At 72.7% G+C, this 54,855-nt stretch carries 55 protein-coding genes (2 of these 55 cut by a window edge); 24 read left to right on the top strand and 31 right to left on the bottom strand.

The genetic code is table 11. The features are described from left to right. The 5 genes from ACZ6MA_RS09580 to ACZ6MA_RS09600 form a co-directional block, all read right to left on the bottom strand. A protein-coding gene (locus ACZ6MA_RS09580) for a TRAFAC clade GTPase domain-containing protein (protein ID WP_469432433.1) crosses the window boundary here: on the bottom strand, positions 1 to 56 show its beginning. 1,525 nt of this gene lie to the left of the window's left edge; only the first 56 of its 1,581 coding nucleotides appear in the window; it begins with the start codon at positions 54 to 56; its stop codon lies off the left edge, out of view. After that, complete coding sequence (locus ACZ6MA_RS09585) at positions 53 to 2,434, bottom strand: GTPase-associated protein 1-related protein (RefSeq protein ID WP_469432435.1); 2,382 nt, start codon at positions 2,432 to 2,434, stop codon at positions 53 to 55. Before ACZ6MA_RS09585 ends, ACZ6MA_RS09580 begins: the two co-directional genes overlap by 4 nt. Further along, complete coding sequence (locus tag ACZ6MA_RS09590; protein WP_469432437.1) at positions 2,431 to 3,657, bottom strand: TRAFAC clade GTPase domain-containing protein; 1,227 nt, start codon at positions 3,655 to 3,657, stop codon at positions 2,431 to 2,433. Before ACZ6MA_RS09590 ends, ACZ6MA_RS09585 begins: the two co-directional genes overlap by 4 nt. A 1-nt stretch (position 3,658) precedes the next feature. Next, complete coding sequence (locus ACZ6MA_RS09595) at positions 3,659 to 5,989, bottom strand: hypothetical protein (RefSeq protein ID WP_469432438.1); 2,331 nt, start codon at positions 5,987 to 5,989, stop codon at positions 3,659 to 3,661. 556 nt (positions 5,990 to 6,545) lie between these two features. Further along, complete coding sequence (locus ACZ6MA_RS09600) at positions 6,546 to 6,983, bottom strand: MarR family winged helix-turn-helix transcriptional regulator (protein WP_469432440.1); 438 nt, start codon at positions 6,981 to 6,983, stop codon at positions 6,546 to 6,548. Between the two features lie 112 nt (positions 6,984 to 7,095). Here ACZ6MA_RS09600 and ACZ6MA_RS09605 point away from each other — a divergent pair, with 112 nt between their 5' ends. From ACZ6MA_RS09605 to ACZ6MA_RS09620, 4 genes are all read left to right on the top strand, one after another. Continuing rightward, on the top strand, positions 7,096 to 8,058 hold the full coding sequence (locus tag ACZ6MA_RS09605) for a quinone oxidoreductase family protein (protein ID WP_469432441.1): 963 nt from the start codon (positions 7,096 to 7,098) through the stop codon (positions 8,056 to 8,058). Positions 8,059 to 8,245: 187 nt separating this feature from the next. Next, positions 8,246 to 10,069 carry an AMP-dependent synthetase/ligase gene (locus tag ACZ6MA_RS09610; protein ID WP_469432443.1) on the top strand — a complete coding sequence of 608 codons (1,824 nt, stop codon included), beginning with the start codon at positions 8,246 to 8,248 and terminating at the stop codon, positions 10,067 to 10,069. Positions 10,070 to 10,187: 118 nt separating this feature from the next. Then, positions 10,188 to 11,030, top strand: a complete 843-nt coding sequence (locus ACZ6MA_RS09615) for an aldo/keto reductase (protein ID WP_469432445.1) — start codon at positions 10,188 to 10,190, stop codon at positions 11,028 to 11,030. A 66-nt stretch (positions 11,031 to 11,096) separates the two neighbouring features. Beyond that, positions 11,097 to 12,464 carry a cryptochrome/photolyase family protein gene (locus tag ACZ6MA_RS09620; protein WP_469432447.1) on the top strand — a complete coding sequence of 456 codons (1,368 nt, stop codon included), beginning with the start codon at positions 11,097 to 11,099 and terminating at the stop codon, positions 12,462 to 12,464. 217 nt (positions 12,465 to 12,681) lie between these two features. Here ACZ6MA_RS09620 and ACZ6MA_RS09625 read toward each other — a convergent pair whose 3' ends face one another. Continuing rightward, the gene (locus tag ACZ6MA_RS09625) at positions 12,682 to 12,987 is read right to left on the bottom strand and encodes a 4a-hydroxytetrahydrobiopterin dehydratase (RefSeq protein ID WP_469432449.1); all 306 of its coding nucleotides are present in this window, start codon (positions 12,985 to 12,987) and stop codon (positions 12,682 to 12,684) included. A gap of 177 nt (positions 12,988 to 13,164) precedes the next feature. On the opposite strand from ACZ6MA_RS09625, the gene ACZ6MA_RS09630 reads away from it, so the two are divergent. Beyond that, positions 13,165 to 14,949 carry a hydroxysqualene dehydroxylase gene (locus ACZ6MA_RS09630; protein ID WP_469432450.1) on the top strand — a complete coding sequence of 595 codons (1,785 nt, stop codon included), beginning with the start codon at positions 13,165 to 13,167 and terminating at the stop codon, positions 14,947 to 14,949. Between the two features lie 37 nt (positions 14,950 to 14,986). Next, positions 14,987 to 15,799: a helix-turn-helix domain-containing protein gene (locus ACZ6MA_RS09635; protein ID WP_469432452.1), complete on the top strand. Its 813-nt coding sequence runs from the start codon at positions 14,987 to 14,989 to the stop codon at positions 15,797 to 15,799. A 59-nt stretch (positions 15,800 to 15,858) separates the two neighbouring features. Here ACZ6MA_RS09635 and ACZ6MA_RS09640 read toward each other — a convergent pair whose 3' ends face one another. The 10 genes from ACZ6MA_RS09640 to ACZ6MA_RS09685 all read right to left on the bottom strand — a co-directional run bounded on the left by ACZ6MA_RS09640 (position 15,859) and on the right by ACZ6MA_RS09685 (position 23,874). Beyond that, entirely contained in the window at positions 15,859 to 16,857 is a 999-nt protein-coding gene (locus ACZ6MA_RS09640; RefSeq protein ID WP_469432454.1) for an aldo/keto reductase, read from the bottom strand. Positions 16,858 to 16,932: 75 nt separating this feature from the next. After that, a complete protein-coding gene (locus tag ACZ6MA_RS09645; RefSeq protein WP_469432455.1) occupies positions 16,933 to 18,204 on the bottom strand; it encodes an MFS transporter in 1,272 nt (423 codons plus the stop codon). Next, on the bottom strand, positions 18,201 to 18,491 hold the full coding sequence (locus ACZ6MA_RS09650; protein WP_469432457.1) for a hypothetical protein: 291 nt from the start codon (positions 18,489 to 18,491) through the stop codon (positions 18,201 to 18,203). Before ACZ6MA_RS09650 ends, ACZ6MA_RS09645 begins: the two co-directional genes overlap by 4 nt. Then, entirely contained in the window at positions 18,491 to 19,567 is a 1,077-nt protein-coding gene (locus ACZ6MA_RS09655; protein ID WP_469432459.1) for a 3-oxoacyl-ACP synthase III family protein, read from the bottom strand. Before ACZ6MA_RS09655 ends, ACZ6MA_RS09650 begins: the two co-directional genes overlap by 1 nt. Beyond that, positions 19,564 to 20,259: an HAD family hydrolase gene (locus ACZ6MA_RS09660; protein WP_469432461.1), complete on the bottom strand. Its 696-nt coding sequence runs from the start codon at positions 20,257 to 20,259 to the stop codon at positions 19,564 to 19,566. Before ACZ6MA_RS09660 ends, ACZ6MA_RS09655 begins: the two co-directional genes overlap by 4 nt. A gap of 65 nt (positions 20,260 to 20,324) precedes the next feature. After that, positions 20,325 to 21,137, bottom strand: coding sequence for a carboxymuconolactone decarboxylase family protein (locus tag ACZ6MA_RS09665; protein ID WP_469432462.1), 813 nt, complete (start codon positions 21,135 to 21,137; stop codon positions 20,325 to 20,327). A 109-nt stretch (positions 21,138 to 21,246) separates the two neighbouring features. Next, positions 21,247 to 21,462: a tautomerase family protein gene (locus tag ACZ6MA_RS09670; RefSeq protein WP_469432464.1), complete on the bottom strand. Its 216-nt coding sequence runs from the start codon at positions 21,460 to 21,462 to the stop codon at positions 21,247 to 21,249. A 31-nt stretch (positions 21,463 to 21,493) separates the two neighbouring features. Further along, on the bottom strand, positions 21,494 to 22,360 hold the full coding sequence (locus ACZ6MA_RS09675) for a hypothetical protein (protein ID WP_469432465.1): 867 nt from the start codon (positions 22,358 to 22,360) through the stop codon (positions 21,494 to 21,496). A 27-nt stretch (positions 22,361 to 22,387) separates the two neighbouring features. After that, positions 22,388 to 23,005, bottom strand: coding sequence for a hypothetical protein (locus ACZ6MA_RS09680; RefSeq protein ID WP_469432467.1), 618 nt, complete (start codon positions 23,003 to 23,005; stop codon positions 22,388 to 22,390). A 98-nt stretch (positions 23,006 to 23,103) separates the two neighbouring features. After that, positions 23,104 to 23,874 (bottom strand): AfsA-related hotdog domain-containing protein, encoded by a 771-nt coding sequence (locus tag ACZ6MA_RS09685; RefSeq protein ID WP_469432468.1) that lies wholly within the window; start codon positions 23,872 to 23,874, stop codon positions 23,104 to 23,106. 316 nt (positions 23,875 to 24,190) lie between these two features. Here ACZ6MA_RS09685 and ACZ6MA_RS09690 point away from each other — a divergent pair, with 316 nt between their 5' ends. The 3 genes from ACZ6MA_RS09690 to ACZ6MA_RS09700 all read left to right on the top strand — a co-directional run bounded on the left by ACZ6MA_RS09690 (position 24,191) and on the right by ACZ6MA_RS09700 (position 26,384). Then, positions 24,191 to 24,805 (top strand): TetR/AcrR family transcriptional regulator, encoded by a 615-nt coding sequence (locus ACZ6MA_RS09690; protein WP_469432470.1) that lies wholly within the window; start codon positions 24,191 to 24,193, stop codon positions 24,803 to 24,805. 133 nt (positions 24,806 to 24,938) lie between these two features. Then, a complete protein-coding gene (locus ACZ6MA_RS09695; RefSeq protein ID WP_469432472.1) occupies positions 24,939 to 25,520 on the top strand; it encodes a TetR/AcrR family transcriptional regulator in 582 nt (193 codons plus the stop codon). Positions 25,521 to 25,622: 102 nt separating this feature from the next. Further along, a complete protein-coding gene (locus ACZ6MA_RS09700; protein ID WP_469432473.1) occupies positions 25,623 to 26,384 on the top strand; it encodes an SDR family NAD(P)-dependent oxidoreductase in 762 nt (253 codons plus the stop codon). A gap of 298 nt (positions 26,385 to 26,682) precedes the next feature. Here ACZ6MA_RS09700 and ACZ6MA_RS09705 read toward each other — a convergent pair whose 3' ends face one another. Together ACZ6MA_RS09705 and ACZ6MA_RS09710 are read right to left on the bottom strand one after the other, a co-directional pair. Then, positions 26,683 to 28,038, bottom strand: a complete 1,356-nt coding sequence (locus tag ACZ6MA_RS09705) for an amino acid permease (RefSeq protein ID WP_469432474.1) — start codon at positions 28,036 to 28,038, stop codon at positions 26,683 to 26,685. 84 nt (positions 28,039 to 28,122) lie between these two features. Continuing rightward, on the bottom strand, positions 28,123 to 30,186 hold the full coding sequence (locus tag ACZ6MA_RS09710) for a phage holin family protein (RefSeq protein ID WP_469432475.1): 2,064 nt from the start codon (positions 30,184 to 30,186) through the stop codon (positions 28,123 to 28,125). Positions 30,187 to 30,402: 216 nt separating this feature from the next. On the opposite strand from ACZ6MA_RS09710, the gene ACZ6MA_RS09715 reads away from it, so the two are divergent. The 3 genes from ACZ6MA_RS09715 (at position 30,403) to ACZ6MA_RS09725 (ending at position 32,460) form a co-directional block, all read left to right on the top strand. Continuing rightward, complete coding sequence (locus ACZ6MA_RS09715; RefSeq protein ID WP_469432477.1) at positions 30,403 to 30,927, top strand: GNAT family N-acetyltransferase; 525 nt, start codon at positions 30,403 to 30,405, stop codon at positions 30,925 to 30,927. A 130-nt stretch (positions 30,928 to 31,057) separates the two neighbouring features. Continuing rightward, positions 31,058 to 31,840 carry an MBL fold metallo-hydrolase gene (locus ACZ6MA_RS09720; RefSeq protein ID WP_469432479.1) on the top strand — a complete coding sequence of 261 codons (783 nt, stop codon included), beginning with the start codon at positions 31,058 to 31,060 and terminating at the stop codon, positions 31,838 to 31,840. Then, entirely contained in the window at positions 31,837 to 32,460 is a 624-nt protein-coding gene (locus ACZ6MA_RS09725; RefSeq protein WP_469432480.1) for a DedA family protein, read from the top strand. The genes ACZ6MA_RS09720 and ACZ6MA_RS09725 overlap by 4 nt, the downstream gene beginning before the upstream one ends. Positions 32,461 to 32,698: 238 nt before the next feature. Here the strand turns inward: ACZ6MA_RS09725 and ACZ6MA_RS09730 are convergent, their stop codons facing one another. Further along, positions 32,699 to 33,907 carry an aminotransferase class I/II-fold pyridoxal phosphate-dependent enzyme gene (locus ACZ6MA_RS09730; RefSeq protein WP_469433123.1) on the bottom strand — a complete coding sequence of 403 codons (1,209 nt, stop codon included), beginning with the start codon at positions 33,905 to 33,907 and terminating at the stop codon, positions 32,699 to 32,701. Between the two features lie 539 nt (positions 33,908 to 34,446). Here ACZ6MA_RS09730 and ACZ6MA_RS09735 point away from each other — a divergent pair. The 6 genes from ACZ6MA_RS09735 (at position 34,447) to ACZ6MA_RS09760 (ending at position 39,904) form a co-directional block, all read left to right on the top strand. After that, complete coding sequence (locus ACZ6MA_RS09735) at positions 34,447 to 35,940, top strand: phosphatase PAP2 family protein (RefSeq protein WP_469432482.1); 1,494 nt, start codon at positions 34,447 to 34,449, stop codon at positions 35,938 to 35,940. A gap of 91 nt (positions 35,941 to 36,031) precedes the next feature. After that, entirely contained in the window at positions 36,032 to 36,841 is an 810-nt protein-coding gene (locus ACZ6MA_RS09740; protein ID WP_469432484.1) for a class I SAM-dependent methyltransferase, read from the top strand. 73 nt (positions 36,842 to 36,914) lie between these two features. Further along, entirely contained in the window at positions 36,915 to 37,265 is a 351-nt protein-coding gene (locus ACZ6MA_RS09745; RefSeq protein WP_469432486.1) for a VOC family protein, read from the top strand. Between the two features lie 422 nt (positions 37,266 to 37,687). Next, positions 37,688 to 38,839: a hypothetical protein gene (locus tag ACZ6MA_RS09750; RefSeq protein WP_469432487.1), complete on the top strand. Its 1,152-nt coding sequence runs from the start codon at positions 37,688 to 37,690 to the stop codon at positions 38,837 to 38,839. Positions 38,840 to 38,972: 133 nt separating this feature from the next. Next, positions 38,973 to 39,626 (top strand): HNH endonuclease family protein, encoded by a 654-nt coding sequence (locus ACZ6MA_RS09755; RefSeq protein ID WP_469432489.1) that lies wholly within the window; start codon positions 38,973 to 38,975, stop codon positions 39,624 to 39,626. Then, a complete protein-coding gene (locus tag ACZ6MA_RS09760; RefSeq protein WP_469433124.1) occupies positions 39,626 to 39,904 on the top strand; it encodes a hypothetical protein in 279 nt (92 codons plus the stop codon). The genes ACZ6MA_RS09755 and ACZ6MA_RS09760 overlap by 1 nt, the downstream gene beginning before the upstream one ends. A 20-nt stretch (positions 39,905 to 39,924) precedes the next feature. On the opposite strand, the gene ACZ6MA_RS09765 is transcribed toward ACZ6MA_RS09760, so the two are convergent. Beyond that, a complete protein-coding gene (locus ACZ6MA_RS09765) occupies positions 39,925 to 41,943 on the bottom strand; it encodes a DUF5107 domain-containing protein (RefSeq protein ID WP_469432490.1) in 2,019 nt (672 codons plus the stop codon). Positions 41,944 to 42,267: 324 nt separating this feature from the next. Further along, positions 42,268 to 43,686, bottom strand: coding sequence for a CoA transferase (locus ACZ6MA_RS09770; protein ID WP_469432491.1), 1,419 nt, complete (start codon positions 43,684 to 43,686; stop codon positions 42,268 to 42,270). A 308-nt stretch (positions 43,687 to 43,994) separates the two neighbouring features. On the opposite strand from ACZ6MA_RS09770, the gene ACZ6MA_RS09775 reads away from it, so the two are divergent. Further along, entirely contained in the window at positions 43,995 to 44,774 is a 780-nt protein-coding gene (locus tag ACZ6MA_RS09775; protein ID WP_469432493.1) for an alpha/beta fold hydrolase, read from the top strand. A 42-nt stretch (positions 44,775 to 44,816) separates the two neighbouring features. On the opposite strand, the gene ACZ6MA_RS09780 is transcribed toward ACZ6MA_RS09775, so the two are convergent. Then, the gene (locus ACZ6MA_RS09780) at positions 44,817 to 46,196 is read right to left on the bottom strand and encodes an FAD-binding oxidoreductase (RefSeq protein ID WP_469432494.1); all 1,380 of its coding nucleotides are present in this window, start codon (positions 46,194 to 46,196) and stop codon (positions 44,817 to 44,819) included. 167 nt (positions 46,197 to 46,363) lie between these two features. Between ACZ6MA_RS09780 and ACZ6MA_RS09785 the strand changes: the two genes are divergently transcribed. Continuing rightward, entirely contained in the window at positions 46,364 to 46,930 is a 567-nt protein-coding gene (locus tag ACZ6MA_RS09785) for a nucleoside deaminase (RefSeq protein WP_469433125.1), read from the top strand. A gap of 18 nt (positions 46,931 to 46,948) precedes the next feature. On the opposite strand, the gene ACZ6MA_RS09790 is transcribed toward ACZ6MA_RS09785, so the two are convergent. After that, positions 46,949 to 47,149, bottom strand: a complete 201-nt coding sequence (locus tag ACZ6MA_RS09790; RefSeq protein ID WP_469432496.1) for a DUF397 domain-containing protein — start codon at positions 47,147 to 47,149, stop codon at positions 46,949 to 46,951. After that, positions 47,146 to 47,967, bottom strand: a complete 822-nt coding sequence (locus ACZ6MA_RS09795) for a helix-turn-helix domain-containing protein (protein ID WP_469432497.1) — start codon at positions 47,965 to 47,967, stop codon at positions 47,146 to 47,148. Before ACZ6MA_RS09795 ends, ACZ6MA_RS09790 begins: the two co-directional genes overlap by 4 nt. A 145-nt stretch (positions 47,968 to 48,112) precedes the next feature. Here ACZ6MA_RS09795 and ACZ6MA_RS09800 point away from each other — a divergent pair, with 145 nt between their 5' ends. The 4 genes from ACZ6MA_RS09800 (at position 48,113) to ACZ6MA_RS09815 (ending at position 50,500) form a co-directional block, all read left to right on the top strand. Continuing rightward, complete coding sequence (locus ACZ6MA_RS09800; protein WP_469432498.1) at positions 48,113 to 48,451, top strand: hypothetical protein; 339 nt, start codon at positions 48,113 to 48,115, stop codon at positions 48,449 to 48,451. After that, on the top strand, positions 48,448 to 48,693 hold the full coding sequence (locus ACZ6MA_RS09805; protein ID WP_469432499.1) for a DUF6255 family natural product biosynthesis protein: 246 nt from the start codon (positions 48,448 to 48,450) through the stop codon (positions 48,691 to 48,693). The genes ACZ6MA_RS09800 and ACZ6MA_RS09805 overlap by 4 nt, the downstream gene beginning before the upstream one ends. Before the next feature lie 137 nt (positions 48,694 to 48,830). Beyond that, a complete protein-coding gene (locus ACZ6MA_RS09810; RefSeq protein ID WP_469432501.1) occupies positions 48,831 to 49,568 on the top strand; it encodes a nucleotidyltransferase family protein in 738 nt (245 codons plus the stop codon). A gap of 62 nt (positions 49,569 to 49,630) precedes the next feature. Further along, positions 49,631 to 50,500: an alpha/beta fold hydrolase gene (locus ACZ6MA_RS09815; RefSeq protein ID WP_469432502.1), complete on the top strand. Its 870-nt coding sequence runs from the start codon at positions 49,631 to 49,633 to the stop codon at positions 50,498 to 50,500. A 16-nt stretch (positions 50,501 to 50,516) separates the two neighbouring features. On the opposite strand, the gene ACZ6MA_RS09820 is transcribed toward ACZ6MA_RS09815, so the two are convergent. From ACZ6MA_RS09820 to ACZ6MA_RS09850, 7 genes are all read right to left on the bottom strand, one after another. Further along, the gene (locus ACZ6MA_RS09820; protein WP_469432504.1) at positions 50,517 to 50,852 is read right to left on the bottom strand and encodes a hypothetical protein; all 336 of its coding nucleotides are present in this window, start codon (positions 50,850 to 50,852) and stop codon (positions 50,517 to 50,519) included. A gap of 7 nt (positions 50,853 to 50,859) precedes the next feature. Further along, positions 50,860 to 51,906 (bottom strand): hypothetical protein, encoded by a 1,047-nt coding sequence (locus tag ACZ6MA_RS09825; RefSeq protein WP_469432505.1) that lies wholly within the window; start codon positions 51,904 to 51,906, stop codon positions 50,860 to 50,862. 417 nt (positions 51,907 to 52,323) lie between these two features. After that, entirely contained in the window at positions 52,324 to 52,689 is a 366-nt protein-coding gene (locus ACZ6MA_RS09830) for a hypothetical protein (RefSeq protein ID WP_469432506.1), read from the bottom strand. Between the two features lie 253 nt (positions 52,690 to 52,942). Further along, positions 52,943 to 53,302, bottom strand: coding sequence for a DegT/DnrJ/EryC1/StrS family aminotransferase (locus tag ACZ6MA_RS09835; RefSeq protein ID WP_469432507.1), 360 nt, complete (start codon positions 53,300 to 53,302; stop codon positions 52,943 to 52,945). 36 nt (positions 53,303 to 53,338) lie between these two features. After that, positions 53,339 to 53,740: an Imm7 family immunity protein gene (locus ACZ6MA_RS09840; RefSeq protein ID WP_469432508.1), complete on the bottom strand. Its 402-nt coding sequence runs from the start codon at positions 53,738 to 53,740 to the stop codon at positions 53,339 to 53,341. 280 nt (positions 53,741 to 54,020) lie between these two features. After that, complete coding sequence (locus ACZ6MA_RS09845) at positions 54,021 to 54,473, bottom strand: NUDIX hydrolase (protein ID WP_469432509.1); 453 nt, start codon at positions 54,471 to 54,473, stop codon at positions 54,021 to 54,023. Further along, positions 54,470 to 54,855 carry the end of a DegT/DnrJ/EryC1/StrS family aminotransferase gene (locus tag ACZ6MA_RS09850; RefSeq protein ID WP_469432511.1) on the bottom strand. It continues 868 nt past the right edge of the window, so only the last 386 of its 1,254 coding nucleotides appear in the window; its start codon lies beyond the right edge, outside the window — the gene reads right to left on this strand; the stop codon is at positions 54,470 to 54,472. The genes ACZ6MA_RS09845 and ACZ6MA_RS09850 overlap by 4 nt, the downstream gene beginning before the upstream one ends.

Here is a 54,855-nt window from a genome sequence, read left to right on the forward strand (position 1 = left end):
CGGAGGAAGACGACGAGGACGCACAGTTGGAGCGGCCCGGTCAGTAAGAAGTTCATCGGCCGTGCTCCTCCTCCGGAGGTTCGATGTCTCCCGGCCCGTAGGCGGGGCCGGGCGCCCGGCCGCCGCGGCCGCGCCAGCGGCCGCCGAGCCGGCCGAGCACACCGGGCCGGTGCCAGTCCTCGAACGCCTCGGCCCAGCCGCCGCCTCGCCGCCGCAGGCTGTACAGGAGGGCGTCGACGTCTTCGGCGGGCATCCGGCGTACCACGGGTTTCAGTACGGAGGCCAGCAGTTCGGTGCGGGTGCGCTCCCACAGCGGGCCGGTCCCGGAGCCGGTGTGCCAGGCGACGAAGCAGGCGGCCGCGTACTGCGGGGAGCGGCGCAGCTTGCCGCCGACGGCGTCGCCGCGGGCCCGCTCGGCGTAGGCGCGCAGCAGGGTCTCGTCGCCGGAGTGGATGAGGGCCCGTAGTTCGCCGGGGGGTGGCCGCTCGGCGAGCAGCCGTTCGGCGAGGGCCGTGCCGAGGCGTTGGTCGATGCCCTTTTCGAGGGGGGCGGCCTGGGGGCGGACGGACAGGGCCCGTTCGGTGAACCCCGGAGGTGCCTCGCCGGTGGTCAGCTCGCCGGCCAGTTCGAGGAGGAGCAGCGCGGCCCGCTGCCGGGGGGTGAGGCGGGTCGCGCAGTGGACGAGCAGGGCCTTGGCGAGGTCGGGTGCCTCCCGGTCGTCGGGGGCGCTGTCCAGGGCGGCCCGGACGAAGGCGTCGTCGAGGCCCGCCGCGCGGTGCCAGGCGGCGGGGAGCTTGGCGAGCAGGATTCCCGCTTCCACGGGGCGCAGGGGGCGGTCGCCCTGGACGAGGTGGAAGGCGGCGCGCAGGACGGACGGTTCGCCCTGGTGCTCGGGGCCGGCGGCCTTCATGAGCGCGTCGAGCAGGGCCGGCCGGTCGGGGCTCGTCCGGCCGTCGGCGGTGAGCACGCCGAATTCGCGGGTCAGCCGCAGGTGGGGGTGGCCGGTGAGGTCCGCGTCGGGCAGTTCGGTGAGGGCGTGGGCGACGCGGCCCGGGTCGCCGGTGGCGGCGTGTTCGTCGAGGGCGTCGAGGACGGTGGTGGTGAGGGCGGTGTGCGGAGTGAGGGCGGTGTGCACGGTCCGGCGGTCCTCGGTGGTGCCGTCCAGCAGGGTGGTGGTGAGGCGTTCGGTGAGCGCGGGCAGGGTGGTGGCGTGGTCCACGCGGAGCGCGTCGGCGAGGCCGAGCAGGGCGAGGAGCGGGCCGAGGGGGCCTTCGGTGTCGGCCGCCGCGCGGTCGAGCGCGGTGTGCAGGTCGCTTTTGAGGGGGGCGGTGGCCGGGTCGTCGGCCAGCCGGGAGAATTCCTCGGTGAGCCCGGCGAGTGCCGTCCATTCCTCGGGGGTGCGGTCCGTTCCCCCGGCGGCGAGGGTGGTCAGCAGTACCGGCCGGCAGGGGTCCTCGGGTGCGGGGTGCGCGCGGGCCGCACGGGCCGCGGCGGTCCGCCCCGCGGCGTCGAGGGCGATGCCCGCGCGGGCCGCGAGGACGGCCAGCCGCCCGGCGTCCGAGCCGGTGTCGCCGCCGGGACGGGCCGCCTCGGCGAAGAGCCCCGGCCGGTCGGCCAGCCAGACTCGGGCGGCGACGGCCGCCCAGGGGTCCGGCTCCCGGCGGGCGGGGCTGGAGTTGCCGCCGGCGCAGTCGTGGACGCGGTAGCGGTGGTCGGCGGCGGCCCCGGCGAGATCGAAGTCGGCGTCGGGCAGGGTGCCGACGATCTGCTGGCGGGCGAGCTGGGGCCGGCGGGTGTAGGTGGTGAAGGTGAGCCGGTCGGCCCGGTCGCGGGGCAGGACGGCGCTGGCCAGGGCGATCCAGTGGGCGGTGTCGGCGCTGTCGCGTTCGACGACGAGGAGTTGGGGGGCGTCGGGGGTGTGCTGGAGGGTTCGTACGTCCGCGAGGAAGGGGGCGAGCCGGTCGGCGCGGGCGCGGCAGAAGCGGATGAGGCCGGCGCGGTCGATCCGCCGGGCGGGGGTCAGGGTGGTGAGCGGGCCGGGGGTGCGTTGTCCGGGGGTGCGGTCGGTCCACGACGGTGACTCCCAGGCCTCGATGGGCAGCAGGCCGCCGGGCAGGGCGCCGTCCTCGGGCAGGCGCACGGCGTGGGCGTGGAAGTTTCCGTAGCGGCCGCTGTAGTCGGTGCCGGTGTAGACGGCCCGGCACAGCAGCCGGCTGCCGTCGGAGAGCGTGTTGTGGCTGAACGCGACGGGGAAGGCGGCGAGTTCGTCGTGGGTCGGGCGGCCGGGGGCGTCGCGCGGGGGTTCGTAGCCCACCAGTTGCTCGATCTCCCCCAGCAGCGCGGCGGGGAGATCGGCGCTGACGGCGGTGAAGCGGAAGCCGGAGCCGTCCGGGCCGGGGGCGGCGGAGGTGTAGTGCAGCTGCGGCAGGTTCACGCGGCTCCCTTCTTCGCCTTGCGTACGGGCAGCAGACCGCGGCGGGCCAGCAGCCACAGCAGGGGGTCTTCCACGCGGGTCGGCTGGGGGCCCGATCTGGGGGCGTCGGCGGGGGCGTCGGCCGGGGGCGGGGCGCCGAGCGCGGAGAGGCCGAACAGGGCGACGTCGGAGAAGTCGCTGTCGAGTTGCCGGCACAGCGCCCCGCCGTCCCAGCCCTCCAGCAGCGACCGCACCTCTTCGTGGACGACGGGGCGCTCGGCCTCGTCCAGGGCGCCGCCGTGGTGCGGGGCGTTGTGGTGCAGCGGGGAGTGGGGGGAGAGCAGCGGGCGCAGCGTGTCCGTTTTGGTGAGCGCCACGGCGATGGGGGTGGAGAGGCGGCCGCGGGAGCCGGCGCGGCCGTGGCCGCGCAGCTGGGCGGCCACGTCGGCGGCGATCTGCTGGGGCGCGGTCTCGACCGACGGCAGGGGCGGCCCGCCGGTGCCGCCCAGCTCTTCCCTGACCGGTGCCATCTGCAGGGGGTCGACCAGCAGGATGATGCCGTCGGCGGCGGCGAGGTAGGCGGTGTAGCGGTCCATGGCCTCGGCGTTGCGCAGGTCCTCTCCGGCGGCGTCGAAGAAGACGAGGGCGGTGTGCCGGCTGCCTTCGCCGAACCGGCCCCGGTGGGGCAGGCTCAGCCGGTACAGCAGCGGGTCGTTGAAGCCCAGGGCGGCGGGCCGGGTGGCTTCGGGGAGCTGGAGGCGTTCGTAGAGTTCGGCGGCCATGTCCCGGTCGCGGCGCTGGGTGTCGCTTCCCATCGCGGCCAGCGAGGCCCGGTAGGCGCCGCCGACGCGGTGTCTGAGTTCGTTGACGAGCACGGCGACATACGTGCTCTTCCCGGTGGCCTTGGCGCCCACCAGGGCGATGATGCGGCTGTCCTGGTCGCAGTAGTCGCTGGGCAGGTCGCTGTGGCACTGCCGGCAGACCCGTACGGGGGTGGCGACGCCGCAGCCCGGGCAGGCGGCGCGCTTGCCGCCGACACGGAAGGCACGCGGCGGGTCGAAGACGGGGCCGCGCATGCGGGCCTGCGGGGGGACGGAGGAGCCTTTGAACTGGGCCCAGACGTCGTCCCGTTCGGGGTCGCACTTGGTGCCGCCGCGGATGCCGGAGGGGGACATCAGGCAGCGGTAGCGGAGGCGGCCGGACTGGCCGCGGGCGAAGCAATAAGGACAGATGACGGTCGTCATGTCAGCGCACCACCAGGTCGTTGTGCGGGGGTTCTTCGAGTCGGACGGTGTCGGCGTGCGGCCCGGTCAGGAAGGCTCGCAGAGTATAGGGGCGGCGGACCCCCGCGTCGGCCACGGCGGCGTCGATGTCGCGCCGCACGGTCCCGGCCCGCAACTCCGCACCGGTCAGGCGCAGTACGGGTATGCCGTCGCCTACCGTGCGGGGCGGGGCGGGTGCCCGCCGGGGGGTGTCCGCCGGGCGGGCGACGAGGACGAACCCGGGGAGTTCCGGGGGTTCTTCGCGGGTGTCGCCGGACGGTTCGGCGGTGGCGGCCCGTACGGTGACGCGACGGCGCCGGCCGGCGAGGAGGCCGAGGCGGTCGAGCGCGTAGCTGACGGCCACGTCGGCGGGGAGGGCGGTCTCGGCGGCGGCGGGCGGCAGGACGACGTCCGCGTCGGCGGTGGCGAGGGGTTCGACGCGGAAGCGGGCGGGCGCGCGGGTGATGTCGAGGTGCAGGCCCTCGCGGAGGTAGGTGCTCCGGGTCAGCCGCCGCTCGTGCGCCCGGCCGGTCTGCCACCACTGGACGCGGACGCGGTCGGTGGCGCGCGGCCAGTCGAAGGTCAGCCGGACGCGGGTGGGTTCGACGCGGCGGGCGGTGAGGCCGGGTATGCCCTCGGGTACCTCGACGCGCACACCGGGGCCCGCGACGGCCCGGTCTCCGAGGACCGTGACGGCGGTGACGCGGGTGGCAAGGCCGGTGGGCGGGCGGTAGTCGGCGCCGCCGGCCCGGGGTGCCCCGCAGGGGAGCCAGTCCAGCTCGGGCGGCAGGTCGGCGGCGGGGGTGGCCAGGTCCGTACCGGGGGTGGGCGGCGGTCCGGGCCAGTCGAGGAGCCGCACCCGGCCACGGGTGCCGCCGGTCCAGTCGACGCTGACGACGCCGGGGGCCGTGCCCGGTTTCACGGTCAGGGCGGTCACGGGGTCGGGCCAGGGGTGGACGGTGCGGTGGGCGGCGACGCCTTCGGAACGGGCCTCGCGGCCCGCGGCCGTGCGGTAGACGCATTGGATCAGGTAGTGGTGTTCGCCGGGCGGCAGTCCCTCGTCGGTGAACCCGTGTGGGCCGATGGGCACGTCCGTGGCCGCGGGGCCCGGGCCGGTCCGTACGGCGGTGACCCGGTGGGCGCCCGGCGGGGTCCGCCACCGGGCGTCGACGCGGCCGCGGCCGTCGGTCAGCGTGACGTCCCACACCTCGTGGGCGACGAGGACCTCGGCGCCCACGAGCGGTCTTCCCGCGACCCGGCCGCCGTCGAGCGGGAGGGCGGCGTAACGGACGCGCTCGCCGAGCGGCGCGGCCGGATCGACGGTGTCACCGTCATCGGCTCCGCCGGTGACGGGCACGGGGGCGGGGCCCACCTCCGTCCACTCGTCGCTCCCCGCCACGCCGCGCAGGAGCCGCCAGGTGCGGCCGGCCGGGCCCGCGGGCCATCGCAGCCGTACGCCGTCCCGGCGGACCTCGGTGCGCAGACCGGTGGGCGGGCAGGTGCGCAGGAGGCCGTGGAGGGCGTCGGTGTCGTCCTCGGCGGTGCGCAGGGCGTACAGGTAGTGGTCGGCCGCCGACTCCGTGGCCGAACGGCGTTCCAGGGCGCGGGCCTCCCCGAGCAGGGCGTCGGTGCGGCGGGCCCGGGACGCGATGCGGGTGACGAGGTGGGCGAGGCGTTGGTCGCCCGCCGGGGCGGGTGCCGCGGCGGGCAACCGCCGGGTGAGGGCGTGGGCCCGCCGGGTGTGCCCGGCACCCCAGACGTCGATCAGGGTCTCGGCCGCCGCGCGGGCGGCGGCCCCGGGCCGCGCCGCGCGGCGGGCGGCGTGGGCGAGGGCCGCGGCTTCCGCGGGGTGCACGCCCAGGGCCGTCGCCGCCTCGGGGCTCGGTCCGCGCGGGGCGTCGCGCAACAGCTGGAGGAGCTGGTACAGGACGACACGGCGCAGTCCCATGGGGTGTTCGGCGAGGGCGGCGTCGTAGCGGGCGAAGAGGGACCGCAGCTCCTGCGGGGCGCCCGCGCGCAGCCGCGCGTCGCGGATCTCGGCCAGGAGGGCGCGGTCGACGTGCCGGTGCCGGCCGCCGCGGCCGGGGACGCGCAGCCCGTCCAGGATCAGGAAGTGCGCATCGGGGGGCAGGAGCGCGTCGGCGGCGTGGCGGAGGCCCGCCGCCCGTTCGACGGCGCGGAGTTCGCTCCAGCGGGGCACGAGCGGGGAGAGCGGCATGTCCGGCAGGGCTTGTGGCAGCCCGAGGAGATCCCCGAAGTCCCGACCCATGTCTCTCTCGCCCCCGTGCGCGGCCCGTTCCGTGCGCAGTGACATCCCACCAGATGCGAGGGGTTCTCGTCCGCGCTTTCGAGGAATGGGCCGAGCGCTTGGCTCCGCCTGCCGCTGCGCCGGACGGACTGCTGTGCTCTGTCCTCAATCGCCGGACGGGCTGGGGTGGGCCGCTGCGGGCCCTTCGCTCCGCACCACCGCTGTGTGGTCGTTGTCCTCAATCGCCGGACGGGCTCGGGTGGGCCGCTGCGGGCCCTTGGCCTCGCACCACCGCTGCGCGGCGGTGTCCTCAATCGCCGGACGGGCTGGATTTGGCTGGCCCCGTCCCCATCAGCCGGTCCGAATTGGATTGGCTGAGGCCATCTCCATCAGCCGGTCCGGGCTGTTTGGCTGGGCCCGTTCCGATCAGCCCGTTCGGGCTGGTTTGCTGAGGGGCCATTTCCATCAGCCCACTCGGGCTGGTTCGGCTGGGCCCAGCCATATCCAGCCCGTCCGGCGATTGAGGACGCGCCCGCAGGGCGCTCGCCGCCGCAGGCGGCACCACCGGCCCGCAGCCGAAGAACCGCCGGCCAGGCGAAAGGCGGCCAAAACCGGCCCGTGTTCACCCCTCGGCCACCCGCCTCAGCAGGGCCAAGAACCGCTCCCGCTCCGCAGGATCCAGCGCCGCGAGCAACGTCTCGTTCGCCTCGTCGACCAGCTTCGCGAGCAGCGCAAGGCGGCGGCGGCCCTCGGGGGTGATGGTGATGGCGTTCTTGCGGCGGTCGCCGGGATCCGGGGTGCGGGTGACGAGCGCTTCGGCCTGGAGGTCGTTGAGGATGCCGACCATGTCCTTGGGGTCGAACCCGGTGGTGCGGCCGAGTTCGGCCTGGGCGACCGGGCCGAGTTCCGCGACGGCGGACAGTACCGCGTGATGCGGCATCCGCATGCCCTCATGGGCCAGCGCCTCGCTCACGAGGCGGCGGCCGCGCGCGGAGGCGCGGCCCAGCAGCCAGCTGGGCAGGGAGCGGATCCGGGTGAGGGCGGGCTCGTTCTCCGTCATGGCGGCAGCCTATCCAGAAAACGTTGGCCTCCCCCACGAATAATCGTTGGACTCTCCCATGAATTGGGCTACCGTTGGGACCACCAACGACATCGGTGAAGTGGGGGAACGCATGCGTCGCGTCCGGTATCACGAGAACGGCGGCCCGGAGGTACTGCGCGTCGAGGAGACCGACGTACCGCGCCCGGGCCCCGGCGAACTGCTGCTGCGCACCGAGGCGATCGGCGTCACCCTGCCGGTGGTCCGCAAGGTGCGCGACGGCGGCCTGCCGCTGCCCGCGAGCCTGGGCGGCGAGGTCGCCGGGGAGATCGTCGCCGTCGGCCCGGAGGTGACGGGGTTCGCGGTCGGCGAGCGCGTCACGGGCCTGTGTTTCGGTGACGGCTACGCCGACTACTCCCTCCTGCACACGGCCATGGCCTCCCCCGTCCCCCCGGGCGCGAGCGCCACCGACGCGGTCGCGCTCGTCCGCTGCGGGCTCGTCGCCCTCGGCGCCTACGAGGCCGCCCGGCCCGTCGAGGGCGAATCGGTGCTGGTGACGGCGGCCGCGAGCGGTGCCGGTCAGCTCGCCGTACAGCTCGCCCGGACACGTGGCGCCGGCCGCGTCGTGGCCGCCGTCGGTTCGGCCGCCAAGGCGGACTTCGTACGGTCGCTGGGGGCGGACGAGGTCGTGACCTACGACGAACTCCCCGCACGCGGCGCGGCCGGGGCGGCCACCGCCCCCTTCGCGCCCGTGGACATCGTGCTGGACGCGGTCGGCGGCGAGCTGCTCTCCCCCGCCGTCGCCTCGCTCGCCCCCGGCGGCCGGCTGGTGGCGTACGGCTCCGGCGGCGGGACCGTCGAGGCGTACGACCTGCTGGTGGGCGCCAAGTCCGCCATCGGCTTCCAGATGGCGCTCATCGCCCGCCACCGTCCCGCGCTGATGGAGCGGTGGCGGCAGGAGCTGTGGGAGCTGTTCACCGCCGGACGGCTGCGACCGCGCGTCCACATCGAACTGCCGCTGGAGGAGGCGGCCACGGCACACACGATCATCGAGTCCCGTGCCAACCAGGGCAAGGTGGTCCTGCGGCCCTTCTAGAACGCGTCCGGGCTCACGACGGTGGGGAGAGCCCCTGTACCGCGCGCGGAGCGCCGGTGCGCCCGGCGCGGAGATTCCGTGCGGATCCGGGCGGGCTCCGGGCATCACGCGGTAGGAAAGGGGTTCGGGCCGGTACCCGACCGGGTACGGTCACGGCGCTGTGCGGAGCGTCACAAGGAGCGAGCAGTTGCGCGAGTTCACCGTCCCACCGCTGGCGACGGCGCCCCACGTCGGAGGACTGGCGGACGTCGTGTTCGCCCACGCCGAGGAGGACCCCGAGCGGGTCGCCCTCGGCCGCAGCACGGACGGACGGTGGCACGACGTGACCGCGGCCGTCTTCCGCGACGAGGTCATGGCGCTGGCGAAGGGGCTGCTGGCGCGGGGCGTCCGGTTCGGCGACCGGGTCGCCATCATGTCCCGTACCCGCTACGAGTGGACGCTCTTCGACTTCGCGCTGTGGACGATCGGCGCCCAGCCCGTCCCGTTGTACGCCACCTCCTCCGCCGAGCAGGTCTTCTGGATGCTGCACGACGCGGGCGTCACCGCCTGCGTCGTCGAGCACGAGGACCACGCGATGACCGTCGGCTCGGTCGTCGACCGGCTTCCGCACCTCACCCGGCTGTGGCAGGTGGACGCGGGGGCCGTGGAGGAGCTGGGCGCGGCCGGGGAGCGGATCGACGACGAGATGGTCCACCGTCACCGCATGGCCCTCACCCCCGCGACGCCGGCGACGGTCATCTACACCTCGGGCACCACCGGGCGGCCGAAGGGCTGTGTCCTGACCCACGCCAATTTCATGGCCGAGGCCGACAACATCGTCCGGCGCTACGAGGGGGTCTTCCACTCCCGGCCGGGCGACGAGGCGGCCACCCTGCTGTTCCTGCCGCTCGCCCATGTCTTCGGGCGGATGGTGCAGGTCGCGGCGGTCCGCGGCCGGGTCAAGCTGGGCCACCAGCCGCAGGCGACGGCCGCCGCGCTGCTGCCCGATCTGCGGGCCTTCCGCCCCACGTTCGTCCTCGCCGTCCCCTCCGTCTTCGAGAACGTCTTCGCCGCCGCCCGGCGGGCCGCGGAGAAGGACGGCAAGGCCGGGCCGTTCGACAAGGCCGTCGATGTGGCGGTGCGGTACGCGCAGGCGCTGGAGCACAAGGCGTTCGGCACCGGGCCGGGCCCGTCCGCCGGGCTGCGCGTGCAGCATCAGCTCTACGACCGGCTCGTCTACGCCAAGGTGCGCGACACGCTGGGCGGCCGGGTGCGGCACGCCATGTCGGGCGGCTCCGCGATGGAGCGCCGTTTGGGGCTGTTCTTCGCTGGCGCGGGCATCACGGTCTTCGAGGGGTACGGGCTGACCGAGACGACCGGGGCCGCGACCGCCAACCCGCCCGAGCGGACCCGGTTCGGGACGGTGGGCGTGCCCGTGCCGGGGACGACCGTGCACATCGCGGAGGACGGGGAGATCTGGCTGCGCGGCGGGCAGGTCTTCACCGGCTACCTCGGTGACCGCAGGGCCACCGACGCCGTACTGCGCGGCGGCTGGCTCGCCACCGGCGACGTGGGCGAGCTGGACGCGGACGGCTATCTGACGATCACCGGGCGGAAGAAGGAGATCCTGGTGACGTCCAGTGGGCGCAGCGTGTCGCCGCTCCCGCTGGAGGAGCGGGTGCGATCGCATCCGCTGGTCGACCGGTGCGTGGTCGTCGGCAACGACCGGCCCTATCTGGCCGCTCTCGTCACCCTCGATCCGGACGCGGTGGCGCACTGGCTGGCCATCCGCGGGAAGCCGGTGTCGCCGCCGGGCGACCTGGTGCGCGACCCGGAACTGGAGGCCGAGGTCCGGCGGGCGGTGGTGGCCGCCAACACCCTGGTCTCGCAGTCCGAGTCGATCCGGGCGTTCCGGATACTGGGCGCCCGGTTCACCGAGGAACGCGGGCTGCTGACCCCCTCGCTGAAGCTCAAGCGGAGGGCCATCGAGAAGGCCTACGCCCGGGAGGTGGAGGCGCTGTACCGCGCCTGAGAGAGCGCCTGAGGGGATGCTCAGGGACGGGCAAATGAGATGGGTGTAATGGGAATGCGATCGGGCAGGTGCCGGTTGACCATGAGGTAAGCACCCCCGACGTAAGGATCGATTGCTCGTGAGCAAGGTCCCTTCCATCACCCTCAACAACGGCGTCGAGATGCCCCAGCTGGGCTTCGGCGTGTGGCAGGTACCGGACGACGAGGCCACGGCCGCCGTCTCCGAGGCCCTGGCCGCCGGCTACCGCAGCATCGACACCGCCGCGATCTACGAGAACGAGGTGGGTACGGGAAAGGCACTCGCCGCCTCGGGCATCGCCCGTGACGAGCTGTTCGTCACCACCAAGCTGTGGAACAGCGCGTCCGAGACGTGGACGCGCGAGAGCGTGCTGCGCGAGTTCGACGCCTCTCTGGAGAAGCTCGGACTGGACTATGTGGACCTTTACCTCATCCACTGGCCCCGGGCCGTGCGCGACGACTACCTGACCATCGTGCGCACCTTCGCGGAGATCGCCGAGAGCGGGCGCGCAAAGGCCGTCGGCGTGTCGAACTTCCAGCCCGCGCACCTGGAGCGGGTGATCGCCGAGACGTCCCTCGTCCCCGCGGTCAACCAGATCGAGCTGCACCCCAACTTCCAGCAGGCACAGCTGCGGGCCCTGCACGCGCGGCACGGCATCGCCACCGAGGCCTGGTCGCCGCTGGGCCAGGGCAAGGACCTCCTCGACGACCCGACCATCGGCCGGATCGCCGCCAAGCACGGCAAGACCGCCGCGCAGGTCGTGCTGCGCTGGCACCTCCAGCTCGGCAACGTGGTCATTCCCAAGTCGGTGACCCCGTCGCGGATCGCGGAGAACTTCGACGTCTTCGGCTTCGAGCTGGACGACGAGGACCTCACCGCGATCGCCGGGCTCGACAACGGCACGCGCCTCGGCCCGGACCCGGACGAGTTCGACTTCAGCTGAGCGAGAGTGGTGACGGCGCCGCGCGCCCTGCCGGACGGCGGGGCGCGCGGCGCCCACAATCGGGGGATGGACGCATCCATCGCCCTGTTCACCTCGGACCTGCGGCTGCGGGACAACCCCGTGCTCGCCGGCGCGCTGCGCGCGGCCCGCGAGGTGGTGCCGTTGTTCGTCGTCGACACCGGGGTGGCGGCCGCGGGTTTCGCCGTGCCCAACCGGGCCGCCTTCCTGGCGGACTGCCTCGCCGACCTCGACGGGGCACTGCGCGAGCGCGGCGGCCGGCTGGTGGTCCGCCGGGGTGACGTGGTCGAGGAGACCTGCCGGGTGGCCGCGGAGACGGGCGCCGGGGAAGTGCATCTCGCGGGTGGCGTCAGTGGCTTCGCCCTGCACCGCGAGGAGCGGCTGCGGGCCGCGCTGACGGCGGACGGGCGCCGGCTGCGGGTGCACGACGCGGTGGTCACGGCGGTGCCGCCGGGCGCGGTGCTGCCGACGGACCGGGATCACTACGCGGTCTTCACCCCCTACTTCCGGCGCTGGTCGGCCGAGGCGCTGCGGCCCGTGGTCGCCGCGCCGCGCCGGGTCCCGGTGCCCGAGGTGCGCTCGGAGCCCCTGCCGCGGGCCGCTTCCCTCGCCCCGGGCGAGCCGTCCCCGGCACTGCCGGAGGGCGGTGAGCGGGCGGGACGCCGCCGCTTCGACGCGTGGCGGCGTGCCGGTCTGGCGGCCTACGCCGACCGGCACGACGACCTGCCCGGGGACGCGACCTCCCGGCTCTCCCCCTATCTGCACTTCGGCTGTCTGTCACCGGTCGAGCTGGTCACCCGGATCCGGCAGACGGACGGCGAGGGCGCCGACGCGTTCGTGCGCCAGCTGGCGTGGCGGGACTTCCACCACCAGTTGCTCGCGGCCCGCCCGGGCGCCGCCCGGCACGACTACCGCACCCGGCACGACCACTGGCGCACGGACCCCGAGGAGCTGGCCGCGTGGCGGGAGGGCCGTACGGGGTACCCGGTGGTCGACGCGGCGATGCGGCAGCTCGCGCACGAGGGCTGGATGCACAACCGGGCCCGGATGCTGGCGGCGAGTTTCCTCACCAAGACGCTGTACCACGACTGGCGGGCGGGGGCCCGGCACTTCCTGGACCTGCTGGTGGACGGCGACATCGCGAACAACCAGCTGAACTGGCAGTGGGTGGCGGGCACCGGCAGCGACACCCGCCCCAACCGGGTCCTCAGCCCCCTGGCCCAGGCGAAACGGTTCGACCCGGCGGGTGAGTACGTACGGCGCTGGGTGCCGGAACTGGCGGAGCTGCGGGGCCCCGCCGTCCACCACCCCTGGCGCCTGCCGGCCGCGGAACGGGCCCGCTTCGCCTACCCCGACCCCATCGTCGACCTCACAGACGCCCTGACCCGCTTCCGCCGGGCCCGTGGCCTGGATTGACCCACCGCTGCGCGGCGGCCGTCCTCAATCGCCGGACGGGCTGCTGTGCTGTGTCCTCAATCGCCGGACGGGCTGGTTGTGGCTGGGCGTGGCAGCCAAGCCCAGCCACAACCAGCCCGTCCGGCGATTGAGGACGCGCCCGCAGGGCGCTCAGCCGCCGCAGGCGGCCAAGACGGCCGCAGGCAAAAGACCGCCGCCGCAGACGGCAAGACCCGCGTCAGCGGCACCCGTGTGGCCCGGCCACCGCTTCAACCCGGCGGGCCAGTTCCACGTCGAGGCCGGTGACCTTGCCTCCCGCGCTGTGCGTGTTCACCGTCAAAGAGACCGTGTTGTAACCGAGCGTCAGCTCGGAGTGGTGGCCCAGCTCCTCCTGGATCGCGGCGATGTGGACGACCATCGCCGCCGCCGCGAAGTGCCCCTCGAAGGAGTACGTACGGCTGATCCGATCGCCGTCCGTGGTCCAGCCGGGGAGTTCCTGGAGGCGGTCCTCCACGTCCTTCTGCGAGAGCGGTTCGACTGCCATGGGCGCATCCCCTTCATCGCGGGTACCGGTGGACCAAGCGTCCCACGCGACGGGGGCGCTTTCACGTCAATGTGCCGGGGGGCGCGCGACGAGTCGTATGCACCCTTCCGGGATACAGGTGGCGCTTCTATGCTCCTGCGCCGGACGAGGCATGTTACCGGCGGTAGGGGCGGATTCATGGGCGGTCAGGGCAGCACACGCAGAGGCTTCATCGGCGGGGCCGCGGCCGTCGCCGCGACGGCCGGGCCGGCCGTGCTCGGCAGCCGGGCGGCCGCCGCCACCCGGCGCGGGCCCGGGCGCGCGGCCGGTGGCCGGAGCGTCGCCGTGCTGGGCGGCGGCGTGGCCGGTCTGACGGCCGCTCACGAACTCGCCGAGCGCGGCTTCGAGGTGACGGTGTACGAGAAGAAGGCACCGGGCGGCAAGGCACGCAGCATGGACGTACCCGGCAGCGCGAAGGGCGGCCGCAAGCCGCTGCCCGGCGAGCACGGATTCCGGTTCTTCCCCGGCTTCTACCGGAACCTACCCGACACCCTGCGCCGCATTCCCTTCCCCGGCAACGCGAACGGCTGTCACGGCAACCTCGTGGCCTCCAGCGAGGTGATGCTGGCCCGCATCGGCCACGAGGACGTCCGTATCCCGTTCGGCAGCGTCGGCACCCCTCCCCCGCTGCTCACCCCGGACGCCCTGCGCCGCGCGCTGACCGGCTTCTTCGACGCCTTCGGGAACATCCCGCCGCAGGAGGTCCTGTACTTCGTCGGCCGACTGCTCGTCTGGTTCACCAGTTGCGAGCGGCGGCGGGTCGGCGCCTGGGAGAAGGTGCCGTGGTGGGAGTTCATCCGGGCCGCCCGGATGTCGCCCAACTACCAGCGGCTGCTGGCCATCGGCATCACCCGCAACATCGTGGCGACGAAGGCGGAGGTGGCCAGCACCAAGACGGTCTCGACCTGTATCGAGGCGTTCCTCTACAACGCGCTGGGCCGCGGCGCGGACGGCCAGCCGGACCGGGTCCTCGACGCGCCCACCAACGAGGCGTGGATCGACCCGTGGGTGCGGCATCTGCGGTCGCTGGGGGTGACGTTCCACGTCGGCTGGGCGGTCCGGGACCTGCGCATCGACGGCGGCCGGATCACCGAGGCCGTCGTCCAGGACCCGTCCGGCGCCCGTCGGTCGGTGACCGCCGACCACTTCGTCTCGGCGATGCCGGTCGAGCACGCCCGCACGACCTGGAACGCGGCGGTGCGGGCCGCCGACCCGCGGCTGGCACGCTGCGACGAACTCCGGACGGACTGGATGACGGGCATCCAGTTCTATCTGACCGAGCCGACACCCGTCATCCACGGTCACGTCAACCACATCGACTCTCCCTGGTCGATCACCTCGGTGGGACAGGCGCAGTACTGGTCCGGGCGCGACTTCGGGGCCGATTACGGTGACGGCGCGGCCGTGGACTGTCTGTCGGCGGACGTCTCCGAGTGGGACAAGCCCGGCATCCTCTACGGCAAGACGGCCAAGCAGTGCACCCGCGAGGAGGTCGCCCGCGAGGTGTGGGCGCAGATGAAGGCGGGGCTCAACGACACCGGGCGTACGGTCCTTCGCGACGCCACGCTCCACTCGTGGTTCCTCGATCCGGCCGTGGAGATCGGCGGAGCCCGGCCGACCAACGACGAGCAGCTCCTCATCCACCCCACCGGCACCTGGTACAACCGCCCGGATGCCCGGACGGCGATCCCCAACCTCTTCCTCTGCGGTGACTACGTGGCCACCGACATCGATCTGGCAACCATGGAGGGCGCCAACGCCGCGGCCCGTGCCGCCGTCAACGCCCTGCTGGAGGAGTCGGGTTCGCGGGCCGAGCGGTGTGTGATCACACCGCTGTACCGGGCGCCGGAGCTGGAACTTCTCAAGGCGCAGGACGACGTGCGCTACCGGCTGGGGCTGCGCAACGCCCTCGACCTGGGGTAGCCGCGGGCGGGCGGCGGCGACCGGTTACGGTCGGGCCATGACGACTGTCGCAGAGACCACGGGGGTGGGCGCGCTGCTGCGCGAGTGGCGGGACCGGCGGCGGATCAGCCAGCTGGATCTGGCCCTGCGCGCGGGCTCCTCGGCACGCCACATCAGCTTCATCGAGACGGGCCGTGCCCGGCCGAGCCAGGAGATGGTGCTGCGCCTCGCGGACCATCTGGAGGTGCCCGTCCGGGAACGGAACGCCCTGCTGGTCGCCGCCGGTTACGCCCCGCACTACCCCGAACGGTCCTTGGCCGATCCGGCGCTCGCGGACCTCCGGGAAGGCATGGAGCGGCTGTTGTGTGCGTACGAGCCGTTCCCGGCGCTGGTGGTGGACGGCACGTATCAGGTGCTGGCCGCCAACCGCGGGATCGCGATGCTGCTGGAGGGCGTCGCGGAGGCACTGCTGACACCACCGCTGAACGCCATGCGGATCACCATGCATCCGGACGGTCTGGCGTCCCGCATCCGCAACTTCCGTGAGTGGCGCGGCCATCTGCTGCACCAGATGGAACGGCAGCTGGCCCTGATGCGGTCGGCGCCGCTGCGTGCCCTCTACGACGAGGTCAGCGGGTATCCCCTGCCGGAGGGCGGCACCGAGCGGGCGGCCTGTGGTGCGGGCGGGGTGCCGTTCGCGCTGCCGATGGTGATCGAGCACGACGGCCGGGTGCTGTCGTTCGTCTCGACGATCGCGACGTTCAACACCCCCATGGACGTGACCGTCTCCGAACTGGCGATGGAGACGTTCCTGCCCGCCGACCGCCCGACGGCCGCGTACCTGCGGGAGGCGCACCGCCGCCGGCCGTAGACGCCGCCGGCCGCCCCCGTGCGGACGGGGGCGGCCGGTGGCGTCGCGCTCATGGCGGGTCAGGTGTTCAGCAGCCGCAGTCCGGCCTCGGGGTAGCGGCCACCGGACACCTCGGTGGCGGGCAGCGCCTCCTCCAAGGCAAGCAACTGGTCCTCGGTGAGGACGAGTTCGGCGGCCTTGGCGTTCTCCTCCAGGTAGGTGACGCGCCGGGTGCCGGGGATCGGGGCGATGTGCTCGCCGCGGGAGAGCAGCCAGGCCAGGGCCAGCTGGACGGGGGTGCAGCCGATCTCGGTGGCGAGGGTACGGACCCGCTCGACCAGGGCCAGGTTGCGGGTGAGGTTCTCGCCCTGGAAGCGGGGGTCGGTGGTGCGGCGGTAGTCGTCCTCGTCGAGCTGGTCGAGCGAGGTGAGCGCGCCGGTGAGGAAGCCCCGGCCGACCGGCGAGTACGGGACGAGACCGATGCCCAGCTCGGCGGCCGTGGGCGCGATGTCGTCCTCCAGGTCCCGTTCCCACAGCGAGTACTCGCTCTGGAGGGCCGTGATGGGGTGGACGGCGTGGGCGCGGCGCAGGGTGTCGGCGCTCACCTCGGAGAGTCCGAGGTGGCGCACCTTGCCCGCGGCGACGAGTTCGGCCATGGCGCCGACGGTCTCCTCGATGGGGACCTCGGGGTTGCGGCGGTGCAGGTAGTACAGGTCGATGTGGTCGACGCCGAGGCGGGCGAGCGAGGCGTCGCAGGCCTGGTGGGCGTATTCGGGGCGGGAGTCGATGGTCGCCCCGCCGGAGGTGCCCTGGGGCCCGACGCCCCGGATGCCGAACTTGGTGGCCAGGACGGCGTCGTCGCGGCGGCCCTTCAGAGCCCGGCCGACCAGCTCCTCGTTGTGGCCGTTGCCGTAGGCGTCGGCGGTGTCGAGGAAGGTCACACCGAGGTCGAGAGCGCGGTGGAGGGTGGCGAGGGAGGCCGCCTCGTCACTCGTGCCGTAGTAGGCCGACATTCCCATACAGCCGAGGCCGATCGCGGAGACCTGGAGGCCGGAGGCGCCGAGGGTGCGCTGGTACATGAATTCCCTGTCCTTGTCAGTGCTGTTGCTTGCTTGCCGGTGCTGGCCGGGAGGGGGTGCCGGGGGCGGCGGGTGTCAGGCGTTCCGCTTGTCGCGGGTGCCCCGGCCGGCGAGGACCAGGGTGAGCAGGGCGCAGGCGGTCAGGGCGGCGGCGATGGCCGTGACGGCGCGCGGGCCGGCGGAGGAGTCGACGATCAGACCGCCGGCCAGGGAGCCGATGGCGATGGCACCGTTGAAGGCGGCGACGTAGAGGGACGACGCGGCGTCGGACTCCTCCTTGGCCAGTTCCAGCACCCAGGTCTGGAGGCCGACCGGCAGGGCGGCGAAGGCGAGGCCCCACACGATGAGCAGGGTGACGGCGGCGGCCTTGCTGTCACCGAAGGCCCACAGCAGGAGGAGGGAGGCGGTCATGACGCCGAGCGCGCCGAGCAGGGTGGCCCGCACCGAGCGGCCGACGACGGCACCGGCGACGAAGTTGCCGGCGAATCCGGCGACGCCGAAGACGAGCAGCAGGACACCGACCATGCCCTCGCTGATGCCGGTGATGTCCTCCAGGTAGGGGGCGATGTAGGTGAAGGCGAGGAAGTGGCCGATCATGACGAGCGCGGTGACGGCGACGGCGGTGCGCAGCCGGCCGTTGCGGAGCACGCGGGGCAGTGCGGCGAGGCTTCCGCTGCCCTGGGCGGGCAGGCCCGGCAGCAGGAACAGCACGGCGACCAGGACGACGAAGCCGATGGCGGCGACGGCGGCGAACGCGGTGTGCCAGCCGGAGTGCTGGCCGATCATCGTGCCCAGCGGGACGCCGAGCACCGAGGCGAGGGAGATGCCGCCGAGGACGATGGCGGTGGCCCGGACGGCGTGCCGCTCGGGGACGAGCCGGACGGCGATGGCGGCGGCGATGGACCAGAAGACACCGTGGGCGAGGGCCACCACGATGCGGGCGGCGAGCAGCATGGCGTAGCTGGAGGCGACAGTGGCCAGCAGGTTGCCGATGACGTAGGCGACGAGCAGCGCGGCCAGCAGCCACTTGCGGTCGATGCGTCCGCACAGGGTGGTCAGCGGTGCCGCGGTGATGGCGGCGACGGCGGCGAAGCCGGTGACGAGGAAGCCCGCGGTGCCGACGGAGACGTCGACGCCGGCGCCGATGGAGGGCAGCAGACCGATGGGCAGGGTCTCGGTGGTGACGAAGGAGAAGGTGCCCAGCGCCAGGGCGATGACCGCCAGCCAGGCGCGCAGCGGCGAGTAGCCGGCGGGGTCGGTGGCGCCGGTGGCGCTCGCCCCGCGCTTGCTGCCCGGGTCGGTTCCCGGAACGGTTTCCGGGGCGTAGGAGGTGGTGGTCGCAGTCATGACTGGTGGTCTCCCAGGGACGGGACGGGGGTGGCGGGGCCTGCTGCGGGGCGCGTGGCCCAGCCGTGCGGGCAGGGGGCGGTGTCGGGGGTGTCGAGCCCCATCGACCAGCAGGCGACGGCACAGCCGGGGATCGCGCAGAGGTCGGCGGTCGCGGGGGCGGGCCGGCGGCGGGCGTACACCGGGTATCCGGGGTAGCCGTGGTCGGGGAAGTGCTCGGGAGTCAGGGGATCCGACAGGAGCGGGCTCGGGGCGAGGAGGGCGGGGGCGGTCGCGAGGAGGGTCATCAGGCGGCGCTCCCGGCGAGTTCCCGCACCGGCTGCCGCGTGTGGCGGCAGGGCGGTTCGGTGTCCCAGCGGAGCAGGGCCGTGCCGACGCCCATGCCGCCGCCGAAGCCGGCGAGGAGCATCAGGTCGCCGTCCGCGAGGGCACCGGCGCGGCGGGCGTGGTCGAGGGCGAGCGGTATGGAGGCGGCGCCGGTGTTGGCGTGCAGGTCGACGGGCAGGTGGGCCTGGGCGTTGGGCAGTCCGAGCCGGGGAATGACCTCGCCGACCATGACGCCGTTGGCCTGGTGCGGGATGAAGTGCTTGACGTGGGCGGGGTCGATGCCGTGGGCGTCCAGTACGCCCTGGACGGCGAGCGGCAGCCGCTGGTTGACGAAGTCGCGGACCTCCCGGCCCCGCATCTTGAAGAAGTGCTGCCCGTCGGCGAGGGTCCCGGCCGAGGCGGGGTGGCGGCTGCCGCCCGCCTGCACCCCGATCAGGCCGTGCAGGCTGCCGTCGGTGCTGGTGCCGGTGCCGAGGATGCCGTGGCCGGGGCGGGCCGGGCCGAGGACGACGGCTCCGGCGCCGTCACCGAACAGCACCGCGGTGCGGCGGTCGGTGTGGTCGAGGATGCGGGAGTAGACGTCCGCCCCGATGACCAGCGCGTATTTGGCGGTGGTCCGCTCGCCGACGCCGGCCAGCAGTTGGGCACCGGTCTGGAGGGCGAAGACGAAGCCCGCGCAGACGGCGTTGATGTCGAAGGCCGCGGCCTGGGTGGCGCCGAGCCGGTCCTGCACCAGGCAGGCGGTGGCGGGCTGGGGGTGGTCGGGGGTGGAGGTCGCCACGATCACCCAGGCGATGTCCCGCTCGGTGATGCCGGCGTCGTCCATCGCGGCCCGGGCCGCGGCGTAGGCCAGATCGGAGGTGGCCTCGTGGGGCGCGGCGTGGCGCCGTTCGAGGATGCCGGTCTTCTGGACGATCCAGTCCGCGGTGACCCCGGCCCGGTCGGCCACCACGGAGTTCGGCACGATCTCGGCGGGGAGGTACGAGCCAGTGCCGATGATCCCGGTGGCGGCGGTGGCGGGTGAGTAGACGGTCATCGCTGTGGCTCCAGGGGGGTGAAGAAGTTCTGGTGGCTCATGCGGGCCCGGTCGTCGAGGTGGTTCAGGACGACGGGGTCGTCGCCGACCGCGACGGGGTGGCCGACCAGGTCGAGCATCGGCAGGTCGGACGGATGGTCGCCGTACGCGTAGCAGTCGTCCGGGTCGATGTCGGGCCGGGTGGCGAGCAGGGCCCGTACGGCGTCCGCCTTGTGCGCACCGATCATCGGCGTCCGGATCCGGCCCGTGTAGCGGCCCTGTTCGACCAGGGGGCGGGTGCACAGCACGTGGTCGGCGCCGACCGCCCGGGCGACGGGGTCGAGGCAGGCGGGGAACGATCCGGAGACCAGGACGATCTCGGCGCCCGCCGCGCGGTGGCCGGCCAGTGCCCGGCGGGTCTCCTCGATGAAGAGACCGGCGGCGGCGCGGTCGGTGAACCAGTGCTCGCCCAGGGCGGTGATGGTGGCCTCCGCGTCGCCCTCGTAGGCGGCGTAGTAGGCGCGGTTGATGTCCTCCCGGGCGACGCCCTCGCGGGCCGCCTGCCGGAAGCCCTCGTGGAGCCGTTCGTAGTCGGCGACACCGTCGGCGCCGTACCGGATGGTCAGTTGGTACCGCAAGAAGTCGAACATGCTCTTGCAGTTGATGAGGGTCTCGTCCACGTCGGCGAAGACGAGGTAGGGACGAGAGGCCATGGGGCTCTCCTTCCGGGTGGGGGTGACGGTGTGGCGAGTACGGGTTCAGGCGTGGGGGCGGGGGTTCAGGCGGGCTGCGGGGCGGTGGTCCGGTAGACGTGGCGGACGGCGTTGAGGCCGTTGACCGCGGTCGGGATGCCGGCGTACACGGCCATCTGGAGGACCGTCTCGATGGCTTCCTCCTGGGTGCCGCCGGCTTCGGCCAGGGCGCGCAGGTGTGTTTCCAGCCGCGGTCGCAGGGGGGTGCCCAGGGCGGTGCAGGCGGCGATGGAGACGATTTCCCGGGTGCGGGCGTCGAGGCCGCCGCGGTCGGAGATGTCGCCGAGGGCGAACTCGATGAGGCAGCGGGCGAGGTCGGTGACCTGGCCCCGGGGGTCGGCGGACGGTCCGGCGAGGCCGTCGACGGCCTTCAGCATCCGCAGGCCCCGCTCGTAGCGGTCGTCTTCGGCGAGGGAGCCGGCGGGCTCGTCCCCGGCCGGTGCGGGTTCGGCTTCGAACACGGCGGCGACGACCTTCAGGGCCTCGACGGTCGCGGGGAGCCCGGCGTACGGGCAGAGGTGCATGACCGTCTCGACGATGTCCTGCCGGGTGCAGCCGACGTTGCGCGCTCCCCGGACGTGGAAGGAGAGCTGCGGGGCGGCGTTGCCCAGGGTGGTCAGCGCGGCGACGGTGACGAGCTGACGGGTGGGCGTCTGAAGACCGGGGCGGGAGCAGATGTCACCGAAGGCGAAGCCGACGACGATCTCGCCGAATCCGGGGGCTATGTCGCTGAATCCATCGAGGACTCCGGGCCGTTCGGCGCGCTCGATGCGGCGGATCGTCTCCAGGCCGCGTTCCATGCGGTCGTCTGCGGCGGTGCCGGTGGAGTTCGTGGACATGACCATCAACCTTCGGTGTGGGGATGCGGGTGCCGGGGGGCCGCGGGTGGGGGCTGGGGGGCGGGGGCCGGGCGTCGCGCCCGGCCCCGTGGGCCCGTTTCCGTCAGGGTCAGCCGGTGCGGCGGCTGAGCTTGGCGAATTCCGGGTGCGAACCGAGCACGCCGCCTTCGGACCAGCGCTCGCGCGGGACTTCCCGGACATAGACCGTGATCTTGTCGAGGGGGGCGCCGGTGATCCGGTGCACGGTCGCGGTCAGCTCCTCCATCAGCTCGCGGCACTGCTCGTCGTTGTCGGTCGGCCAGGTCGTCACGGAGACGATGGGCATGGTGGTTCCTCTTTCGGTGTATCGGCGCCGGTCACGGGGCCAAGGCGGGTGGGGCGGTGGTGAGGAATTCCATGAAGCTCGGCCCCTGGAGCTTCAGTTGGGCGTGGATGTCGCCGCCGAGGCCGAACCAGCCGATCGCGCCGCCGTAGTTCTGCTGGTAGCTCATCCAGAGCACGATGACGTTCACGATGCGGTTGCCGGTGCCGGGCGCCGGGAAGGGGTTCGGCAGTACGGCCCGGTAGCGGCCCTTGCCGTCCTGGTCGGTGACGAAGGCGTTGGGCACGCCCAGCGGGCCGGGCCGGGTGGGCCCGTCGGGGTCGAGGTCGTGCTCCCGCAGGGACATCACCGTGTAGAGGCTGTTGGGCAGCATGCCGGAGAAGTCACAGCTGAACTCCGCGGCGGTGCCGCCGTCCACCAGCCGCACCTCCAGCTCCCCGCGGGCCTCCGCCCACTTGCCGAGGGTGACCGGCTCGGTGACCTTGGGGCCGTCCTGGGCCCGCAGGTCCGGCACGGCGACCTCGTGGAAGGGGTAGCTGGGGCGGTTGACCAGGTGCGCGTCCGGGCACTGCTCGGGGGCGAACACCATGGGGTAGTTGTTGCAGGGCAGCGGGAGCGGCAGCGTGTGCAGCACGATCTCGTTGTCCGCCGGGCTGAACTGCGCCGGGTGGTCGGGGAGTTCCCGCACGATGTCGTACGGTTCGTGCTCGCCGAACTTCGGCAGCGGGCTGTCGGCGGAGACGATCGCCGATCCCCAGACCTGGGAGACCCCGCCCGCGCCGTTGTCGCGATTGATACGGCCGATGACGACGAAGTCACCGTTTCCGTCCATCACTTCGCTGGGCGGGTAGGCCGGTCCCTGGGTGGTGAGACTCAGCTGGAAGGTACGTGACTGGGTCATCGTCTTCTCCTTCTCGGGTTCCAGGAGTCAGGAGACGCGGGCGTAGATCTCGGTGTAGAGACCGCGCTCGCCGCCCGCGATGTAGCGGTCGCCGGCCTGCCGGACGATCTCCTGGTAGCGGGGGGAGGTGAAGACCGCGTTGTACTCGGCGGGGTCGCAGCTGAATCCGGAGACGAACATGACGCCGGGCTCGGTGCTCACGACGGAGTGGTAGGCGACGAACGCCTCGACCTCGTCGGAGGTGCGGACCACGTCGTAGATGGTCTCCTCGCGCCAGGCGCGGTACGCGGTGTGGACGCGGGGCGGCACCTCGATGTGGCGCATCTGCACGTAGGGCGTCATCGGCAGCGGGGTGTCGACGGGCTTGGGCGCGTCGACGAAGCCGAGCACCTGGCGGCGGAAGTCGCCCTCGGCCAGCGGGCCGACGGTGTCCCAGAGCTTCGCCCAGTCCTCGCGCAGGGCCGGGAACTCGTCCCAGCCGTCGACCGGGGCGAGTTCGAGCAGGGTCGAGCCCTCCAGGCTGCGGAAGAGGGCGCGGCCGGTGATGGCCGAGGCGGCGTGGTGGGCCTTCCAGGCCTCGGCGGCGGCGTCGAGCTGGTCGGGCTTGACGGACAGCTCGACGGCGGTGATCAGGGCTGCGGACATGATGGTGCTCCTCATGGTGAAAAAGAAAGTAAATTAACGGGAAAACAAAGGGGGTTGGGGTGAAGCGCGGCGGCCGGGCGAGCGGCGGCCCGGGGCGGTCAGACGCCGCTGAGGGCCGGCATCGGGGACCGGAGCATGTGCTCGACGGCCTGACGTGCCCGGCGGTCTTCCTTGGCCTCGATGAGTTCGGCGTCGAAGGCGGTGAACGCCACCTGGGTGAGGGAGGCGCGGCGGCCGGCCTGGTGGATGGCGATGTCGGCGGAGAAGGACAGCCGTGCGGGGTCCTGGGTCTGCGCCTTGGTGACGCGGTATTCGATGGTGGAGCAGAGCGGGAAGAGGAAGTTCTCGAAGTCCGTGTTCATGGATTCGATGACGTAGTAGTAGCGGCGCTGCGACCACTGGGCCGCGTAATAGCGCTCGGTGACGGCCAGGAACATCTGCCGGGACGCCTCGACGGCCACCATGCCCTGCACGTGCTGCCCGGTCTGGTGGTCGAGCAGCAGCTCGTTGTCGTTGTGCAGTCGCAGCCCGGCGCCGTAGTGCACGTCGCTGACCTGGTAGAGGTCGGCGATCAGCGCGTTGGCCACCACTCGTTTGTGCACCTCGCCCGCCCCGCTGAGGGTGGATGGCTGCAATCTGATCTGCACCCGCTCCTGCAGGCCCTGGTGCCGCAGCTCGTCGACGATCATGACGACGTCCGACTCGGCCACGCCCTGGGCGCTCTCGATCAGGACCGGCACGCCCTGGGGGGCGTAGAAGCCGCCACGGATGCGGTCGAGTAACTGGGAGACGGTGAACACGTTCTCCTGCACGGCGAAACCGATGAAACGGTCCCCGACCAGGACGACGCTGTGAAGGGTCTGGCTCATGACGGACTCCTCGGTGAGAACCGCCCCGAGACATGACTGCGTCAAGGCGGTGGACATGGAAGGTGAGAGCTGCGCTGAGAGGTGGAAAAAGCGCGAAGAACGGCTACAGCGGCATGGGGCCGCGAAGAAGGTCGCGGCACGCCCCCCGTGCTGCGTCGTGCTGTGTTTCACCAGTGCTTCCGGTGAGTCGGCCGGGCCGATGTCGAAGACACTAGGTCATGCTCGGGAGGTGCGCAACCATCCAGTTGGTTTTCCTAACCATCCAGTTGGTTGCCGACAACTATACGGTTGGTTGGAGTTCCTCTAGAGTGGCTTCATGAGCAAGGAAACGACCCCCGACACACCCACTCGCCTACTGGAAGCCGCCCGGGCCGAGTTCGCCCAGTACGGCATCTCCGGAGCCCGGGTGGACCGCATCGCCGAACAGGCGACGGCCAACAAGCAGCGTATCTACGCCTACTTCGGCAACAAGGACCAGCTCTTCGCCGCCGTGCTCGCCCAGGCCTACCGGGATCTGAGCGAGCAGGTGCCGGTGCCGACCACGAGGGAGGGGATCGAGGAGTACGTAGGGCACGTCTTCGACTACCACCGCCGCGACAACAGCCTCATCCGCCTGCTGGCCTGGGAAGGCCTGCACTACGGCAACAAGGAGATCCCCGGCGAGGCCGAGCGGGAGGCGTACTACACGCTCAAGAGCGAGATCCTGAGCGAGGCGCTCCGGATCGGCTCCCCGAAGGAGGCCGGGACGCTGCTGATGACCCTCATCGGCATCGCGTCCTGGCCCTTCGTCGTGGAGCAGCAGCGCCGACTGATGAGCGGACTGGCCCCGGACGACGCGGAGGGCTGGGACCGGCTGCGCACCGTGCTGGTGGCCCACGGCCGTGCCGTGATCCAAGCCGCCGCCCCCGCGATCAGCCTGGACGCCCACTGAGACCCTGGCGATCCACCGCGCGCACCAGACGGCGGCCCGTCGAGTACGAGACCCGTACTCGACGGGCCGCCCCACATTTTCTCTACTGTTCTTTTCTTGACTGATCGTTCTCGATTCTCCTAGAGTCACTCCTGTGGCCAGGACCAAGGAATTCGATCCGGACGCCGCCCTGCAGTCAGCTCTGGAGCTGTTCTGGCGGCGCGGTTACGAGGCGACGTCGATGGCGGACCTCGTGGCACATCTCGGCATCGCCCGGGCGAGCCTGTACGCCACGTTCGGCAGCAAGCACGAGCTGTACACCAAGGCCCTCGACCGGTACGCGGAGCAGCACAGCCCGCGCGTCCTGGAGGAGCTGTCCCAGCCGGGCCCGGCCCTGCCCGCCGTGCGGGGGCTGATCGACCGGTTCGCGGAGGAAGCCGCCCACGATGTGGGGCGGCGGGGCTGTTTCGTCACCAATACGGCCGTGGAGCTGGGATCGCACGATCCCGACGCGGCCCGGCGGGTCGAGCAGAGCTGGCACAGCGTGGAGGCGGCACTGACGTCGGCGCTGATGCGGGCCAGGGCCCAGGGGGAACTGGCCGCCGACCGGGATCCGGTCGCGCTCGCGCGGATGCTGCTGGTTCTCATGCAGGGCATGCGGGTGGTCGGCAAGGTCGACGCCGGGGCCGGCCTGCTGCGGGACGCCGCCGCGCAGGCGCTGTCGCTGCTGGACTGAGCGGCGGAGGGCGCCGCCGGGGGTCTCGCCATGCCTCGATTCAAGACCGATCGTTCTCTATTCAGTGCTTTATTCGCGTTCCTCACGCAAGGAGTCGTCGTCATGACCGCACGCTTCACCGGCAAGACCGTTCTCGTCACCGGCGGTGGTACGGGGATCGGCCGGGCCGTCGCGCTCGCGTTCGCGCGGGAGGGGGCCCGGGTCGTCGTCGCGGGCCGTCGGGCGGAGCCCTTGAAGGAGACCGTCTCGCTCATCGAGGGAGCCGGCGGCGAGGCCGCGGCGGTCACCGCCGACGTCACCCGCTCCGCGGACGTCCAGGACCTGGTCCGGCAGACCGTGGAGCGCTTCGGCGGCCTCGACGTGGCCGTCAACAACGTCGGGCTGTTCGTCCCGCCCGCCAAGCTCGCCGACATTCCCGAGGAGGACTGGCAGAGCATCATCGCCACCAACCTCACCGGTGTCTATCTGTCGATGAAGTACGAGATCGGCCACATGCGCGCCCACGGCGGCGGCGCCGTCGTGAACGTCTCGTCCAACCTCGGCGCCCATCTGCGCAAGGCGAGCCTGGCCGCGTACGCCACGAGCAAGGCGGCGGTCTCGGCGCTGACTCGTAACGCGGCCCTGGACCACATCGGCGACGGAGTCCGGATCAACGCCGTCAGCCCCGGCCCCATCGAGACGTCGATGTCCTCCCTGCCGGGCGAGTCGGCACCGGCCAAGGCCGAACGCATGTCCCGCGAAGTCCCCGCGGGCCGGGCGGGCACGCCCGAGGAGGTCGCCGCGGCGGTGCTGTACCTGGCGGGGGCGGAGGCGGGATACACGGTGGGGACGGAGCTGGTGCTTGACGGGGGCGTCACGGCGTAGCCGTGTCCGGCGGCCGTCTTGCCGCCTCTCGCCTGGCGGCGGATCTTCGGCTACCGGCCCGTCTTGCCGCCTGCGGCGGCGAGCGCCCTGCGGGCGCGTCCTCAAACGCCGGACGGGCTGGTTTTGGCTGCCTCAGCCGAAACCAGCCCGGACGGGCTGATGGGGATGGCCCGGCAAAACAAGCCCATCCGGGCGGACTCGAAGTGGCTGGGCCCAGCAAAACGAGCCCGTCCGGCGATTGAGGACAACCGCCGCGCAGCGGTGGTGCGCCCGGCACCGGCCCGCAGCGGACCGCCCCCTACCGCCCAGCGGCAGCGGCCGGCACCTCAGGCGCGTCACCCGCAGCGCGGCGGCCCACCATCCACACGTAGACGAGGATCCCCGCGAAGAGGAAGAGCACGCCCTGGTACACCGCCGCGTACCCCGCACCCGCGACCAGCCAGAAGGAGAAGGCGAAGGCGCCGAGCGCGAGCGTCATGTCACGGGTGAAGCGGGCCGGGTGGATCTTCTCGCGTCGTCCGGTCAGCAGGAAGTACACCTGCGCCGCGGCGGACAGCAGGTACGGGACCGTCGCCGAGAACGTCGTGATCAGCACGAGGATCTCGAAGACCCCGGCCACCCCCGACGTGTAGTTGATGACGGTCAGCAGCGAGGCGAGGATCGCGGCGGCCAGGACGCCCGCCGTGGGCACCCCGCGCCGCTTCTTGGCGAAGACGGCGGGGAAGAGGCCGTCCTCGGCCGCCGCGTACGGCGCCTGGGCGCTCATCAGCGTCCAGCCGTTGAGCGCGCCGACGATGGAGATCACGGCACAGGCCGCGATCACCGTGCCGCCCCACTCGCCGCCGAACATCGCGTTGACCGCGTCGGAGAACGGGGCGGTGGAGCCGACCAGCTTGTCGTGCGGGACGCTGCCGAAGACGGCGAGCGTGCCCAGGAGGTACACCACGGCGGCACCGATGGTGCCGAAGACGCTGGCGCGTCCCACGTTGCGCTCCGGGTCGCGGACCTCGCCCGCGCTCATCGCGGCCGACTCGACGCCGACGTAGCTGTAGAGCAGGATCGCGGCCGAGGCGGTGAGCCCGCCGGTCCAGTTGCCGTCGCCGGCGGTGAAGGAGCCGAGGTTGTCGGGGTCGAAGAAGAACAGCCCGATGACGGCGACGAACAGCAGCGGCACGAACTTCAGCACCGTGGAGATCATTTGGACCGCGCCCACCCAGCGGGTACCGGCGAGGTTCGCCAGGGCGGGCAGCCAGATCATGGCCAGGGCCAGTGCCAGGTCCCCGGCCTTGGAGCCGTCGTCGCCGGTCAGCACGTGGACGTAGCCGACGCCGGCGACCGCCAGCGCGGCGTTGCTGACCCAGGTCATCGTCCAGTACGACCAGGCGGAGAGGAACCCGGCGAAGTCACCGAACGCCTCGCGGGCGTAGACGTACGGGCCGCCGGTGCGCGGGAAGCGTTCGGTGAGCCGTCCGAAGACGAGGGCCAGCGCGATCGCGCCGATCGTCAGGACGCCGAAGGCGAGCAGGCTGACCGTCCCGAAGGGGGCGACCGAGGCGGGGAGCAGGAAGATGCCGCCGCCGATGATGTTCCCCATGACCAGGGCTATGGCGGTGGGAAGGCCGAAACGGCGTGTCTTGCCGTCGGTTTCGTGCATGGGGTGGTGCGCCTCTCGTCCTGCTGGCGAAATCGCCGGTCGTGCGACAACACATGGTTCAACGAGGCGCGACACTCCGCCAAATCACTGAGTTTTGTCAAGCATTCCCGGGTTGCCGACCGCAAAAGGTGCAGGCAAATCGCCCATCGGCAGCGATTCGTCCAGCACCTCTCGGTGGACCGGAATCCGACCCACCGGTATCTGCGGTCCGTCCGCCTCGCGCAGCCAGCGGCGCAGCACCCGGTGCACCCGTTCCGCTCCGACCAGCTCCTCGCCCTCCGCCACGGGCGGGCTCAGCTCCTTCGGCCACAGCAGGAACGGCCGGCTCTGCTCGCCGCCCAGACCGCCGTGCGAGCCGATCTGCTCCTCGAAGGCGTGCACCGCGCCGGTCGCCGGGTCACAGGCGGAATTGATCATGATGTCCGCCGTGTGCGGGAAACCCGCCGTGCGCCGTACGGCCTCCTCCGCGCCGGGACCGAGCGCCCGCAGCGGGCTGTCCCCGGCGCCCTCGCCGGTGTCCAGCCGGTGCTCGGTCCCGCCGGGGCCGAGGACGACGGGCCCGTACTCCTCGGAGCGTACGAGCAGGAAGCCGATCCCCGGGTGATCGGCGAGCGTGCGCAGCAGCCCGGGGTGGCGCTCCTCGATCCGCTCCCGGCTCGCCCGGCCGGGCAGGTCGGGGAAGGAGACCAGGCCGAGATTGCCCGACGCCAGCACGACCGGCTCCCGCCCGGCACGGGGGGCGCGGGCGGTGCGCACCAGCTCCTCCAGGGTCAGGCCGTAGCGGGCGGCGAAGGTCTCGCCGGGGCTCTGGCCGTGGTCGGAGAGCAGCACCAGGCGGTACGGGCGCGGTGCGTGCTCGGTGACCTTGGCGATCAGCGCGAGGGCGCGGTCGAGGCGGCGCAGTACCTGGTGGGTGTCCCGGCCGCGTGGCCCGGAGTGGTGGGCGACCTCGTCGTAGCCGACGAGGTCGGCGTAGACGGCGGTGCGCCCGGAGAGGATGTCGCCGATGACGGCCGCGACGACCACGTCCCGCTCCACGACGGTCGCGAAGGCGCGGACGAAGGGATAGAGGCCGCCGCGGCCGAGCCGGGGGTGCTCGCGGCGGAGTTTGGCGCGGGTGGACTGACCGATCTCCCGGAGGACTTCGGCGACGTAGGAGACGGCGGTGCGGGTGGCGTTGGCGGGGTCGGAGAAGTAGGCGAAGTAGCCGGAGCGGGAGCGGTTGTGTCTGCCGCGGCGGGCGGCGACGGACAGCACGAGGGCGACTTGCTCGGCGCCGCCGCTGAAGAGGTTGCCGCGGCTGGCGCCGTCGGCGCTCAGCAGCCCGGCGTCCCCGGTGCGGGCCACCGCCCGGCGCTGGAGTTCGGCCGCGCCCGCGGGCCGCCCGCTGACCAGCACCTCGCCGGTCTCCTTCTCGTACCAGCGGAAGGCGGGCACGTCCTCGTTGGTGCCGTGCAGGATGCCGAGCTGGCTGGCACCGGTCTGGCTGGACCAGTCGGTGCGCCACGGGGTGAGCCGGTGGCTGTCGGCGGCCCACCCGGCGACGGTCTCCATCAGCGGCGGCCCGCTCCGGCCGCCCCTGCCGGTGCGCGGGCGCAAGGCCTCGCGCAGCACGTCGTGGCCGACGCCGTCGAGCTGGAGGAACACCGTGCCGGGAGTGGTCGGGCCGTCCGCCGCGCCCCGGCGGCGTCTTTTGCGGTCGGCGAGGCGGGTGAGCCGCCGCCGGTAGGCGCCGTCGTCGCGGACGGCGAGAAAGGTGCTGGTCGCGGAGGAGGCCGCGGACATCGCGGCGGCGACCACGACGGCGGTCTCCGGCTCGGCCGCGCCGTTGCCGACGGGCACCAGGCGCAGGGCTATCAGCAGCAGGGAGCCGTTGAGGAAGAACACCAGCAGCCCGAGCACGAAGGCGGGGACGAGCAGCAGGGCCCGCACGAGCACGGGCCACACCAGGGCGCTGAGCAGGCCGAACGCCCCGGCCCCGAGGGCGGCGGCGAGCGCGACGCGGGTGGTGCTCTCACCGTCGGCGGACTGCAGTCGGACGTCGGGCAGGATCAGGGCGAGGAGCAGCAGGGTGAGGGTGCTGACCGCCCATACGGCAACGACCCTGATCAGGGCTCCGCCCACGGTCCGCCATCGGGGCCTGCGCAACGCGTTTCACCTCACGATCACCGCCCGCGCCGCGGGAGGGGGCTCCGACGGGCTCTCCTCCAGCGTGGCACAGCGGTGCTACGGACGGCCGGGCCCCCGGGGCGACCCGATGTGACCCGGGGCGACTGTGTCACCTCTGTCCCTCTCAATCCCCGTACTTCACAGATCATTCCCTTCGCACGTGGCTTCGGAGCCGTCCCTGGGCAGGATGGCGGCATGACCACCCTTCGCACTCCCCGACTGACGCTGCGCCGCTGGCGCGCGGACGACCTGGACCCGATGGCCGCCATCAACGCCGACCCGGAGGTGATGCGCTGGATCGGGAACGGTTCGGTGCGGGACCGGGCCGAGACGGCCGACGCGATCGCCGCGTGGGAGCGGGAGTGGGAGGAGCTGGGTGTCGGGCTCTTCGCGGTCGAGGTGCGCCAGAGTCGTCAACTGGCCGGTTTCGTGGGGCTGTCGGTGCCGCGCTTCCTGCCGGAGATCCTGCCGGCGGTGGAGTTGGGCTGGCGCCTCGGCCGTGCGTTCTGGGGCAGTGGCCTGGCCACCGAAGCGGCGCGCGCGGCCTTGCACTTCGCGTTGCGCGAACGTGGTCTGGCCCGGGTCGTCAGCGTCCACACCGTCGGCAACGACGCGTCGGAGGGGGTCATGCGCAAGCTCGGCATGCGCCGCGAGCGGAAGACGACGCACCCGGTGTACGGGCGGCCGCTGTGCGTCCACGTCGTCGAGGCACGTTCCTGAGGGCACGAGGTGCGGCAGGCGCGGGATGTGCGGGAGGCGGGCAGGGGGTGGCGGGCGCGGCTGAACTACGCTCGGGACGCATACGCGCGTGGCGCAAGTGACGCGGGAAGCGATACGGGGAGGTGCCCGGATGCCGGTGGAGATCACCTGGTGGGGGCATGCCAGCACAACGGTGGAGGACTCCGGGGTGCGGGTGCTGACCGACCCGCTCTTCGCGCGGCGGCTGGGGCATCTGCGGCGCCGCCGGGGCGCGCCGCCGCCCCCGGCGGCAGCCGTCGCGGACGTCGTGCTCGTCTCGCATCTGCACGCCGACCATCTGCACCTGGGCTCCCTGGCCCGGCTCGCCCCCGGCACTCGCCTGGTGGTGCCCCGGGGCGCACCCATGGCGGTGCCCGGACTGCGGAAGGTGGCCACCGCCCGTGGCCTGCTGCTGAGTGAGGCCGCGCCCGGGGACGAGCTGACCGTGGGGGCACTGCGGGTGCGGGCGGTGCACGCCGAGCACGACGGGCGGCGGCGGCCGTACGGGCCGCGCCGGGTGCCCGCGCTGGGTTATGTGGTGCGCGGTGAGGCCACGACGTACTTCGCCGGTGACACGGGGCTGTTCGCGGCCATGGCCGACGAGGTGGGGCCCGTGGACGTGGCACTGCTGCCGGTCGGTGGCTGGGGGCCGTTCCTCGGCCACGGGCATCTCGACGCCCACCGCGCGGCGCGGGCCCTGGCCCTGCTCGACGCCGCGCACGCGGTGCCGGTGCACTACGGCACGTACTGGCCGATCGGCATGGACGCGGTCCGGCCGCACGAATTCCACGCGCCGGGCGAGGAGTTCGCGCGGTTCGCCGCCCGGCTCGCGCCGAAGGCGGTGGTACACCGGCCGGCCCACGGCGAGTCGGTGCGGCCGACGGAGACGGTGTGATCGGGTCGCTGGCCGAGACGGTGACGCGGGTCGTGCCGCCGGAGTCCACCCAGCAGGCGGTCGGCTATCCCTCGCTGTTTCTGCTGGTGGTGCTGGGTTCGCTGGTTCCGGTGGTACCGACGGGTGCGGTGGTGAGTTCGGCGGCGGTGGTGGCGTTCCACCAGAGTTCGCCGTTCTCCCTGCTGTGGGTCTTTTTGGTCGCCGCCGGGGCGGCGTTCCTCGGCGACCTGGCGCTGTACGGGCTCGGTCTGCGCGGGGTCGCCTCACGGAGTGGCTCGCGCTGGCTGGCCCGGCTGCGGGAGCGGGCCGCGCCGGAGCGGCTGGCGCGGGCGCGGGCGGGGCTGGACGAGCACGGGGTGACCGTACTCGTCCTGTCCCGGCTGATGCCGGCCGGGCGGATCCCGGTGATGCTGGCCTGTCTGCTCGCCCGCCTGCCCGCCCGCCGCTTCGCCCGGGGCGCGCTCCCGGCCGCGCTGGCGTGGGCGGCGACGTACCAGGTCATCGGCGTCCTGGGCGGCTCGCTCTTCGCCCGCCCCTGGCAGGGCGTGGTCGCCGCCGTCGCCCTGACGGTGGCCGTCGGAGCGGTTCCTGCGGTGTGGCGGCGGGTGCGTGGCGGCTGACCGCCCCTGCGGTTCCCCGACTGCGGGCCGGTTTTGCCGCCGCTCGCCTGGCCGGCGGTTCTTCGGCTGCGGGCCGGCTTTGCCGCCTGCGGCGGCGAGCGCCCTGCGGGCGCGTCCTCAATCGCCGGACGGGCTTGATTCAAGCCCGCTGGGGGCACCTCCCAGCGGTAGCTGGGGGAGATTGAGGACACCGCCGCGCAGCAGTGGTGCACCCGCCACGGCCCGCGGTGGGTCACGGTCAGCACCCGGCGATTCCGCGGAAGACCGAGCCCAGTTCGCTCAACGCCGCCCGTACATCGGGGACTTCCAGCGGATCATGGGCGTCGAGGGCGCGCTGGCGCTGTTCGTCGGCGTGGCCCAGCAGTGTGGGGGTGGACAGCCGGACCCGGAGCGTGTCGGGGCTGTCGCCGAAGCGGTGGCCGCCGGGGACGGGGCGGCCGAGCCGCGCGCTGAGGTGGGCTTCCAAGTCGACGGAGTCGGTGATGCCACGGGCGGCGAGGGGCGCGCGCAGCTCGCCCAGGTCGGCGTAGAGGTAGGGGCCGGTCTGCGGGGGCCGGCAGAGCACCCCGGCGGCGGTCAGCCGCTCCCGGGCGGCGGCGGCGAGCGAGCCGTAGAGGTGGCACAGGGCGGCGGACCGGGAGCGCACGGGCTGGGGCTCCCCCAGCGCGTAGGCCGCGGCGGCGGCGATGGGGGGCGGCAGTTCGGCCCGTACGGCGGTGAGGGCGGAGACGACCCTGCCCCGCAGGACGGGCCCGCGCCCCGCCGGGGGGAAGCGGGCCACTGCGGCGGGCCAGGCGGTGGGGGTGAGGGAGCCCGCGAGGTCGGTGAGGACGACGACGTGTCCGGGGATCATCTCGGCCGGCCCGACGAAGACGGTGCCGTGCGGGTCGTGCCGGGTGTCGCGCCACGTCTCGTCGCTGATGACGGTCAGCTCCTCGGCGACGGCGGCCTCGCACACCTCGTGCAGGATCTCGGGCGGGGCGACGGTGCCGGTGGGGTCGTCGGCGACGGACAGCAGCAGCACCCGGGGCCGGCCGCCCTCGGCGCGGATCCGCCGCACGGTCTCCAGCAGTGCGAACGGATCGGGGACACCGCCGCTCTCGGCCGTGACGGGCACGTGGTAGGCGGACCGCCCGGCGAGCCGGGCGAGCGGCCCGTACGCGGCGGCGCACGGCCGGGTCAGCAGGACGTCCCCGCCCGCCGCCGCGAACAGCGCGAGCAGGAGAGGCTCGGCGCCGGGGGCCGCGATGACGTCACCGGGATCGGTGGGCAGCCCGCGCCGCGTCCAGTACCCCCCGGCGGCGGCCCGCAGCTCACTGCCGCCCCCGACCGCCTCGGGCCCGGTCCGCCCGGCCGCCTCCGCGACCTGCGCGGCCAGCTCCGCCAGAACGGGCAGCCCGCGCTCCGGCGCGGTCAGAGCGGGAAGCGGCGGAAAGCTCGCCTGCATCCGTACCTCCTCCGCGCTCACGCGGACGGTGATCGCCCTCGCCCCACCTTGGCAGATCCCCCGCCCCCCGGCGGTCCGGCACGGTCAGCCGGGTGACACCGGGTCCGCTGCGCGGTGCTTTGACGGTTACCGAGCGCGGCACCGTATCCGCTGCGCGGGGCTGTGGCCGCCGGCGCGGGGCCCAGCGGCTGTGCGCCGCCCGTCAGCCGCTCAGGGCCGTGGCAAGCCGCTACCGGCTCCCGGCGGACGGGGCCGCGAAGGCGTAAGGATGATGCCCCGCCGTCGGCAGACGTCCCGGCCACAGCGGGCCTGTCTTTCCCTACCCACCCACGGAAGGTGGCGGGTCGGAGCGGGCCCCTTGCGGGGCGTAAAGCGAAGCAGCCCCGCAAGGGGCCCGCGGAGGCCCGGCACCGCACCTGAACAGCCCCGCGCAGCGGGCACGCCCCGCGCAGCGGCAACGAAGCCGCACCCGGCAACCGTCAATGCCCCCGCGCAGCGGAACCGGTATCGGAACGCGACGACCGGGTACACGTTTGCGCATGCGACGTGTGTTGAGTACGTGGGACCGGTCGGTGTTCAGGATGATCGCGGTGCGGCATTGGCCTGGGGGTGACCGGGTGTTGCCCAAGTTGTCGCGCAGCGCCGATCACGGGGCGTTGTGGCTCGGGCTGGCGGCCGGGGCCGCGGTCGTGGGTGGGCGGCCCGTGCGGCGGGCGGCGCTGCGCGGGGTGGCGTCGCTGGCCGTGGCGTCCGCGACGGTCAATACCGTCGCCAAGGCGTCCGTGCGCCGGCACCGGCCGCTGCTGGACGCCGTGCCGGTCATACGGCAGCTGGCCCGCCAGCCGTTCACGAGTTCCTTCCCCTCCGGGCACTCCGCCTCCGCCGTGGCCTTCGCGACCGGTGTCGCGCTGGAGAAGCCCGCGTGGGGCCTGGCCCTCGCGCCGATCGCGGCCTCGGTGTGCTTCTCCCGCGTCTACACGGGCGTGCACTACCCCGGTGACGTCCTGGCGGGCGCGCTGCTGGGCGCGGGCGCGGCGTTCGCGGTGCGCGGGCTCGTGCCCACGCGGTCGCAGCTCGCGCCGCCGGCCCGGCCGCGGGCGAGCGCCCCGGCGCTGCCCGGCGGCGAGGGTCTCGTCGTGGTAGCGAACGCGGGCTCCGGGCAGCGGGCGGCGGTCCGGGCGGACGTGGCGGAGCAGGTGCGCGCCGTGCTCCCGCTCGCGGAGGTCGTCGAGTGCGGGACGAACGGCGACGGCGAGCCGTTGGACGAGGCGCTGCGGTCGGCGGCCGGCCGGGCGGCCGAACTCGGCGGGGCGCTGGGTGTCTTCGGTGGTGACGGCACGGTCAACGCGGCGGCGGACGTCGCCCGTCGCTACGGGCTGCCGCTGGCGGTACTGCCGGGCGGTACGTACAACCACTTCGCGTACGACCTGGGCATCGAGTCCGTGGCCGACGCCTGCCGGGCCGTGGAGACCGGGGAGGCGGTGGCGGTCGACCTGGTGCGGTTCAGGCCGTCGGACGACAACGCGGACGCGGACACCTCCAAGTACTTCCTCAACACCTTCAGCATCGGCGCGTATCCGGAGCTGGTGCGGGTCCGTGAGCGGTGGGCGCCCAGGATCGGGGCCTGGCCTGCCGGGGTGCTGGCGGCGGTGCACGTGCTGAACTCGGCGAAGCCGGTGCGTTTGTGGGTCGACGGCCGGGAGCGGCAGCTGTGGATGCTCTTCGTCGGCAACTGCACCTACCGGGGTGTGGGTCTGGCGCCCGTGCGGCGCCACGACCTCGCCGACGGGGTCCTCGACGTCCGTATGGTCTACGGCGGCCGGCTGGCCCGCACCCGGCTGCTCGCGGCCGCGTTGACGGGCGCGCTCAAGCACTCGCCGGTGCTCGGCACGGGCCGGGCCCGGCAACTGCGCATCAGCGGCATCCTGCCCGGTACGCATCTGGCGTACGACGGTGAGATCGCCGAGGCACCGCACGCGCTGACCATGGCGAAGGAGAACGAGGGGCTGGTCGTCTACCGTCTGCCCGAATGACGGGCAGACCGAATACCGAGACAGCACTCTCGTAATCCGAGACGCTCCTCTACGGTGGCGGGACAGGATCGCGCACACCGAGGGAGTCGCCATGCCGCGTCCAAGGGCCGTCTACACCCACGGACACCACGAGTCCGTGCTGCGTTCGCACAGTTGGCGCACCGCGGAGAACTCCGCCGCCTATCTGCTTCCCGCACTGCGCCCGGACTCGGTGGTCCTGGACATCGGCTGCGGGCCGGGCACCATCACGGCCGATCTGGCCGGACGGGTGCCGCGGGGCGAGGTGACGGGTCTGGACGCGGCGCCGGACGTGCTGGAACGGGCCCGCGCCGTCGCCCGGGAACGCGGCCTGGACAACGTCCGCTTCACGACCGGTGACGTGCACGCGCTGGACTTCGCGGACGGCACCTTCGACGTCGTCCACGCCCATCAGGTGCTCCAGCACGTCGGCGACCCGGTGGCCGCGCTGCGCGAGATGCGCCGGGTCTGCCGCCCCGGCGGGGTCGTCGCCGTGCGCGACGCGGACTACGCGGCCATGGCGTGGTACCCGCGGGTGCCGGGCCTGGACGACTGGCTGGACCTGTACCGGCGCGTCGCCCGCGCGGGCGGCGGCGAACCCGATGCCGGGCGGCTGCTGCTGTCCTGGGCGCGGCGGGCGGGCCTCACCGACGTCACCGCCACCGCGAGTGCCTGGTGCTACGCCGGTGCGGAGCAGCGCGCCTGGTGGAGCGGGTTGTGGGCCGACCGCACGGTGGCGTCCTCGTACGCGCGGCTGGCGGTGGCCGGCGGTCACACGGACGAGGCGGGGCTCGCGGGCATCGCGGCGGCGTGGCGGGAGTGGGGGCGGCACGAGGACGCGTGGTTCGCGGTATTGAACGGGGAACTCCTGTGCCGGGTATGAGGCGGGGGGATGAAGCAGGGGGCGAAGTGGTCACCCTCCCCCGTGATCCCCGCGCGCCAACTAGCCTTGTTCCATGAACATTCTGGGGACTTCGCTACGGGTCTGTGTCGGTGATCTCGACGCGGCGATCGGTGTCTACGAACGGCTGACCGGCGCCGAGGCGCTGCGTTTCCGGCGTGGCGGGGTCGACGTCGCGGCGGTCGGCTGCTTCTTCCTGATGAGCGGTCCGGAGCGGGAGTTGTCGATCCTGCGGAAGATCACGGCCACCATCGCCGTCACGGACGTCGACGAGGCGCACGCCGATCTCCGGAGCGTGGGTGCGGAGATCATCGCGGGGCCGGTGGCGACCCCGATCGGCCGCAATCTCGTGGCCCGCCACCCGGACGGTTCGGTCTTCGAGTACGTCGACCGCAAGTCCGCCTGACCCCCGCCGGGGCCCTCGCGGGGAGGGTGTTTCCTACGGCCGACGGAGCGCGCCGGTCAAATCGTCCGACCAGCAGGCAGGAAAACGTGTCGAACCCGCGTCCCACATGGGGATGTGAGGACGAGCGACGCCCGGCAGACCCGCTCCGGCAGCCCGTCACGTGGCACCCCAAACGCGCTCGCGACATACCGGAAGGATGAATCCGGCCCGATGCGGCAACCGCCGACACAGCCTTGGTGACCCGCGCGTCCTCTTCGGAGTGACAGCGTCCATCGAAAAATGGTCATCACACCAGTCGGGGATCGGCCCGCCACCCGGGCCGGGTTGGGGCGTTACAGGGTCGGTAACCAGCCCACACCCACACCACGGCTCAGGCATGCCGTGGCGACGCCCTCAAGGGCGGCGTGTCGCAAAGGAGTGCAGTGACCGACTACCTTCCGGTGCCGCGTCAGCGGACCGGCCGGGCCCATCTCGCGATCGCGGTGTCGCTGGCCGTGGCGCACCTGGCTCTCGTGCCGCCGAGCGCGCACGCGGCCGACCCGGCCGGCTGTACCCGCGACGGCACCCACATCACCTGCACCAACGGTGTACCCAAGGGGCAGACGGTCACCGGTACCGGCGGGGACGACACCATCGAAGTCACCGGCACCGTGTACGGCACCGTTGACGGCGGCGACGGCAACGACACCATCACCGTCACCGGGCGCGACGGCGCCGACGGTACCCGTGCCCACCATAACGGAGGGGACGGCGAGCCGGCTGTCGGAAACCCCGGGAGCGTGCTGGGTGGCAACGGCAACGACACCATCAGCGTCAGCGGTGGCAACGGCGGCAACGGAGCCCCGGAACGTACGACAGGCGGATACCACCGCCACATCATCAGTGCCGGCCGCGGCGGTCATGGCCGAACAGCCGTTGACGGTGCTCTCATTGACGGAGGCCCCGGCATCAATCTGATCACCTTGCGCGGCGGCGACGGAGGTACCGGTGGACCGGCCACCTACGAGGTCTCGACTCACGCCGGCTCACCGGGCCTGGGAGGCGAGGGGCTGGTAAACGGGAGGGTCACGGTCAGTACCGACCGTCACAGTGCTCTGTTCATCACAGGCGGGAACGGTGGTGACGGCGCATCGGCACCGACACGGCAGCGCGGTACAGCAGGCGCTCAGGGAGGCTACGCGGTCGAAGGGCCCCGTGCCCGTATCGACGGGGGCTCCTCTCCGGAAGGCGTCTCGATCACGCTCACAGGAGGAGACACCGGCCGAGGCATGGTCAGGCGCCGCGTTCTCAACCCGTTCGGCTCAGGTCTGGCGCATGACGGTGACGTCATCGGGAGTCCAGGCGACGACGACATCACGGTACGCCCTGGCGTGACCCGCAACGGGCAAGTACAAGCGGCCGGCGTCCTGACAGGGTTCATCAAGAGCGGCGCCGGCCACGACACCATCACCGTGCACGAAAACGAGTTCGGGACCTTCGACTGCGGTCCGGGTACCAATGACACCTACGCCTTCAGCGGACGACGGGGAATGCCCGACCGCCGAACCTGTGAGCACATCAACCGCATTCCATAAGAGCGTCCCCGCGCCCGGATGACGGGAGTATGCCCGCGTCGGGCCCGGGTGCGGGTGGTGGGCGGCCTCATCGACACGCGACCGACCGGGTGAGGTACCCCACCCCATCAGCACCGTCCGGTACTCCTGACGCATGTTCACCATGCCTGCGCGGCGCCCGGTCGCCGTCCTCGCCCTCGCGCTGGCCGTCGCCCTCGATTCCGTCGCGGTCTCCCCGGCCGCCGCCGCGCCTCCCGGCATGCCCGAGCCGCCGCCGCTGGCCATCGTCCGCGTCGAGCTCGCCCACCTGACCGTCGAGGCGTCGCACTCGATGGGCGGCTACGCGCGGGCGAGGTTCCCGCACTGGGCCCAGCGGGGCGACCGGTGCGACACCCGGGAGGTCGTGCTGCGGCGGGACGGTGAGGGGGTCACGCGGGACCACGAGTGCCGGGCCGTCTCGGGCACCTGGAAGAGCCTTTACGACGACAAGACGTTGACGTCGGCGTCCCAGGTGGACATCGACCATGTGGTGCCGCTGGCGAACGCCTGGCGTTCCGGAGCCGATCACTGGACGACGGCCCGGCGCAAGGAGTTCGCCAACGATCTGGAGCACGCCCAGCTGATCGCCGTGTCCGCGGCCTCCAACCGGAGCAAGGGCGACCAGTCACCCGACCAGTGGGCCCCGCCGAGCCGCGCCTACTGGTGCACCTACGCCCGCGCGTGGACGGACGTCAAGCACCGGTACCGGCTGTCGGTGACCCGGCCGGAGAAGGACAGGCTGAAGTCGATGCTGGACACGTGCGCCTGATGGGCGAGGAGAACCCGCGTTACGCGGACGAGGTCACCGCCGGGCCCGGCGGGGCGATGACCGACGAGGTGGGTGTCGTCACCGGCGACCTCACCGTCGCCACCACCCGGCTGCCCGACGGCCGGGCGACGGTGCGGGTCCAGTACACCGGCGCGGAGGAGTGGTACACCCTCACCGGCGGCCCGGTCGCGGTACCGCCGGGCGGGCTGGCGGCCCTGCACGGCGCGGTCGTGGCGGCCGTGCGCGAGGGCGGCGAGGCGGTCGTGCCAGGCGGATGAGGGGCCCCGGCCGGGGGGCATCACGTCGGCGGGCGCATCCGGTACTCGTACCGCTCCGGCAGCGGGTGCCGGGCGCGGGCCGTGGCCCGTACGGCGTCGGTGACGGGTCCGCCTCCCGCGACGAGGTGTTCGGCGATGGCGTACCAGGTGTCGCTCAGCGTTTCGTCACCCTCGCGCAGGTCGGCCACCTCGAAGCCGTCGTCGAAGAGCGCCCGCGCGGCGGGGGCATCGCCCTGGGCGAGCAGGATCCGGGCCTTGAGCAGTGTGAAACGACCGCGCTCGCGGACGTGGGGGCGGAGCGTCGCCAGTACGTCGGCGGCGTCGTCGGCGCGGTCGGCGGCGAGCAGCGCGGTGATCGCCTCACGGCCGAGCGCGGCCACCGCGGCGGCCCCCTCGGTGCCTGCGCCGCACCCCGCGGCGGCTCGCCGGAAGGCGTCGAGGTAGCGGTCGGCGGCGCGTTCACGGTGGCCTGACTCCTCGTCGGCGACCGCGAGGCAGCGCAGGGAGGGCCAGTGGCCGTCCGCGACGCGCTCCCAGCTGCGGACCGCCTGCGAGCGGTCGCCCGCGTGCCATTGGGCGACCCCCAGGTGGTAGCAGACGACCGGATCGGGTTCGGCCACCTCCAGGTGGTCACGCCACTGCCGGGACACGAGGGAAGGCCCGGGCGGCCGGGCCGTCGAGGTGTGCGGGAAGCGGCCGGTCCGCAACAGCTCCAGCCATGGCGCCTGTTCCGCGCCGAGCGTCGCCGGGTCGAAGGGCGTGCCGGGCAGCCGGTACCCGCCGCGCTCGGTCTCGAGCGCGCCCCAGCCGGATCCGGTGGCCAGCCGTTCCTTGGGTTCGTGGTCGGCGTACGGCCGCCAGGCGGCGTACGCGGCGTCCACCTCCGCGCGCGGCAGGGCCGCCTCCAGCCGGTCCGCGACCTCGCCGCGCGCGGCGGCCCAGTCCTCGCCGTGGATCCGGCCGGGGTCGGCGGCGAGCGGCCCGTACGCCTCCAGCCAGGCGAACTCCCCGCCCGCCTCCAGCGGTACGTGTTCGAGCTGGGTGCGGGCGAGCCCCGCCTGGATCTCGGCGTAACCGCCGGTGCCGGGCTCGGTGAGCCAGCGCTGCCAGCGGCGGCCGCCCGCGCCCGAGCCCCACAGGAACAGCTTGCGCCCGCGCAGCGGGTCGGTCGAGGTCTGGACGAGCCCGTGGCCGTCGCCGTCCAGCGCGGCGATCCAGCGGCGGGCCCCGTCGGGGACCTCGTAGAAGTAGTCGGCGGGGAACTCGCTGTTCAGGGGGTAGGTGCGGTCGATGCCGTCCCGGTCGGGCACGGGGACGCGGCTCAGCGTGCGCTCGTAGCCGAAGTGCCAGGCCTCGTCGGCCGGGGCGAGGACGCGGGTGCGCGGCGTTTCCGGTACGGCGGTGTTGGACCACCAGTAGACCGGTACCGGGCGGTCGTGGGGGTTGCGGATCCGCACGCCCGCGTAGAGGAAGTCGGAGCCGTCGGGGAGCCACAGATCCACCTGGAAGGGCAGGTCCCGCAGTCTTTCCCACTCCCACAGGCGCAGCATCTCGCCGCCGTCGGGCGCGGGCACCCGGGCGGCGTGCAGCGGGGCGACGGAGAGCGTCGTGTGCCCGGTCGCGCCGATGTTCCACTCGAGGCCGCCGGAGACCCAGGCGCCGTTGAGGGCGAAGTCGGCGGGCTGGAGGACGGGGTTGCGGTAGAGGAGCTGCCGGCCGGTCGGCCGGTGCTCGATGGAGTGCACACGGCCGCCGAGACCGGGCAGGACGGTGACGCGCAGCCGGTCGTTCTCGATGACGACGGCGTCGATGTCGGTGGGCACCCGCTCGCGGGTGTAGCCGTCCCGCAACCGCACGGGCAGGACCGTGCGCAACGGCGCGTGGCCGAGCTGCCGGGCCATGTCGGCGGGGAGTCCGGCGCGCTGCCCGACGTCGACGCGGTGCACCTCGCCACGGAGCCGCAGGGCGGGCAGCGGGTTCTCGGGGCCCGGTGACGCGGCGGGAAGGGACAGGACAGCTCGTCGGATGATCGTGGCCACGCCAACCTCGTTCCCCTCTGGGGTCCGCCGTACGCCCGGCGCGCCCGTGATCTTCACGACCCCAGGCCGTGTCCGGCGGATCTTCGGCTACCGACCGGCTTGCCGCCCGCGGCGGCTGAGCGCCCTGCGGGCGCGTCCTCGATCTCCCGGCCGGCTCAGTCCCATCCGGCCCGCTGGGGGAGACTGAGGACAACCGCCGCGCAGCGGTGGTGCGGACGCCACGGGCGCAGTGCCCGCCCACATGATCCGCCGGACACCCTAGAGCGCCGGATGCCCGGCTGGACAGGCCCTTTCCGGCACGCTCGCGCGTGCGCTCGCCGCGTGTCAGCTCCAGCGGGGCTCGTCCGTCCCCCACCGGCCCGGTGGGCGTGACCAGTCCCGGGGGCCGCCGTCGAAGGTCACCGGCGGCAGCGCGTACCGCAACCGCCCCAGCGGACTGTCCCTCTCCCTCAGCCACTCCCCCGCCTCTCCCGCCTCGTATGCCTCTCCGGCCTCGTCACCGTCCCGGGGCACCGTTCCGCTCGTCAGCCACGCCGCCGTGTGCGCGAGGGCGAGGCGCGCCACGTGCGTGCCGCCGGCGTTGCGCTGCTCGGTGAGCGCGCGCAGGACGGCCGCCGCGAGGAGGTAGCCGGTGCCGTGGTCCAGTGCCTGGGCGGGCAGCGCCCCGGGCCGCCCGTCGGGGCCCGCCTCGGTGACGGCGATCCCGCAGGCGGCTTGCACGAGGCTGTCGAACCCGCGCCGCCCGCCCCACGGCCCGTGCGTGCCCCAGGCGCTCAGCTGGCCGATCACCAGCCCCGGTCTGCGCTCGGCCAGGGCCTCCGGGGAGAGCCCGTACCGGTCCAGTGCCCCCGGCCGGTAGCCGCTCAGGACGACGTCGGCGTCGGCCAGCAGCGCTTCGAACGTGGCCCGGTCGGCCGTGCGGGCGAGGTCGAGCGTCGTCGAGCGTTTCCCGAACCCGGTGTCGGTGTGGGCGTCCTGGCTCTCCGGCAGCCGTGGCGAGTCGACCCGCAGCACGTCCGCGCCGAGCAGCGCGAGGGTACGGCCGGCGACGGGCCCGGCGATGACCCGGGTCAGATCGAGGACCCGCAGTCCGCCGATCCCGCTGAGGGCGCGCACCGGTCCGTCCGCGACGCGTTCGACGCTCGGCAACGGCCGCCGCGCGGCGGCCGCGCCCTGGGGGTGCACCGCCCACTCCCCCGGCGTCCGGACGGCGACGGCGAGGCCGCCCGCCACGCAGATCGTCTCCTCGGCCCGCTCGGAGGGCAGTTCGGCGAGCGCGGCGGCGACGCGCCCCTCGACGTCTATGCCTCGCTCGCTGCCTCGCTCGATGCCCCCGTCGGGGTCCGGCACGTCGAGCGCGGCGAGGAGACGGGCGCGGTGGTGCGGGTAGTTGGCGTGGGTGCGCACCCAGCCGTCGGCGGACCGCCAGAACCGTGACAGCGGGGCGAAGGACGACACGGCGCGGCCGTCCACGCGCAGCCACCGTTCACTGACGAACGCGGTCGCGACGGCACCGTCGTCCACCCTTACGGAAGGCAACCGCCCGCCGCCCGCGCAGACGGTGCGCAGCTCGGCGGCGGCCAGGGCGCAGACGGCGACGGTCGCCCGGGCCAGTTCCCGCACGGGGAGTCCGGCCGCGAGCGTGCCGGCGGGGCCGCCGTAGACGATGCTCGCGGGCAGGGCCGGGTCTCCGCCGAGGGCCGCCCAGGCCTGGTCCGTCGCACCGGTCTCTCGTTTGATCATCCCCTCAGTCTGGCACTGAGTGCCACGCGACGGTAGGGCCCGCCGGTTCCGCCGAGTGCGGTCAGGCACGGCAACGCAGCATCATCAGCGGGGGGGTTGGCGGCGTAGTCGTCGTACAGCTGACCACTCATCGCGCGGGCCCCCCTTCCCTGGCGCTTCCTGGCTCTTCCCGGGCACCGACCCTCCGTACACGGGAAGTCTTCCTCCCGTCGGCCGGGGTGTCGTACTGGCGGAAGCCACGAACATGCCGGGGTCCGCGGCACGTTTCGTACTTCCGTCGCCCCCTGCGATCGGAGCAGACTTGGCCCATGGAACTCATGGTGCCGGTCGAGAACGGCGAGGTCTGGGCGGACGACTCGGGCGGCGACGGGCTGCCGCTGGTCCTGCTGCACCCCGGCATCGGCGATTCCCGCGTCTGGGACGCGGTCGTGCCACGTCTGGCGGAGCACCATCGGGTGATCCGCTACGACGTACGGGGATTCGGCCGTTCCCCGGTGGCGACCGCGACGTACTCCCTGGTCAAGGACTTGGGGGCGGTCCTGGACCATTTCGGGCTGCGGCGGGTGGCCCTGGTCGGCACCAGCATGGGCGGCATCCCGGCGGTGAGCCTCGCCCTGGACGACCCCGGACGGGTCGCCGCGCTCGCCCTGCTCTGCCCGGGCGTCACCGGCTACCCCGGGGAACTCACCACGCCGGAGTTCATGGCCGAGCTGGAGGCGCGGGCCGAGGCGGGCGACACGGACGGCATTCTCGCCCTGGCCCTGCGCACCTGGGCGGCGGCGGGCGTGGGCGACGACGCCGAGGCCGCGGCCACGATCCGGGGATCGATCCCGGCCTGGTTCACCAACCAGCCGTACCAGGTACCGGACCCGCCCGCCTTCGGCAGGCTCGGCGAACTCGACGTGCCGTGCGTGCTGGCGCTGGGCGAACGCGACCAGCCCGAAGTCGTGCGCTGCAACGAGGACATGGCGGCGGCCATCCCCGGCTGCCGCCTGGTCCGGCTGCCGGGATCCGACCACCTGCCGACGCTGCGCGCGCCGGAGGCGGTGGCCGATCTGGTGCTGGAGCTGTGCGACGGGCTTGAGTGAGGACACCGCCGCACAGCGGTGCGTGGTGCGGGAGCGGCCGGCTCACGGCGCCAAGTAGGAGTGGAAGAGGTTGTCCGGATCCCAGGCGGCCTTGAGTTCCTGGAGACGGTCCCAGTCGGCGGGCGCGTAGGCCCGGCGGGCCCGGGACGCGTCGGCCTCCAAGTCCGTTTCGGCGATGTAGCGGCCGCCGAGCCCCGAGGGGTCGGCCGAGGCCATCGCCTCCCGCAGCCAGCGCCGGTTGGCCGCGTCGGCGGTCGGGTCGTCCCAGATCGCGTAACCGACGAGGTAGGAGGAGCCGAGCGGCGAGAAGGCCATGTTCCGCAGCAGGGCGGGCGCTTGGGAGACGGGCCGTACCGCGGCGAGGAAGAGGGACTTGGCGGAGGGCGCGTGCGCCACCGCGTCGGCGATACGGCTCAGTTGCGTCGCGTACGACTCCCGCGACCACAGGGTGTCCGCCGCGTAGCGTTGTTCCGTCGGCCACGCCGAGCCGGCGCCCGCCTGCAGGTCGGCGAACGAGGTCGGCGTGGGTGGCTGCCGGGAGACGGCGCGGTCGGCGAACGGGCAGGCGTCCGCCGGGGCGAGGGCGGCCACCGCCTCCTCGGACGTCGCGGCGAACGCGGTCATGCCGACCTTGACGCGCGGACCCTGCGGGACATGGGCGGTGGCTTCGCCGGAAGCGGAGAGGACGAGGCTCGTCTCGACGTTCGCCGGGAGTTCCCCCACGGTCTCCTCCGCCCAGGCCGCCACACGAGCGATGTCGGCCAGCGGGAAGATGAGAGCGGTGGTCGCGACGGCTCCCGGGAGGCGGTGCGCGCGGAGCCGGAAGCGGGTGACGACGGCGAAGAAACCCGGCCCCGCGCCCCGGGCCGCCCAGAACAGTTCGGGGTTCTCCGTCTCACTGCAGACAACCGTCCGCCCGGCGGCGGTCACGGCTTGGATCTCCCGGACGTTCGCGCAGCCCGGCCCCCACACCCCGGAGTTCCAGCCGAGCCCGCCGCTCAGCAGATATCCGCCCAGCCCGACGGACGGGCAATGGCCCACGGGAAAGGCGAGTTCGTGCGGGGCGAGCGCCGACACCAGCCCCTTGCCGGTGGTGGCGGGCCCGACGGTGGCGGTCGCCGACGCCGGGTCGACGTCGCACTGCCGAAGGCGGGAGAGATCGAGCAGCAGACTCCCGTCCCGGAGCGCGGAACCGGACCAGTTGTGACCACCGGAGCGGATCGAGACCCGCAACCCCTCGGAGCGCGCGTACGCGAGCGCCTCCGGGACGTCCCGCCCGGACACCGCCCGGACGATGACGTCGGGGAAGCGCTCCGGTTTGAGCCCGTTCCACACCGCGTCGGACCTGGCGCCGTCGTAGGCACGGTCGCCCCGCCGGATGAAGGTCCCTTCCATACGTGCCGCGGGCGTCGGTCCGGGCATCACGACCTCCTCGCCCAACCCGCGGTGCGCCGCGCTTTGTGGGAGATCACAACGGTGGCATGCTCGGCCGCGGAGTCACGGCTCGCGCGTGGACTCACCCCGAGCAGACTAGTACATACACCATTTACAGGGCAAACGGGACAGGGAATCGATCGGAGGCTTCCGTGCTGGACCATAAGGAACTCATTACCGAGGCGGTACGCCTTGCCACCGAATCCGTGGAGAACGGCTGGGGCGGCCCCTTCGGCGCGGTGATCACCCGGGACGGGGAAATCATCGCGCGCGGCCAGAACCGGGTCCTGCTCACCGGCGACCCCACGGCCCACGCCGAGGTCGAGGCCATCCGCAAGGCCGCCCAGGTGCTCAACCCCCACGCGCCGTCGATCTCCGGGGAACGCCGGGACGACAGCACGCTGAAACTCGTCCCCCGCCCCGAGGGCTCCCCGGACCCCGAGCCGAAGCGCGCCCGCATGCTCCAGGGCTGCGCCATCTACGTCAGCGGCGCCCCCTGCCCGATGTGCCTCAGCGCCATCTACTGGTCCCGGATCAGCGCGGTGTATTTCAGCCGCAGCCTGGAGGACACGCGCGGCATCGGCTTCGACGACTCCTTCCAGTACGAGGACTTCGAGAAGCCGCTCGAGGACCGGCAGATCGAGATGAAGCAGCTCCACCCGGAGATCGGCGCCCGCGCGTACGAGGCGTGGACGAACAAGGCGGACCGGCACCCGTATTGAGGGCTGGACGCCCTCGTCTCACTCGGCGGCGAGATGAGTGACGAACGCGGTCCAGGCGGGGGCGGGGAAGGTGAGTACGGGGCCTTGGGGGCTCTTGCTGTCCCGGACGGGGACGATGCCGGGTATGTGGTCGGCGACCTCGACGCAACCGCCGCCGTTGTTGCCGCTGTAGCTGGACTTGCGCCATGTCGCATCGGGCACGTGTGCTTGATTGGTCATGAGTAGCGTTCCTTCAGGATTGAGTTGATCAGCGGAACCGTCTCGTCCGGTGGCAGCGCGATTGCCCTGAGCAAATCGTAGGCACGGACGACCGCCGCAACGTCATCTTGCCCTCCCAGCACGTAGTCCCTCGGGAAGGCTTCGACGTGCACGACGTCCGCTCCTTCGCTGAACGACAGGAGCGCGAACGAACCGCTCCAGCCGTGGTAGGGCTTTCCGCCCTCCGGGACGATTTGCACGACATGCGGAGGCGTGTCCGCCAGGTCTCGGAGCCGTTCCAACTGGGCCCTCATGACCCCGACCCCACCGACCGTGCGGCGAAGTACCCCCTCGTCGAGGATCACCCACAGCTTGGGGGGAGTCTCGCGGTCCAGGATGCGCTGACGCTCCATCCGTGCGGTGACCAGGTCGTCGAGGTTGGGCAACCGGCCCGTCTCCATGATGGCCCGGGCATAGTCCTCCGTCTGCACCAGCCCCGGTACGAGCTGGCACTGGAACATCCGGATGTCGGTGGCGACACCTTCCAGCTCCACGTACTGGCGGAACCAGGGCGGGAAGGCGAACCTCAGCACCAACCGCCAGAGCCGAACGAACCTTCCGTTGGCATGCGGGAACACCTGATCACAGGCTTCCGCGAATTCGAGCCTCGGAACGCGTTCGCCACCTTCGACCTTCGCCACCAGCGAGTAGCCGCAGTGGGCCTTCTTGCCCAACTCCTCGCGCGACAGACCCAACCGCTCGCGCTCCAACCGCACCTCGGAACCGAAGTGGGCCAGCGGCGTCACCGGCAGGTCGTCTGTATCCGTCTCGTTCTTCACGCTCACAGGAACCCCCGCGATCGGCTGGACAGTTGCACCTGTCCAAGTGGTCTACCTAGCCACCGTACGAGCGGAGAGCGACGCTATTGGCACGGTCAGTGAAACATCGCTCCGAACGGGCGAACGGAACGCAAGAGGAAGCCCCATGGCCCATACCCCCGAACAACCGCGCGAAGCCTTGACAGTGACGGGCACGCCGTCCACCTACGCACCCGTCACCGGGGACCTCGTCTGGGACACCGCCACCAGGCGCGTAGGCGAGGTCATGGACACCCGGTGGCTGCGCTACCAACTGCGTCCGCCGGGCGGTGGGATCGAGTGGCACGCGGCCGTGGAGAACCTGCTGCCCGTGACGCAGCCGCACTGCATGGAGTGCGACAGGATCAAGGCCGGACACCGGGACGCCACCGCCCTCGGCAACCGGCGGCTCGCCGAGGAGTGGACCACGGCCATGGGCCGTCACCAAAGGACCGCCCACTCATGAGGCTCACTTCCACCATCCGCTGCCCGCACCCCACGTGGACCACCACGAACGGCGCGGCGACCTGCGACAGGTGCGGGCTGCGCCGGTTCCCGGACTACACGGCGCTCGCCCAGGCCGCCAGGGAACGGCCGCTGGGCCGTACCCAGCCGACGTCCTCCGCGAGAGGCGCCGCGCGGCTGACGATTCACCGCACGGCGCCAGGCGTCGCAGCGGCGACGTGCTCGTGCGGGGCCCGGCCCTAGGCCGGGCGGAGGCCGGGTGGAACCGGGGACGGGGAGGCGTCGCCTGAATGGGCAAGCGTGGCAGGGGTATGCCTTCTGGTTCGGTGGTTCATGTCGCATGCTTGGCGGCAGGATTCCCGGTGAGTAGGTGGTGCGGGGTGTCGGGTGTCAGTGCCCGGGAGCGGCTGCCGGTACGTCAGGCCGTGGTGCTGGCCGGGGGCGAGGGGCGGCGGTTGCGCCCCTTGACGCAGTCGCGCCCCAAGGTGATGGTCGAGGTGTGCGGAACGCCGATCCTGCGGCACCAGATCGAATGGTTCGCGCGGTTCGGGGTGGAGCACGTCGCGGTCTCCGCGGGATACCTCGCCCGGATGATCGTCGACTATCTCGACCGCGGGGAACTGCCGCTGCGTACTGAGGCGGTCGTCGAGGACCGGCCGCTGGGACGCGGTGGTGCGCTCAAGCGGGCCGCCGCGGCACTGCCCTATCCCGGCGAGCCCTGGCTGGCCGCGTACGGCGACATCTGGACCGGGTTCTCCCTGGCCGACATGGCCGCGTTCCACCGACGGCACGGGGCGTGGGCGACCATGGCCATGGCCGGGCCGGGGCTGCGCGGCAGGGGCGTGGAATGCGCCGACGACGGCCGGGTGACGCGGCTCCTGGCGGATTCGACGCCGCGCTCGTGGGTGAACGCCGGCGTGTACCTATTCGCTCCGGGCGTGGCCGGCCTGCTCCCGGAGCGGGGGGACCACGCGGACGGCACGCTTCCCGCCTTGGTCGATCGCGGACAGCTCATGGGGTGGCGGACGGACTCCTTGTGGCGTGCCGTCAACACTCCACAGGACCTGGCAGGCCTCGAAGCAGAACTCGCCGTGCGAAACCACGCCACGACGCCGTGACCTCTCTTGGCGACTTCGGGCTCCGCTACGTTGCAGTAGAAGAATCTACCGAGGGGGGTTCGATGCCGGGAATGGAGTTGTCCTCCGGGCCGATCGACTACCAGGACACCGGTGGCGACGGGCCGGTGCTCGTGTTCGGCCACGGCGTGCCGATGGATGGCGCGCAGTGGCGCAAGGTGGTTCCCTTGCTGGGCGGGTACCGCTGCATCCTGCCGACGCTGCCCCTGGGCGGTCACCGCCGGCCGATGGACCCCGGCGCCGATCTCTCCCACCGTGGTGTCGCGCGGCTCCTGGGCGAGTTCATCGAGCGACTGGGCCTGGAGGACGTGACGCTCGTCCTCAACGACTGGGGCGGCGGCCAGTTCCTCGTGCTGGAGAAGCAGGGCCGACGGGTCGCACGGCTGGTGCTGGTGGCCTGCGAGGCGTTCGACAACTACCCCCCGGGGCCGGGCAAGGCGCTGGCCGCCGTGTGCCGGGTGCCCGGTGGCCTCCGGCTCCTGACCCAGCTGATGCGCATCCCCGCTGTCCGGACCAGCCCCAAGGGATACGGCGGGATGAGCCGTCGCGGCCTCCCCGACGAGATCATCAAGAACTGGTTCGCTCCCGCGACCCGGAGCAAGGCCATCCGCAGGGACTTCACCAAGTTCGCCACCTCGGCACCCGACCGCAGGACGTTGCTCGACTGGAGCCGGCAACTCGGCGGCTTCGACCGCCCGGTCCTCGTCGTCTGGGCCACCGAGGATCCATTGATGCCGCGTGAGCACGGCCCCCGGCTGGCAGAGCTGTACCCGAAGGGACGACTGGTCGAGATCGCCGACTCCTCCACCCTCGTCCCCGAGGACCAGCCCGACAAACTCGCCGAAGCCCTCAGGGACTTCCTGCGCCAGACCGGAGCGGAACCTTCCACGGACGCGCGGCCCGAGGGCGGGTAGTGCGCTGAGGTCGCGCTCAGCCGATGACGTGGTCCGGGGTGTCGAGCCAGACGCCCTGCCCGTCGGACGTGACCGTCAGTCCGGCCCGGTCGCGTTCCGGCCGACCGCTTCCGCCTCGTCCACAGGGCGCGTGGCCCGTACGGCTCCCCTTCTCGACGTCGCCGCAGATGACCTGCGGGCGGTAACCGGCCGCACGCAGGTTCTTGACCGCCTGTTTCACGATCACCGGGTCGGTGTCCATGCCGAAGCGGACGAGGTCGGTGTCGTCCGGACCACGGTGGAGGACTGGCGATACACGGCCAATCGCTGGCCCGTCGGCGAGCGCCGGGAAGACGTCTCGTTCACCGTCCACGACAGACTTACCGGATGCGGTTGATGTGCTCGCAGGTGCGACGGTTGGGGAGTCCTCGCTGCTCTGTGTAGTTGTAGGTGTCGTTGCCCGGACCGCACTGGGTCGGTGCGGTCACGCCGCCTCGGACAGTGATGGTGTCGTCGCCGGCTTTGGTGTCGAGCAGGCCACTGTTGAAGGCACGTCCCTTGGTCCTGTTGCTGCGGCTTTTGCCCGCTTCCAGTGTGATGTCATCGCCGCCTGGCGTGCCGATCAGCTCCCCGAGGAAAAGCCCGACGCCTCCCCACCCTTCACCCCTTCCTCGGCCGCTGTCCCCGCCGGTGATGTCGATGGAGACGCCCTCGGGTGCTGTTCCGCCTTCCATGACACCCCTCCAAACCGCCACCCCTCCGCTGCCGCTGTCGTGCCCCCCAGGGGCGGCATCACCGCCGGTACCACCGTCGATGGTCAGGGAACTGTGCTGGTCCGCGCCGACGACGACACGGCCGGAATCCAGGCCCCGGCCTCCATTGACCCCGTCGCCGGGCTTGCCATTGGAGGCGGCGCCACCGGTGCCTCCGGCCCCGCCGCGGAGGGTGATCAGGTTGATCCCCCGGCCGCCGTCGACGACCCCGGCTTCCACACTGTCACCGCCCAGTCCGCCGCGGCCGCCGATGCCGAAGCGGGCGAAGGAGGTGCCTCCCTTGCCTCCGTTACCTCCGATGAGCGTGATGATGTCGTTGCCCGCGCCACCGAGCACCGTCCCACCGCTGCCGACAGCGTTCTCCCCCTCCCCTCCCTCGCCGGCGTCCGCTCTCCTGCCGCTGGTGTTTCGGCCGGGGGCGCCGTTGCGGCCGTGGACGGTAATGGTGTCGTTGCCGTCCGCACCGTCGATGGTGCCGTGCAGGGCACCGGTGACCTCGATGGTGTCGTCCCTGCTAGTACCGGTGACCGTCTGCCCCTTGGGTACACCGTTGGTGCAGGTGATGTGCGTCCCGTCGCGGGTGCAGCCGGCCGGATCGGCCGCGTGCGCGGCCGGCGGCATCAAGACCAGGTGTGCGGTGGCCAGCGACACCACGGCCGCTACCTGCACCCGGCCGGCACGCCGGCGCTTGGCCGGGGGGCTTTTCGGTCGTCATTGCTCTCTCCTATTCGCCGCGCAGCGTGGTGGTCGTCCCGCGCGGCTTGGGTCGGGCCTGCGGCGACAGGCTGCAAGGGCGAATGTGCTGCCTCGTTCGGCTCCCGGCGGTCACTGCCGAACCGACCGGGCGGTGACCGGCATGCGCCTCCGCGGGCATGGCGGAGGCGCATGCGCGGGCACGGACAGCCGGGAGCCGGGGCCCATGCGGGCGAATGGTTGCGCCGCAGCGGGTACCGCGGGCCGGTCACGTGCTCGCGGGCTCCGGCTGTCCCGTCCCCGTCGGCACCCGCCCCGGGGGCAGATCCCACCGACAGCGGCGTTCCTCACCGGACGGGGACGGGGCCTGGGGCGGAGTTACTTCAGGGCGGAGTCGGCGGTGCTCGCAGCGCCGGCGGTTGCGGTCTGGGCGGTGGCGTTGAGGGTGTCCTTGGCAGACGTGACGGGGCCAGGCTCCGGGGCCGGGGCCGGAGCCGGGGAGGACGGGGGCTGCTCGGGCGAGGAGGGCGATCCGCCCTTGGCGTCGTACTGGTAGGTGTCGGTGACCTTGCGCTCCTTGGTGATCTTCCCCGGTGCGGGGGAGACGATCGCCACCGGCAGCGGCCCCAGACCGTGGCCACGGTCGTGGTCGTCGGCCACCGCGGCGGACGCCTGGCCGAAGACCATGGCGGACGCGGCGGCGGCCACCAGGACGGCGGCCATACGGGTACGCGCAACAGACATCAAACGCTCCCTTACGAGGGGGGAGGGAGGAACCGCTGGTAGAGCGGCCGGCTGGTTGGCTGGAAGGTCAGAGGATGCTGCAACCGTCGACGCGGTCTCCGTGTCCGAGGGCCCCTTCGGAGTGACACAGTCCATCGAAAAATGGTCATCACACCAGACGGGGATCAGCCCGCGACCCAGGCCCGGTTGAGACGTTAAAAGGTCGGTAAGCAGCCCACCCTGCCGCAGCCTCAGGGATGCCGTGACGAAGCCCTCAAGGGCAGTAAGGCGTTCGTTCACCACCTCGCCCGGGCACCGGGCCCACCACCGACCGTGGGGGGTAATCGGATCGTCCGGCACCGGTTCCCGGCCAGAGTGAACCCGGGTTGGCGGTGGCGTGGAAGGTCAGGGCCGGGACGATCACCTCGTCACCGGGGCCGAGCCCTGCGGCCGCGTACATCGAGTGCAGCGCGGCCGTTCCCGTGCAGGTGGTCACGGTGTGCCGGACCCCGAGGCAGGAGGTGAGTACGTCCTCCAGGTCGGCGACTGGTGCTCGCCGCCGTGCGCCTCGGGGCGGGTGTCGGGGCCCAGCAGGCAGCCCGGCGCGTGCGGGCCCCCGTACCCGGGCCTCCATCCCTGGCAGCACTTCGGCCCGCCGGACAGAGCCCGGTCAGTCTTCGATTGTCGGTCGGCATGGGGAAAGAAAAGGATCGAGGCGATCCTGGATCACACCTCGCGCCATGACGCGAACACGAAAGGCTCCGGGCCCCGGCGGATGGGTGAAGTCGTCCGAACGCTCATAGAGGAGTCCCCACGCCCCCGGGAATCGACCGGCGACATGCTCCAGGAGGGCTTCCAACTCCCGAGCCTCATCTCTGCGGCGATTCACCAATCCGTTGGCCGTCAGAAAGTACTGTCCGTTGCAGGCCGTCAGCTGAAGCCCACCTGTCGCCCAATCAATCCCGGAGATCCGGCCCCGCAGATCCGCCAAACCCTCCGACAGGGTTCCCATGTCGGCCTCCTCGGCCGACTCGGCGATACCGAACCATCCGTGAAATTCGTACAACCCCATCACCCCAACGGCCCGCTATCAATAAATAGTTCGATGCCATAGCGCCGAACAGGCGCGGCCTGACGGCCGTCACGGGTACGCGCCGCCGCTGCGGCCCCGGTACAGCCGGCCCGGAGGCGCGGCGCCGACGCCGTACCCGAGTGGCAGAGGCGTACGTAGCGCACTCGACCGGCCAGGGCTCAGCGTACGCCGCGGGCAATGGCACCGGCCCCCGTACGGCCGCGGGCCCCGGTCGCCCCTCCGGGAGGACGACCGGGGCCCGATCGGGCTCGGGAATCGGTCAGACTGTCTGGTCGCGCCAGGCGTCGAGAACGGTCTGCACGGTGCTGGAGACCTGGTTCTGCTGGGTGCGGTCGGCCCACAGGTGCGCGTCGTGCTCGGTGAGCGTGACCGTCTCGCCCGTTACGGTGGCGGTGAAGTTGAACTGGCGGGTGGCGCGGCCGCTGCCGGAGCGGTAGTCGAAGTGGCCGAGGTAGTTGCCGATCTCGGCCACGGTCAGGCCGGTCTCCTCGGCGACCTCCCGCCGCAGGGCCTCGATGAGGGCCTCGCCGTCCTCGACGCCGCCGGAGGGCAGCTCCCACAGCCCGCCCAGGTAGTCGTCGGCCGGGCGGTGCAGCAGCAGGACCTTGCCGTCGGCGTCGGCGATGACGGCGCCGACGACGGTCTTGGCAATGCCGTCGCGTTCGGCGGCGCAGGCGAGATCGGCGAGCAGAGCGGTGTCGAGGGAACTCACAACAGGTCCTTCGCATGAGAGGCGATTTTGGCGACGGCCGCGGTGTAGGCGTCGGCGAGGCGGATGTCCTCCTCGCGGTGCCATACCGGCAGCTTGAAGGTGGTGGCATGCACGTGCTCGGCCGCCGGGAAGGCCCCGGCGGCGGGGCCCTGGCGGCCAGCGTAGCCAGGCAGCAGGGCCCCGGGGGCCTGGAACAGCGGATGCGTGCCCAGGGGGCAGGTGGAGCCCGGCTGGTCGGTCTCGGTGGCGCCTTCCGCGTGGAGGGCGTCGAGGAACTGCTGAAGCCGCAGCCCGCCAAGGTCGGCCGGCTCGTAACGCAACGGCAGCGCGTACCAGGACGGTCGAGCGGAGTCCGGCACGTGCGGCACCCGGATGCCCGGTA

The sequence above is a fragment of the Streptomyces sp. NPDC042259 genome (assembly GCF_055582085.1).

Excerpts from the sequence above, each read along its gene's own strand:
- ACZ6MA_RS09685 (WP_469432468.1), bottom strand. The coding sequence starts at position 23,874 with ATGAGCCAGACCCTTCACAGCGTCGTCCTGGTCGGGGACCGTTTCATC.
- ACZ6MA_RS09620 (WP_469432447.1), top strand. The coding sequence starts at position 11,097 with ATGGACGCATCCATCGCCCTGTTCACCTCGGACCTGCGGCTGCGGGAC.
- ACZ6MA_RS09645 (WP_469432455.1), bottom strand. The coding sequence starts at position 18,204 with ATGACTGCGACCACCACCTCCTACGCCCCGGAAACCGTTCCGGGAACC.
- ACZ6MA_RS09625 (WP_469432449.1), bottom strand. The coding sequence starts at position 12,987 with ATGGCAGTCGAACCGCTCTCGCAGAAGGACGTGGAGGACCGCCTCCAG.
- ACZ6MA_RS09800 (WP_469432498.1), top strand. The coding sequence starts at position 48,113 with ATGGCCCATACCCCCGAACAACCGCGCGAAGCCTTGACAGTGACGGGC.
- ACZ6MA_RS09655 (WP_469432459.1), bottom strand. The coding sequence starts at position 19,567 with ATGACCGTCTACTCACCCGCCACCGCCGCCACCGGGATCATCGGCACT.
- ACZ6MA_RS09805 (WP_469432499.1), top strand. The coding sequence starts at position 48,448 with ATGAGGCTCACTTCCACCATCCGCTGCCCGCACCCCACGTGGACCACC.
- ACZ6MA_RS09720 (WP_469432479.1), top strand. The coding sequence starts at position 31,058 with ATGCCGGTGGAGATCACCTGGTGGGGGCATGCCAGCACAACGGTGGAG.
- ACZ6MA_RS09790 (WP_469432496.1), bottom strand. The coding sequence starts at position 47,149 with ATGACCAATCAAGCACACGTGCCCGATGCGACATGGCGCAAGTCCAGC.
- ACZ6MA_RS09835 (WP_469432507.1), bottom strand. The coding sequence starts at position 53,302 with ATGGAGGCCCGGGTACGGGGGCCCGCACGCGCCGGGCTGCCTGCTGGG.
- ACZ6MA_RS09755 (WP_469432489.1), top strand. The coding sequence starts at position 38,973 with ATGTTCACCATGCCTGCGCGGCGCCCGGTCGCCGTCCTCGCCCTCGCG.
- ACZ6MA_RS09830 (WP_469432506.1), bottom strand. The coding sequence starts at position 52,689 with ATGTCTGTTGCGCGTACCCGTATGGCCGCCGTCCTGGTGGCCGCCGCC.
- ACZ6MA_RS09670 (WP_469432464.1), bottom strand. The coding sequence starts at position 21,462 with ATGCCCATCGTCTCCGTGACGACCTGGCCGACCGACAACGACGAGCAG.
- ACZ6MA_RS09730 (WP_469433123.1), bottom strand. The coding sequence starts at position 33,907 with ATGCAGGCGAGCTTTCCGCCGCTTCCCGCTCTGACCGCGCCGGAGCGC.
- ACZ6MA_RS09780 (WP_469432494.1), bottom strand. The coding sequence starts at position 46,196 with ATGCCCGGACCGACGCCCGCGGCACGTATGGAAGGGACCTTCATCCGG.
- ACZ6MA_RS09705 (WP_469432474.1), bottom strand. The coding sequence starts at position 28,038 with ATGCACGAAACCGACGGCAAGACACGCCGTTTCGGCCTTCCCACCGCC.
- ACZ6MA_RS09770 (WP_469432491.1), bottom strand. The coding sequence starts at position 43,686 with ATGATCAAACGAGAGACCGGTGCGACGGACCAGGCCTGGGCGGCCCTC.
- ACZ6MA_RS09815 (WP_469432502.1), top strand. The coding sequence starts at position 49,631 with ATGCCGGGAATGGAGTTGTCCTCCGGGCCGATCGACTACCAGGACACC.
- ACZ6MA_RS09595 (WP_469432438.1), bottom strand. The coding sequence starts at position 5,989 with ATGTCACTGCGCACGGAACGGGCCGCGCACGGGGGCGAGAGAGACATG.
- ACZ6MA_RS09590 (WP_469432437.1), bottom strand. The coding sequence starts at position 3,657 with ATGACGACCGTCATCTGTCCTTATTGCTTCGCCCGCGGCCAGTCCGGC.
- ACZ6MA_RS09680 (WP_469432467.1), bottom strand. The coding sequence starts at position 23,005 with ATGTCCGCAGCCCTGATCACCGCCGTCGAGCTGTCCGTCAAGCCCGAC.
- ACZ6MA_RS09775 (WP_469432493.1), top strand. The coding sequence starts at position 43,995 with ATGGAACTCATGGTGCCGGTCGAGAACGGCGAGGTCTGGGCGGACGAC.
- ACZ6MA_RS09650 (WP_469432457.1), bottom strand. The coding sequence starts at position 18,491 with ATGACCCTCCTCGCGACCGCCCCCGCCCTCCTCGCCCCGAGCCCGCTC.
- ACZ6MA_RS09760 (WP_469433124.1), top strand. The coding sequence starts at position 39,626 with ATGGGCGAGGAGAACCCGCGTTACGCGGACGAGGTCACCGCCGGGCCC.
- ACZ6MA_RS09745 (WP_469432486.1), top strand. The coding sequence starts at position 36,915 with ATGAACATTCTGGGGACTTCGCTACGGGTCTGTGTCGGTGATCTCGAC.
- ACZ6MA_RS09665 (WP_469432462.1), bottom strand. The coding sequence starts at position 21,137 with ATGTCCACGAACTCCACCGGCACCGCCGCAGACGACCGCATGGAACGC.
- ACZ6MA_RS09740 (WP_469432484.1), top strand. The coding sequence starts at position 36,032 with ATGCCGCGTCCAAGGGCCGTCTACACCCACGGACACCACGAGTCCGTG.
- ACZ6MA_RS09600 (WP_469432440.1), bottom strand. The coding sequence starts at position 6,983 with ATGACGGAGAACGAGCCCGCCCTCACCCGGATCCGCTCCCTGCCCAGC.
- ACZ6MA_RS09735 (WP_469432482.1), top strand. The coding sequence starts at position 34,447 with ATGCGACGTGTGTTGAGTACGTGGGACCGGTCGGTGTTCAGGATGATC.
- ACZ6MA_RS09660 (WP_469432461.1), bottom strand. The coding sequence starts at position 20,259 with ATGGCCTCTCGTCCCTACCTCGTCTTCGCCGACGTGGACGAGACCCTC.
- ACZ6MA_RS09840 (WP_469432508.1), bottom strand. The coding sequence starts at position 53,740 with ATGGGGTTGTACGAATTTCACGGATGGTTCGGTATCGCCGAGTCGGCC.
- ACZ6MA_RS09715 (WP_469432477.1), top strand. The coding sequence starts at position 30,403 with ATGACCACCCTTCGCACTCCCCGACTGACGCTGCGCCGCTGGCGCGCG.
- ACZ6MA_RS09640 (WP_469432454.1), bottom strand. The coding sequence starts at position 16,857 with ATGTACCAGCGCACCCTCGGCGCCTCCGGCCTCCAGGTCTCCGCGATC.
- ACZ6MA_RS09700 (WP_469432473.1), top strand. The coding sequence starts at position 25,623 with ATGACCGCACGCTTCACCGGCAAGACCGTTCTCGTCACCGGCGGTGGT.
- ACZ6MA_RS09630 (WP_469432450.1), top strand. The coding sequence starts at position 13,165 with ATGGGCGGTCAGGGCAGCACACGCAGAGGCTTCATCGGCGGGGCCGCG.
- ACZ6MA_RS09605 (WP_469432441.1), top strand. The coding sequence starts at position 7,096 with ATGCGTCGCGTCCGGTATCACGAGAACGGCGGCCCGGAGGTACTGCGC.
- ACZ6MA_RS09635 (WP_469432452.1), top strand. The coding sequence starts at position 14,987 with ATGACGACTGTCGCAGAGACCACGGGGGTGGGCGCGCTGCTGCGCGAG.
- ACZ6MA_RS09675 (WP_469432465.1), bottom strand. The coding sequence starts at position 22,360 with ATGACCCAGTCACGTACCTTCCAGCTGAGTCTCACCACCCAGGGACCG.
- ACZ6MA_RS09690 (WP_469432470.1), top strand. The coding sequence starts at position 24,191 with ATGAGCAAGGAAACGACCCCCGACACACCCACTCGCCTACTGGAAGCC.